Raw genomic sequence first — 53057 nt, forward strand, 5'->3', positions numbered from 1 at the left:
ATCTATCTGGCCTGCGGCGGCGACTTCCTCGTCGGCGAGATCGACTCCCGGGTGATGGCCATGGGCGGGCTGAAACCCGTCGACACGTACACGGCCGAGATCTGCCGGCTGCGTGTCCATCCCGATGTCCAGCGGCGTGGCTTCGGTGAGGCCATGCTCGTCACCCTGCAGCAGCGAGCCGTGGAGCTCGGCTTCGAGCGCGTCCGAGGCGACACCACGCTCAACCAGGAGGCCGCTCTGGCGCTCTACGCGCGCCAGGGGTGGCGCGAGCTCTCCCGGCACCAGGTGGGCGCGCTCGTCGTGGTCAACGTCGAGAAACTGCTCACCACGGGCGTGCCCCTCGACCGCTAGCACCCCCGCTCGTCCGGCGGCCCCACCCATCCCCCTCCGGGGCCGTACCCCTCCTTGGGTGACCTTCCCCGCACTTCCGGCGCTTCCGGTGTGTCTTTTCCGCCGGCTCACCTCGTCACGCAGAGTGACGTACGGCAGTCTCGTGAAGCGGACGATTTGCGGATGATCAGACCGACGATTCTGTCGGCGACGACCGGCTCCCGCTGTCGCGGATAAGGAAGTACGAACCCGCGGGTGAGGCTCTTAACACCGAGTTGTAGAGGACCCTCACCGGCTGCTGACTGTACACCTGCGGCTGCGAATAGTAGTGAGATGCTTTTGGGCATGGCAGTCTTGCCCGCTCCCCGCCCCCTCCTGGGAGCTGTGCTTCTGTTGTTCGTCAGCGCCGCCTGGGGGTCGGCCTTCCCGCTGATGAAGGATCTCATCGGCCGTATACCGGTCGAGGATCTGCTCGCTGAGCGTTACGTCCTCGCGGCGCTGACGCTGCTCGCCATCAGGCCCGGCTGCCTCGGGGGCCTTCCACGGGTGACGTGGGTCTACGGAATCATCCTCGGGGTCATGTTCGGGGTCGGGCAGGTCGGGCAGGCGGTCGCCCTGCACGGGCTGCCGTCGGCGGTGTCCGGGTTCGCCGTGGGCTGCAGCGTGGTGATCACGCCGATCCTGGCGCTCATCCTGCACAAGACGAGGGTGCCGCGGCGCATCTGGGCCGGGGTCGTGCTCGCGCTGGCCGGCATGACGGTGTTCACGCTGCTGCAGGAGATGGAGGAGCACGAGGTCTCGGTGCTCGCGCTCGGCGTCACGCTGGCCGCCGCCGCCCTCTACTCCGGCCACACGCTCCTGCTCGCGCAGCTGTCCAACCGCGGGGTGGGTTTCCACGCGTACGCGCTGACCGTGATCCAGTTGCTCACCATCGGGCTGCTCACGGGCGGATACGCCGTGCGCGACGGGATCGTGCTGCCCGCCGGCCCGCACGACTGGTCGGTCCTGGCGCATCTGTCGGTGGTCTCGTGCGCGCTGGGCTTCCTGGCCCGCTCGTACGGCCAGGCGCACGTGCCCGCCGTGCCCAGCGCGATCCTCATGTCGTCGCAACCCGTCTGGGTGGCCGCGATCGCCGTGATCTGGTTCGACGAGGCGATGGGCCTGAGCATGGTCGTCGGGGGCGCGTTGATGGCCGGGGCGATGTTGCTCGCGCTGCCGGGCAGGTCCGCCGCCCTGCGTCGCGGGCGTGGCCATCGCGATCTCCTCGCGGACGCGACCAGAGTCGCCGCCAGAAGGCTCGCCGACCTGAGGATCAAACGGGCCGATCCACTGCGGCTGGACGGCGCCCCGTCGCCGATCATCGCCAAGACCGCCTGTGAGGACGTCGCGTCGTGTCCCTGGCACACCCGCTCGCTCAAGGGCGGGGGCGAACCGAGCCTGGAGCGGCTGATCGAGCGGGCCACCCTCATCGTCAGGGCGCGCAACCTGCCCAGGCCCGGCTGCTGCCAGTCGGTCACGCTGCTCGGCAAGTGCCTGTGCGACTTGATGGAGCAGTCGGAACGGACGCGTGCCACAGGATTGCACCGCTGGTTTCGCTCCCAATAGGTTACACATACCAATCAAAAGGCAAGTGCTTTTTATCCGTTAATCCACCACTTATTCTGCCTGAACCTTGATATTCGGTGGGGTGCCCTAATAATGGGGGATTATCCCCGAGTGGAGAGGTGCATCATGAAGCGCATCATCGTCCGCAAGTCTGGCACCGTGAGACTCGCGGGGACCTCCAGCGTCATTCACAAGGGGTGACCGGGGCGAGGTCCCACCACAAGGTTCCGGGCGAACCATATGTCCGGGCAGGGCTCGCGCGACTGCTGATGCCGATGATCGACGGGCACCGGCGGCCGCGTGGCCCGTACACCGTCGCCGCCGCGCTGTTGCGGCACCTGGTGCCGTCCGCTCTGGAACGCTCCAGCGACCTCGTGGCGGCGTACGACATCGAGATCAGGGCGGCCGCGCCCGAGCTGGCCGGGATCGTGCCGGCCGTGCGAGTGACGATCGACGCGGAGCTGTCCGAGGAGGAACGTATCCTCGTGCCCGCGCCCCGGCGCACGCTGCGGCTGGCCAACGGGCTCACGGAGTTCTTCCGCGCCGCCGTGCCTCCCGGGCGGGCGCTCGTGGTGAGCAACGCCGCCGAGGCCGATGCCACGGACGTCGAGCTGCTCGAGGTCATGATGCGGCGGATCTCGCCCGCCCTGCTGGAGATCACGGTGTTCTCCGGCGGGCCGCCGCAGCCGCCCGACGACCGCGACGCCGACGAGCTGCGGGACGTCGTGGACCGGTGCGTGCGGGAGGGTTTCCTGCACGCCGTCACCGAGCTGGGCGAGCTCGGCATGTCCCGCACCGAGCCGGGCAGCGCGCTCTGGTGGCACTTCGCCCAGCGTACGGCGACCGCGCTGGCCGGGCTCGACCGCGCCGCCGACGCCCTCGCGGTGTGGGAGCGGGTGCGCGAGGTCAGCCAGGATCCGGCGATGCACGCCGCCGGCGCCTACGGCACCGCCATGCTCGACGCCCGCCACCGCGACCCCGCCCGCCGCGACCTGGTCAGGGCCAGGAAGTGGGTCAACGAGGCGATCGCCATCTCCACGCTTCTGCCCGACCCCCTGGAGCGGGCGTTCAAGCTCGGCTTCGACCGCAACGGCCTGGCACTGATCGAGCTGCGGCACGGCCGGCTCCACACCGCGCTGTCGCTGGTCGAGTCGGCCATCGAGCTGGCGGGCGAGCTGAGGGAGCGGCACCCGCTGCACCGGATGGTGCTCCTGGCCAACCGGGCCCAGCTGCTGGCCTCGCTCGGGCGTACCAAGGAGGCGCTGGAGGACTACGCCGCCGCGATCGCGGTGGACCCGGCCTTCCCCGACCACTACCTGGAGCGGGGGAACCTGCTGTTCGGGCTCGGCCGGCACGAGGAGGCGCTGGCCGACTTCGAGCAGGCCATGCGGGCCGGCCCGCCGCTGCCCGAGGCGCACTACAACCGGGCCGAGCTGCGTACCGTGCGGGGCGACGTCGAGGGGGCGCTGGCCGACCTGGGCCGGGTGATCGAGCTCGACCCCGCGTACGTGGACGCCTACATCAACAGGGCCGGGCTGCTGGCCGCCTCCGGCCGCGACGACGAGGCCAGGGGAGACGTCGAGGCCGGGCTCGCGCTGGCGCCGGGCAACCCGCACCTGCTCACGGTGCTGGGCCAGCTGGAAACGGCGGCAGGGCGGCTCGCCGAGGCCAGGGTGGTGCTGGACCTGGCCGTCGAGCGGGCTCCCCGGCTGGCGGCCGCCTGGGGCAACCGGGGGGTGCTGCGCTTCACCGCCGGAGACGTGGAGGGCGCGGCCGAGGACCTGTCGCGGGCCATCGAGCTCCAGCCGCAACCCGACCTGTACGCCAACCGGGCCGTCGCCCTGCGGGCTCTGGGGCGCGACACCGAAGCGGAGGCGGACGAGCGCCGGGCCGTCCTGCCGTCCTGATGGGACGATGGGCTCATGACGGGGCGTGTGGGCCGGGCTGCCGCGGTGTGCGCCGCGCTCGGGGTGTTGTGGTGGGCCACCGTGCGCCTGGCGTGGGCGGGTGTGGGCTGCGACGACTGGGGATGCCTGGCGCCGGCCATCGGGGTCGTCGTCCTGATCTCGCTGGGCCTGCTCGCCTGGTCGGCCCGCGCGCTGGAGCGGGTCGGCGTGCGGCCCGGGCGTCGGGTGGCGCTGGCGGCGGCCGGGGTGCTGGTGGCCTTCCGGCTGGCCGGAGAGTCACTGCCGTCGTGGACGTCGTCGTTCGCGCACGTCCTGGCGGCCGCGCTGGCCTTCGGCGGGGCGGGGGCCGTGGGGGCCTTCGTGACGGAGAGGGGGGTGGCGCGGCGGTGGCGGGTGGCCGCCGTGCTGGCGGTGGTCGCGCTCGTTCCCGTCGCGCTGGCCGTGGCGGTGGTGCGGTCCGGCGCCTGACCCGTCGCGCGGCCGCGTGGCGGTCAGATGCGGAGCAGGGTCTTGCCGGTTACTCCGCGCGCCTCGATGGCGGCGTGCGCCGCGGCGGCCGACTCCAGGGGGAACGTCGCACCGATGATGGGCCGCAGGCGCCCGGCGGCGGCCAGCGTGAGCGCCTGCCGGGCCAGCTCGCGCATGTCCGTCGCGGGCCAGGCGACCGCCGTCACGCGGGGGTCGGGCTTCGTCATCGGGCCGCCCGCCATGCCGTACACGCTGATCCTGCCCCCGTCCTTGAGCAGTTCCTGCGCGGCCGCGCCGGTCTCGCCGCCGACGCCGTCGAAGACCACGTCCAGCCCGCCGGTGGCCGCGCGGACCAGCTCCGTCCAGCCTGGGTCGGTGTAGTCGACGGTCAGCTCGGCCCCCAGGCCGGCCGCGAGGTCGCGCTTGGCGGCGCTGCTCGCGGCGCCGACGACGCGGGCTCCGGCGTCGCGGGCGAGCTGCACGAGCAGGCTCCCCACGCCACCGCCCGCGGCCTCCACCAGCACCCACTCGCCGGGCCGGGGCGCCGCGGCGCGCGCCAGGCCCACCGCGGTGCGCCCGTCGGCGAGCAGCGCCACCGCCGCCTCGGGCGACAGGCTCTCCGGGATGGGGATGAGGTCGCCGGCTCCGGCCACCGCCAGCTCCGCGTAACCTCCGTAACCGCCGAGCGTGCTCACCACCCGCGTGCCGGCCAGCGCGGGGTCGACGCCCTCGCCGGTTGCCTGCACGGTGCCCGCCACGCCGTTGCCCAGGATCGCGGGCAGCTCGGCCGGCCGCGGCCCGCGTCCGCCCCGCACCTGCGTCTCCACGAACGTGATGCCCGCCACCATGACTTTGATCAGCACCTGCCCGGGCCCGGCGACCGGATCGGGCATCTCCTCCAGGACCAGTGCCTCCGGCCCTCCGCACTGCCGCACCACCACTGCGCGCATGCCACAACCTCCCTTAATCGGAGCGATTCGCTCCGACTAGTGTACCGGAGTAGGTCGCTCCGGAATATTCTGGACGCCATGAGCAGACGCGGCCGGCAGGCCGAGGCGGCGCGCAACGATCTGCGCCTGTTGCGGGCGGCGCACGAGGTGTTCACGACGCAGGGGTTCGACGCACCGGTGTCGGCCATCGCCAAGCAGGCGGGCTTGGGGATGGGCAGCCTCTACCGCCGCTACCGCACCAAGGAGGAGTTGCTCCAGCGCCTGTGCCTGATCGCCATGGAGCGGGCCGTGGCGGCCGCGCAGGACGGGCTGGCCGAGACCGACCCGTGGGACGGCCTGGTCCTGTACGTACGCACGTGCGTGGAGTTCCGTTCCGGCGCGCTGGCCCCGATCGCGGGCACCATCGAGGTGACCGCCGAGATGTGGCGGGTGGCCAGGCTGGCGGAGGAGACCGCCGGCCGGCTCGTCGCCAGGGCGCACGAGGCGGGCGTGCTCAGGAGCGACGTGACGGCGCTGGACATATCGCTGCTCATGGAGCAGTTCAGCCGCCCGGCTCCAGACCCGCCCGACGACGGGCATCGCAAGGTCAGGGACCGCCTGCTGGCCATCGCGCTCGACGGCCTGCGCGCGCCCGGCGCCACCGAGCTGCCAGGAGACCCGCCGAGCGTCGAGTGGTACGAAGGTCGATGGGGGAGCGCGCCGTAGGTCTACGGTGGGGTGCGTGTCGTTCAACGAGTTGCTCCGTGACCTCGATGTCAGCGCCAGTGTCCAGGCCGCGGGCATCAGACGCGGCTACGGCGGGCCGCCCGCCCGCCAGGTGAACATCCGGTCGGGCATGGCGCGCCTGCGCTGCGCCTCCCTGCTCAAGCCCCTGTACGCGTGGGTGAGCGCGGGCCGCGTCACCGACGCCGAGCGGTGGCGCCGCCACGCCGAGCCCGCCGTGGTCATCTCGTCCAACACCGACACGCTCAACCTGTGGCTGGCCGTCGGTCCCGGCGTCATCCTCGACGACATCCGCCGGCGCACGGGTGTGGCCTGGTCGCCGCCGAACGGGGACCCGTCCAGGTTCGGCTCGGTCGAGGTCGCCGCCGACGAGGTCGCGACCGCGTACGCGGTCCTCGCCCAGGCCGGGGCGGCCGGCGATCCGGCCGCCGCGACCGTCATGGAGTGGATGCGGCAGGTGGAGGGGGCGCAGACGTTCGGAGCACGCGAGGCGACGCGCTCGCCGGAGGCCGCGGTCAAGTGCGGCTGGTACGGCGCCCCCGACGAGACCTGCCTGCGCACGCACGCCGTGACCGTCCTGCCCAGGGGCGGCACGCGCACCACCGTGGCCGTGGCACTGACCGCGCTGCCCTACACCGATCCGCGCGAACGCGCGGTCTACCAGGAGCAGGTCAACCAGGGCCTGTCCGTGGAAGCCGAGCACGAGAAGGTGGCCGGCGCGCAGCTGCGCGGGTTGCTGGCGGCGACGCTGGCGGAGCTGGGCCACTCGCCGGGTGGCGACGCGTGAGGTTCACGGTTCTCGGCGGATGCGGCGCCTGGCCGGCGGCGGGTCAGGCGTGCAGCGGGTACGTCGTCGAGGAGGAGGGCTTTCTGATCTACGTCGACCCCGGCTACGCCACGCTGCCCAGGCTGCTGGAGCGCCGGCAGGCCGGCGAGGTCGACGCGGTGCTGATCACGCACGGCCACCCCGACCACTGCGCCGACCTCAACCCGCTGCTGCGCGCCCGCGCGCTCGCCGGGCGGCCCGTTCCCCCGCTGCCCGTCCACGCTCCGCCGGGCGCGCTCGACGCCGTTCTGGCGCTGGACGGCCGGCGCATGCTGGCCGGCAGTTTCGTGGTGCACGAGCTGGCGCCCGGCCTTCCGCAGGAGCTCGGGCCGTTCCGTCTCGACCCCTTCGACCTGCCGCACCACGTGCCCAACGCGGGGCTGCGACTGAGCGGCGGCGGCCGGGTGATCGCTTACACGGGTGACACGGGACCGTCCGGCTCCCTGGTGGCGTTGGCGAAGGACGCGGACCTGCTCGTGGCAGAGGCGACATATCCGGAACGGGTGCCGGATGAGGATGCGCCTTACCTGTCCAGCGCCCTCGACGCGGGCCGCACCGCGGCGTCGGCCGGCGCGGCCCGGCTGCTGCTCACCCACCTGTGGCCGGACACCCCGCCCGAGCCCGCACTGGAGGCGGCCGCCACGTCGTACGACGGCCCGCTCGAGGTCGCGTCCGCGGGCGTCACCGTGGATCTGCCGTGAGCGCCGCCACGACCTCGGCCAGCAGGGGAGGCTCGATCTCCTCGGGCAACTCCTCGGCCCAGGCGTAGCCGCGGAAGACGTGGCGCTCCTCCTCCGTCAGCCCCTTGGGGGCCACCTCGGGACGGGCCTCGTCGAACACCGCCAGGAAGAACGGCTCCGTCTTCACGTACCGGACTCCGAGCCACGAGAAGTCGCGCCCGACCTCGACGCATCTGCCGGACACGGCCGAGCCCGGCAGCCCGGTCTCCTCGGTCAGCTCGCGCCTGGCCGCCTCCAGCGCCGTCTCACCGGGGTCGATGCCGCCGCCCGGCGGCTCCCAGACGTCCACCCGGCCGACCGGGTCGTACCAGTGCATGAGCAGCACCCGGCCGTCACGGTCGAGACAGACGACGCGCGCCGCCGGGCGGTCACTCACGCTCTCCTGCGGGGTGCTCATCCGGCAAGAGACTACCCAGGGCGTCCCGCAGGCCGTCGGGGTAGGGCGCGAAATACGTCTGGTCGCGCACATAACCGGTGGCCCGCCGGTGCAGCAGCGTCGCGGGGTGGCTCAACGGCGCCCGGCCCGCCTGGTAGGCGTCGATGGCGGCCAGCGCCTCGTCCCGCCTGGCCGGGTCGAGGCCGAGCATGCCGAGGCAGTGCTGCAGCACGTTGACGTTCTTGCCGACCGTGGCGGGGGTGGTGAGTGCCCGCCGGAACACTTCGGCGTACTCGCCGGCCACCTCGCCGAGCGGGCGGGCGCCTGCCCCGGCCACCACGCGCCCGGCCTGGCGGTATCGCGCGGGGTCGTGGGCGAGCACCTGCATCTTGTGCCGGGTGTGGAACTCGATCAGGTCGCGCGGCCCCCAGTCGCCACCCAGCAGCGTACGCAGCCTGGCGTGCGCGAAGATCCGCTCCGCGAAGCCCGCCAGCGCCCGCGCGTCGTCGCCGGCCACGAGCAGCGGCAGCGCCTCGCCGCCGCCCGAGCCGCCGCCCGAGCCGCCGCCCGAGCCGCCGCCCGAGCCGCCGCCCGAGCCGCCGCCCGAGCCGCCACTGTCGGCAACGCGGCCGTCCACGCCGATCTCCCCGGCCGTCCGGCTGGGCACCCACTCGACGTACGGTCCGAGCACGCCGGCGAGGGGGAGGTCGTCCGCCGGAAGACGGTCGACCGCCACGCGAGGCCGTACGGTGGGCATGTTCACAGTGGAGCCCGGCGGCGCCGGGCCGGGCAACCAACCACGGGAAGATCAATGCCGGTCTTCGCCAAGGGCGGCGCTTCAGCGCTTCATCGCGCCGTCGGCGATCGCGTCGGCGGCGTCGCCGATGGACACGCCCACGATCTCCAGGCGGCGCACCAGCTCGCGCTGCTTCATCGCGTCCGCGGTGAGCTCCCCCGAGAAGATCCGCGAGATCTCGTACTGGTACATCCGGCGGATGGCCCCGCCCGCCTTCTTCGCCTCCAGCGCGTCCTGCACCACCGCGGAGGGCCGGGAGGCGAGGTCGCGGACGGCGTTCTCCAGGGCGTCGATGCCGACGATGACCTGGTCGAGCAGGGGGGTGAAGCGGATCTGGTCGGGCACCCGGTAGAGATGGGACTCGCGCACGAAGTCCCGCAGCGAGTCGAGCACGTCGTCGATCGAGCGCGACAGCCTGAACAGGTCCTCGCGGTCGATGGGCGTGACCAGGGCCGTCTTGAGCTCGTCGACGAGCCGGGCCCGTTCCTCGTCTCCGAGGTGCTCGATCGCGCGCATCTGCTCATGCGCGCCCGTCCTGCCCACCTCACCGCCGATCATGGCCATGGCCAGCCAAGCGCCCTCCTTGGTGGCTTCCAGCTGCCCGAGCAGCGCCTCCGTGAGCGCGCTGTCCATACGGCCGGTCATGAGGTCGCGGATCCGCCGCAGCCGCTTCACGACCCGGCCGCCTTCGATGCGCAACGGCGCTCCACCGCTCGTCCTCCCCTTCATGACAGTTCCACGCTCGCGATCCCCTTCACCATCGACGCCAGTGCCCAGCCGAGCAGCCCGCTCGCCGGCAGGGTCAGCAGCCAGGCCACAACGATCTTGACGGCGGCGTACCAGCGGACCCGGCCGCCGCCCTGCGCGACGCCCGCGCCGATGAGCCCGCCGGCGATGGACTGGGTCATGCTCACCGGCATGCCGACGCCCGCGGAGGCGATCACCGCCGTGCCGGCGGCCAGCTCGGCCACGACTCCGTGCGGGGGCCGGGAGGCGATGATCTCGCGGCCGAGCGTGCGGCCCGCCTTGGGCAGGCCGTACAGGGTGCCGAGGCCGAACAGGACGGCCACCAGCGACGTGTACGCCGGCGGCGCGTCCGAGAAGCCCAGCGCGATCATGAACACGGCCAGCATCTTCTGGCCGTCGTTGGCCGCGTACGCGAGGGTCTGGAGCAGGAAGCCCGCCCAGTGCCAGCGCGGCAGCGCGCGCGCCGTGGTCACCGAGACCAGGACCCGGATGAGCACCCAGGCCAGCAGGCCTCCCACGAAGGGAGCCGCCAGCCCGAACGCCAGCACCAGGCCCACCGACCCGGCCGAGACCGGCAGCCCCCAGCCCAGCCCCGCGCCGGTGAGACCGCCCACGACGGCGAGCGTGAGGCTGGTCGGCCGGCCTTTCGCGCTGAGCACGGTCACCACGATGAGCGCCGAGACCACCGCGGACGTCATCGCGAGCCGCCCGCCCGGCTCGTCGAAGGTGGCCAGCCTGGTCACGAACGTGAGCGCGACCTGGTGCGTGACCAGCGGAACCAGCGCCACCATCAGCACCAGCACGAGAACACCGGTCGCGGGGCGCACCGTGGGCAGTTTGAGGCCCGTCGCGAGGACGGCGCCGCCGTCGTTGACCCCGGAAACGAGGGCGAACAGACCGGCGACCACGATCAGCACGACGGCGTCCAACGGCAAGCGCTCCATCCCGGCCCGCCCTGCCCGGGCGGGGCCACCTCGATCCACTCACGGCACTCATGGCGGAAAGACGACTGCCCTGTGACCCCCGGATACAGTCTTTCCTTGATGACCACGAACTACCCGCGTTCGTGTGGAAGATGGATGAAGATCCAGTTGTCAGGGTGTTCGCCCGGCTGAAGGTTATGGGGTCAACCCCTGCTCAACCGCCTGTGGCCGGACACTTCGCCGCCCCCGACCGCACATTGGTGGCAGGTACTCTCGGACGTGGCCACCACGGTTGTACGCTGCCTGCACCGACCGCAAGGCGCCCGCCGACCCCACGCCCGCGAGAGTGAAGCATGACCGATCCCGCCGAATACATCCTGACGTTGTCGTGTCCCGACCGGCCCGGTGTCGTGGCCGCCGTCTCCGGGCTGCTGGCCGGGCGCGGCTGCACCATCATCGAGAGCCAGCAGTTCGGAGACAGGGCCGCCCAGCGGTTCTTCATGCGCGTGCAGTTCGCGGGCCTGCTGGGGGAGGACGAGATCACCAGCGCCTTCGCCGCGCTCGCGCCCGACTTCGGCATGGAGTTCAGGCTGCGCGACGTGGCGAGAAGGCCTCGGGTGCTGATCATGGTCAGCAAGTTCGACCACTGCCTGAACGACCTGCTCTACCGGGTGCGGGCCAAGTCGCTCGACATCGAGATCGTCGCGGTGGCCTCCAACCATCCCGACCTGCGCCCGCTCACCCAGGCGCACGGCATCGACTATCACCACCTGCCGATCACACCCGAGACCAAGGCCAGGCAGGAGGCCGAGGTGCTGGCGCTGGTCGAGCACTATCAGGTCGATTTGGTGGTGCTGGCCCGCTATATGCAGGTGTTGTCGGAGGAGCTCTGCGAGAAGCTCGCGGGCCGGGCCATCAACATCCACCACTCGTTCCTGCCGTCGTTCAAGGGTGCCAGGCCCTATCGCCAGGCGCACGACCGCGGGGTCAAGCTGATCGGCGCGACCGCCCACTACGTGACCTCCGACCTCGACGAGGGGCCGATCATCGAGCAGGAGGTGGCCAGGGTCAACCACAGCCACTCGCCCGAGGACCTCGCGGCCATCGGGCGTGACGTGGAGTGCGTGGCGCTGGCCAGGGCCGTCACGTGGCACGCCGAGCAGCGCGTGCTGCTCGACGGGCACAAGACGGTCGTCTTCCCCCGCTGAGCTCTCCTAGCGCTCGCCGATGGCGCCGACGAGCAGCGGGCCCGACAACAGGCCGGCGGTGAACTCCACCCCGGTGATCCGGGCCGCCAGCAGGAACGCCCGGGCCAGGCCGTTGGCCGACATGTCCTCCCACCGCGCCTCCCACCCGTCGTCGTCATCCTCCTCGGGGGTCAGCCCCACCTCGCGCATCAGCTCGTTGAGCCGGTCCTTGTCATCACCGTGCCGTTCGCTGGGCATGATGGGCCGGAAGGTGGTGAGGACGGCGCCGTCGATCGCGTAGCTGAAGTCGTCCTCCGCGTAGTCGTGCCTGCTGATGGTCACCACCTCACAACCCTGCGAGAGCGGCACGATGACCTCCGGCAACGTCGCCGTCCAGCCCGACGGCTCGATCGCGACGCACCATTCGCCGAGCGGGACCACGCCGACGTGACCGCCGCCGTCACCCCCGGCGGTCTCGTCGACGAACGCGTGCACCTGCTCGTCCAGCTCGTCGAAGCTCATCTCCCTGCCCGGCGGCCCGGCCGGGCCGAAGCGGCGCAGCACCTCGGCGGGACCCAGCCCGCGGAAGAAGGACACGCAGAAGATGTCGCCCAGGGGGTTGCCCGGGTCGCCGTCGGCGGCCTGGAGCCAGCGGTAGGGGGCGAGCGGATCGTTGGTCATGCCCCCGGATCGTGGCAGGTGCCACCGACAGAAACCCGTCAGGGCCGGTACGTCCCGAACTACCAGGCGTTGCCCTCCGGGTCCGCGCAGCCGTACTCGCGTGACCCGTACGGCTGGTCCAGGAGATCCATGGTGATGCGCGGTCCCCGCGGACCTCGCGCTTGAGGAACACCTCCGCACCCTCCGCCGGCCCCATCGTGCGCGTGACGGTGAAGCGGTCACCGGCTCGGCGTATCGCTCGCTGTAGGCGCACAGGCGCAACACGTAGGGGCGCAGGAGCGCACCGGGGCGGCCTCGACCATGGCCGGCCCCAACGCGCTGATGCTGCCGTGGCTACAAGCCGGTGTGCCGTGCCAGGAAGGTGAGCGTGTCGGCCGACAGGTCGACCGTCCTGCTCACCGAGCGGGCGCCGTGGCCCACCTCCGTCTCGTTGCGCAGCAGCACGGGACGCTCGCCCGTCGTGGCGTGCTGGAGCGCCGCGCACATCTTCCACGCGTGCATCGGGTGCACGCGCGTGTCGGACTGGAAGACGGTGAAGAGCGTCGCGGGATAGGCGACCCCCTGGTTCACGTGGTGGTAGGGCGAGTAGGCCCGCAACCAGGCGAACTGCTCGGGGTCGTCGGCGGAGCCGTATTCGACGTTCCAGGTGGCGCCGAGCCCGAACTTCTCGTACCTGATCATGTCGAGCAGCGGCGCGGAGCAGACGACGGCGGAGTAGAGGTCGGGGCGCTGCGTCAGCGCGGCGCCCACGAGCAGGCCGCCGTTGGAGCCGCCGGAGATGCCGAGCTGCTCCTTCGTGGTGACGCCGGTGGCGATGAGGTGCTCGGCGGCCGCGTGGAAGTCGTCGAACACGTTCTGCTTGTTGGCCAGCATGCCCGCGCGGTGCCACTCTTCGCCCTCCTCACCGCCGCCGCGCAGGTTGGCGATGGCGTAGACGCCGCCCGCCTCCACCCAGGCCAGGATCGAGGCGGAGTAGCCGGGCGTCATGGACAGGCCGAAACCGCCGTAGCCGTAGAGGACCGTGGGGCGAGGGCCGGAGGCCTCGCCGGCCGGAGAGATGATCAGCATGCGGACGTCGGTGCCGTCGTGAGACTGGTAGACGACCTGCGAGGTGCGCACCTCCGGCACCTCCACCGCGCCGGGGGAGGCCGCCCAGAGGGTGGTCTCGCCGGTGCGGGCGTCGTAGCGCTGGATGGTGGGCGGCGTGGTGTTGTCGGTGTAGCCGAACCACGCCTCGTGGCCGCCCTCGGGACGCTCGGCGATGCCGCCGATGGAGCCGAGGCCGGGCGCAGGCACCTCGCCCACGCGCTCGCCGGTCTCGAGGTCGTGCACGGTGATCTCGCTGATGGCGTGGCGGGTCCAGCCCACCAGCATGACCGGGCGCTCCAGGTCGTCGAGGATGGCGAAGTCGCTCAGCACCGCCTCGGGATCCTCGGGGACGAGGTCGCGCCAGGTCTCGAACCCCGGCGCGGCCGGGTCGGCGAGGCACACCCTGCCCCGCGGCGCGTCGCGGTCGGTGTGGACGTAGAGGCGGCCGTCGCGGCCGAACACCAGCGCCGACTGGGCGTCCACGCCCTCCTGCACCACCCGCAGCGCGGGCCGGTCGGCGGGGGACTCCGTCAGGTCGGCCACCCAGATGTCGTTGCGCGGCGCGGTGCCCTCGTGCGCCGAGACCTGCAGCCAGCGCCCGTCACGCGAGACGGAGACGCCGTAGTAGTTGGTCAGCTTCAGGCCCTGTCCGAAGATCATCACGTCGTCCTCGGTGGAGGTGCCGACGCGGTGGAGGTAGACGCGGCGGTGGAACTGCGTCTCGTTCTCCGGCACCTCGGTGCTCGGCAGCCGGCGCACGTAGTAGAACGCCTCCCCGCCGGGCAGCCAGGCGACGGGGGAGTAGCGGCAGCGGTCGATGGGCCCCTCGACGCGCGCTCCCGTCGCGACGTCCATGATGTAGAGGACCGACTCCTCGTTGCCCCCCACCGAGATCTGGTAGGCGAGCAGGCGGCCCTCCTTGTCGGGCTGGACCGCGTCGAGCGTGGTCAGACCGGAGGGGTCGATGTCGATGGGGTCGATCAGCGCCCGCTCGGTGCCGTCGGGCTCGACGACGTAGTAGACGGCGTGCTCCTGGTCGGGGGTGCGGCGCGAGAAGAAGTGGCGCCCGCCGCGCCAGGTCGGCACGCCCACCGAGCCCGACCTGAGCAACTCGGCGATGCGGCTCTTGAAACGTTGCGGACCGCGCTCCCGGCCGAACAGCTCGGCCTGCGCGAGCAGCCATCCCTTGGTCTCGGGACCGTCGGGGTCCTCGAGCCACCGATAGGGGTCGGGCACGGGTGTTCCGTGCAGGATGTCACTGGTTTCTTCGCGTCGTGCGGTCGGGTACGGCTCTCGCGTCATGCCAGGAACCCTATGCCAACGGGGATGCGTAAAGCGCTGGTCGAGCGGGCATAAAACGTACCGTGCGTCCCTTTAGTCAGTCCGCTGGATGCTTTTGGGGTGGCGGGGACCACGGTACAAACGCCAGACTTGGTGACAGGACGGTGCCGTGGTGACCATCCGCTGGGCCGTCCGGCGGAGGTCCACGTGACGGAAGCACGAGTGCCCCAGGAGGGCCCGACAGGCGGGACATGCCGCGGCATGTCCCCTTTGATACGCGCGCAGCAGGGAGAGGCCCGATGATGCGCCAAGTCCTGCTGCTCAACGCCACCTACGAGCCGCTGACCACCCTCTCGCTGCACCGGGCCATCGTGCTCGTGCTGCGGGAGAAGGCCGACGTCGTGCACCGCGACGGCCGGGGCGCGGTGCTGCGTTCCGCGAGCCGTACGCTCGACGTTCCTTCGGTGATCAGGCTCCGCAGATATGTCCGCATTCCCTACCGGTCGCGCATCCCTCTGACCAGGGCCGCCCTCATGCGACGCGACGACTACCGCTGCGCCTACTGCGGGCAGCGGGCCGAGACCATCGACCACGTCATCCCGCGGTCCAGGGGAGGCACGCACACCTGGGAGAACTGCGTCGCCTCCTGCACGACCTGCAACCACAGGAAGGCCGACAAGTACCTGGAGGAGCTGGGGTGGACGCTCCGCGTCAGCCCGGCGGTGCCACGGGGCGCCCACTGGAGGCTCATCGGCGCCTCGCTCGTCGGAGACCCGCAGTGGGCGCCCTACCTCGAGGCCGCGGCCTGAAAGGTTTTGATGCGGGGGTTCACCTCCTGACACCATGAGCAGGCATGTGGACCTTCACCTCAGAGGTTGAGGAATACGCCGCGGTCGCCGAGCCCTTCCTGCTCGGCGACCCGGTGCGCAACACCGTCCCGCTGACCGTCCTCGCCAACCTGCGCGCGGGCATGCCCGCCAAGGACCCGCTCTTCGGCTGGTGGACGGTGGACGGCGAGGTTCGCGGCGCGGTCTTCCGCACTCCGCCGCATCCCATCGGTCTCTTCTCGATGCCCGTCGAGGCTGTCGCACCCCTGGTCGAGGCGCTCGACCGCGAGCTGCCCGCGCTCGTGGGCCCCATCGAGGTGATCTCCGAGGCCGTCCGGCTGCTCGGGAAGCCCAGCAGGGCGGCGTCGGAGCGGCTCTACCGCCTCGGCGCGCTCACCGTGCCCGAGGTGCCGGGCCGGGGCAGGGTCGCCGTCCCGGGCGACTTCCCGCTGCTGGCGAGCTGGTATCACGCGTTCCACGACGAGGTGGAGATGCCCGCGGCCGACCTGGCCGAGCGGGCGGCGCAGCGGCTGGCGCGCCGCGAGTTGCTCGTGTGGGAGGTGGACGAGGCGCCGGTCTCGCTCGCCGGGCTGTCACCGGCGGCCGGCGGCGTCTGCCGCATCGGGCCCGTCTACACGCCGCCTTCGTGCCGCAGGCGCGGCTACGGCGCCGCCGTCACGGCGTTCGCCAGCCAGACGGGCCTGGCCGAGCGGTGTGACCATGTCGTGCTCTTCACCGACCTCGACAACCCGACGAGCAACGCCATCTACCAGGCCATCGGCTACGAGCCGGTGTCCGACTACGCGCGTCTCACCTACTGACGGCCCGGCGCGGCGGCCCTTGGCGGCCGCACGGCCGCCGGAGGTAAACTCGGCGCATGCCGCGATACGACTTCCGCTGCCGCGCTTGCGGCTCCACGTTCGAGGTCTCCCGCTCCATGTCGGCCTCCAACGACCCGGCCACCTGCCCCGAGGGCCACGACGACACGGTGAAGCTGCTGTCCACGGTGTCCATGACGGGCGGCGCGGCCGCACCCCAGGGCGGCGGCGGTTGTTGCGGCGGAGGCTGCTGCTCCTCCTGAGCGCCACATCCCGCGACGACCTGGCGGGTGCGCACGGCGGATGGCCCGTACTCCCGTGGCCGGCCGGACAGCGAGATCCTCCGGTGCCTGCCGCCCCGGCCCGGCTGCCGGGGCGGCAGGTCGAACAGGTGGTGAGGCTCTTACGCGGCCCTGGCGCGCTTGCGGCGCTGGAACGGCAGGAACCGGTCGGCGAGATGCGGTCGGGACGGCGTGAGCGTGGGTTCGACCGCGATGATCCGGTCGAACCTGAACGCCCTGATGGCCCGGCGCATCCTGCACACGCCGACCAGATACCAGTATTCGCGGTGGACCAGGCAGGTCACCGGCTCGACGTCGCGCGCGGTGACGGTGCCGTAGGCGTCGCGGTAGTGGAGGCGGATCATGAGGCGGCTGGTGATGGCGTCGGCCATGAGCCTGGCCCGGGAGGCGACGTCGACGGGCAGCGGCTCGGTGAGGGTCGCGAGGGTGGTGGAGATGACGTCGTCGTCGAGCTCCAGGTGCTCGAGTGCGTGCTGCAGGCCACGCCTGGCGGTGACGGCCTGCGGACCCGCTCCGAGGTGGGCGAGGGAGAGGGCGAGGGCGGCGATCTCGGCGGTCGTCAGCGGGCGAGTATCGTGCTTCACGACTGTCGTCATACCCCAAGAATACGGACGGCCACCGACAATTTTCGAAAATCTGTGCGGCGAGAGAAGAGCCTGTACGGCAGGCGAGAACCCGGTCGCCTGCCGTACAGGGGCAGCGCTTATCGCGACAGCTGCGACAGGTCGCGCGAGGCGCCCGTGGACGCGGACGTCGTCATCGCCGCGTAGGCCTGCAGCGCCACGGTGACCGGCCGGTCGCGGTCGCGCGGGCGGAAGCGGCCCAGCTCGGCCAGCAGCCGCTCGCGCCGGGCCGCCAGCTCGGCCTCGGCCACCCGCAGCTCCATCGACCGATTGGGGATGTCGATGTCGATGATGTCGCCGTCTTCGACCAGCGCGATCGTGCCGCCCTCGGCCGCCTCGGGCGAGGCGTGGCCGATCGACAACCCCGAGGTGCCGCCGGAGAAGCGCCCGTCGGTGACGAGGGCGCAGGCTTTGCCCAGGCCCCTGCCCTTGAGGAAGGAGGTCGGGTAGAGCATCTCCTGCATGCCGGGCCCGCCCTTGGGGCCTTCGTAGCGGATGACCACCACGTCGCCCTCCTTGACGCGCCCGCCCAGGATGCCCTCGACAGCCTGCTCCTGCGACTCGAACACCACCGCGGGCCCGCTGAACTTCCAGATCGACTCGTCGACCCCCGCGGTCTTCACGACCGCGCCGTCACGCGAGATGTTGCCGTAGAGGACGGCCAGCCCGCCGTCGGCGGTGTAGGAGTGCTCCATGTCGCGGATGCACCCCTCGGCCCGGTCGAGGTCGAGGGAGTCCCAGCGGTTGTCCTGCGAGTAGGCCTTGACCGTGCGCACGTTGCCGGGCGCCGCGTGCCACAACTCCACGGCCTCCGGCAGGACCGACGGCGAGCGCACGTCCCAGCGGGCCAGCACGTCGGCGAGCGTGCCGCCGCTGACCGTGGACACGTCGCGGTGCAGCAGGCCGGCCCGGTCGAGCTCGCCCAGGATGGCCGGGATGCCGCCGGCGCGGTGCACGTCCTCGACGTGGAACTTGCTGGTGGCAGGGGCGACCTTGCACAGGCACGGCACCCGCAGCGACAGCTCGTTGATCTCCTTGAGGCCGAAGTCGACCTCGGCCTCGCGGGCCGCGGCCAGGATGTGCAGGATCGTGTTGGTCGAGCCGCCCATCGCCACGTCGAGCGTCATCGCGTTCTCGAACGCCTCGCGGGTCGCGATCGAGCGCGGCAACACCGACTCGTCGTCTTCCTCGTAGTAGCGGCGGCTGATCTCCACCAGCTGCCGGCCGGCGTCCTCGAACAGTTTCTTGCGGGCCTTGTGCGTGGCCAGGATCGTGCCGTTACCGGGCAGCGCGAGGCCGATCGCCTCGGCCAGGCAGTTCATCGAGTTGGCGGTGAACATGCCCGAGCAGGAGCCGCACGTCGGGCAGGCGGCCTCCTCCATCTCCAGCAGGTCGGCGTCGGAGACGGACTCGTCGGCGGCGGCGATCATCGGGTCGATCAGGTCGAGCTTCCTGCCCGGCGTCTTGCCGGCCTCCATGGGCCCGCCGGAGACGAAGATCGTCGGGATGTTCAGCCGGAACGCCGCCAGCAGCATGCCCGGCGTGATCTTGTCGCAGTTGGACACGCAGATCAGCGCGTCGGCGCAGTGGGCGTTGACCATGTATTCGACGGCGTCGGCGATCAGCTCGCGCGAGGGCAGGGAGTAGAGCATGCCGCCGTGGCCCATCGCGATGCCGTCGTCGACCGCGATCGTGTTGAACTCGCGGGGGATGCCGCCGGCCTCCCTGACGGCCGACGCCACGACGTCGCCGACCTCGCGCAGATGCACGTGGCCGGGAACGAACTGCGTGAAGCTGTTGGCCACCGCGATGATGGGCTTGCCGAAATCGCCCCCGGCTACGCCGGTCGCCCGGAGCAGGGCCCGGGCACCGACCATGTTCCTGCCGTGGGTGACTGTACGTGACCTGAGGGCCGGCATTGCGCTTCTCCCATCGCTAGCAAGTCTTCACATGTTACGGCCACTTGCCCGGCAACTGAGACGTCTGTCCATGCATCGGACTGCCGCCGGCCGCCCGCATCACGACGGGGGACGGGCGGGGCGCACGAGAAGGCCGCTCCGAAGGGCGTTCAGCCTGCGGCGATGGGAGAGGAGCCGCCGGTCGAACGCATAGCCACCGGGTGGCTCAGTCTTCGCCGTAGCGGGCCGGGAGCACCTGGGCGGCGATGTCGTAGATCCGGTCGATCTCGCCCTCGGTCAGCGCCCGTTCCCGCTTGGTGATCCACTTGCGGGCGCGGTCGCCCTGGTAGACGTCCACGCCGCGGATCGTCATGATCTTCCACGGCACCTGCGGCCCGTAGATGGCAAGGGAGGGCACGACCGAGACCTCGCGGCCGAACGACTTGCTGATGAGCTCGCTCGCCCGCGACGCCTCCCACTTGGCCTCGGTGATGCGGGGCTTCATGTCGAACGGCCCGTGGAAGAGCTTCTTGCCCATCTGCACGCGCACGGGCAGCCGCTTGTCCCACTTCTCGGAGTCGACCGCGTAGACGCCCGTCGGGCCCACCACGAGGTGGTCGATCTGGGCTTCGCTGTCCGGGATCGCCCTGGCGTGCAGCGTGCGGTAGCCGTTGCGCTCGAGCTTGCGCAGTTGCGCCTCGGTGCGGCGCTCGGCCACGGACGTGCGCCGCCACGCGGGCACGGAGGAGTGGGATCGCGCCCGATAGATCGCCTCCGCGATGGCCGCGAGCACGCCCGCGGTCACACCCGCCCGCCAGTCGCCCACGAGGAAGCCCACGACGAGGCCGACGAGCACCGCCAGGATCGCGCGGTTGCGCAGGCGGCGGACCCGCGGCTGTTGCAGCAGGCTGCGCACGGACACGCGCTTGACCGGCGCGTATGTGGAGGTGGGCGCCGAAGGCTTCGCGGCGGCGGTCTGCTCGCTTTCTGGCTTGTCGCTCACCCAGATGGGTGACGCGTTGTGACCGTCTTCTCGCTGGATGTCGGAGTCCACGTAACTCACCGTAGCCCGGGGGTTCGATCGATTCCTAGTGTTGCCGTGTCCATAGTTTTATGGCCCAGCTCATCGTGTTCCACGCGTGTTTTCCGGGTATGTCTTACGTTCTTCTCTAGAGATGCCCAGGGGCCCGTGAAAGATCCTAACGTGGCGTGGGGCCTGCTGATCATGTGTTGTGTGCCGGACACCCCGTGACGGGTCTGGCCGGACCCGCCGCGGCGGTTTACGGTCAGGGTGTGAACAGCGCGGCGGAGATTCTGCTCTTGCTCATCGGGGTGTCCATGGGGCTGTTCGTGCTGATCAGCCTGCTGGTCATGGTGCCGGGCCGGGCGCCACGGCGCCGGGAGGGATCGTGGCCGGTGTGGATCGGCGGGCCGTCAAGGAGCGAGCGCGGCGTGAGCACGTCCGCGCTGGTGCTGGCCGACCGCGTGGCGCACTGGACGGACGTTCCCGAGCACGACTGGGTGGCCGCCGCCGAGACGGCCGAGCCCGGCAGGCGCGTCGGCGGCGCGTCCGCGGGGTGGTGAGGTGACGATGCGCGGACTGACCGCCCCACAGGCCGACGACATCAGGAAGGCCGTGCAGGCCGCCGAGCAACGAAGCGGCCTGCGGTTCGGGTTGTTCATCGGCCGGCCGGAGGGCTCCAGGCGGCACTTCGCCGAGAGCCTGCACGCCGCCCTGGGCGACGAGGCCGCCGGCGCCGTGGTGATCTTCGTGGATCCCGTGGGGCGGGCGCTGGAGATCGTCACCGGCGAAACCGCCCGGCTCCGGCTGCCCGACAGCGCCTGCCGGCTGACGGCGATGTCGATGGCCACCTCGTTCAGCGTGGGCGACCTGGTGGGCGGCCTGCTGTACGGCATAGCCGCCCTCGCGGAGCAGGCCGCGGCCCGCCGCTGACCCGGCCGGGGCGTCAGTCGCGTTCGAGGAGGCTGACGATGTGCCGGCTGACCCCGTCGAGCAGGGTCGCCGGCTCGATCGGGGCGTCGGCGACGGCCGAGAACAGCGCGGGCAGCCCCGGCAGCGGGAACCCGTCGTCCTTCAGCGCCGCCGCCCCGACGGCGTTCTTGTCGAGCCCGGCCCGGCTGCGCTCCCACGCGTCGAGCACCTCCTCCGGCGACGGCACCCCGAATCCGTGCCCCACCGGCGCCGCGTGGCGCAGCCGGACGAGCGGGGTCTCGGCGAAGGCCAGGGCCGTGCGGGCACGCAGCTGGAGGTCGGCCCGCGGCTCCGGCTCGATCCAGTCCATGGCCGTGCACGGGTTGCGGCAGGTGGCGACGCACACGGCGAGCGCGCCGGCGACCTGGCTGTGCTGGCGGTCGAAGTAGGCTCGCCAGCCCTCGCCCGGCTCGGCCGACACCCGTAGCGTCCGGTTGGTGGCCGACTGCTCGGACTTCGTGTGGTCGCACTCCCGGTCGCCGATCACGCCGAACCTGCTGCCCGCCGCGCTCAGGGCCTCGGGCCAGCGCGCGGGGTCGCCCGCGTGGCCGAGCTGCGGCTCGAAGGCCAGCAGCGGCAGGTATTCGGCGGCGATGTGCACCGCGGCGATCATCGGGCTCAGCTCGCGCCGGTGCCACCGTACGGAGATCACTTCGAGCAGCAGCTCGTACGCGGGCCGCAGGGACTCCAGCGCCCCGCGCGGCTGCTCGCGCGGTGTCTGCGGCATGTGACAGGCTCGCGCGCGCCGCCGCAGGTCGGCGGGCACCACCCGGGCCTCGGCCGCGAAGTCCTCGGCGTCGAGCGAGAGCAGTCGTTGACCGAACTCGCACACCTCGGCGATGTCGGCGGCGGGGGCCAGCGCACCGAGGTCGGCGAAGGCATAACGGCGGGCAAGGGCGACGAAAAGGTCACGAGTCGAGTCCACGCGAAGACTTTCTCACGTTCGGCGAGCCGCTAAGGACGCCGGCGCCACAGGCAGGTCACGGGCACGGAGCCCGGACGCACTGGATCTCGCCCGGAGGCGGCGGCCGGGAGATCGTGGGCTCGGACGTCGGCTCCTCGGGGACGTCGGTCGTGGGCTCCTCGGTCGGCTCGGGCTGGGGAGTGGTCGGCGAGACGGTCGGGGTCTCGGTCTCGGTGGCGGTGACCGTCGGGGTGGGCGTCGGCAACGTCGTGGTGGAGCGGGAGGGTTTGGGGCCGGAGGTGCGCTTGGCCGGCGGCACCGGCTGCTTCGTGGTGGCCGAAGGCGACGGCGAGGTCGCCATGGCCGTGGCGGTGACGGTCGGCGGCTCCATCCGGCTCACCGTCGCGGGCGTCACCGGACGCAGCCAGATGAATCCCGCCACCGCGACGGACACCGCCACCGCGGCCGTGATGGCGAGCACCGCCCGCACCGAGCGGCGGCGTGGCACGGGCAGCGTGGTGGGAGAGGTCAGCGCCTTGCGCGCGGCCTCGGCCATCAGCGCCGCCGACGGCCAGCGCGCCTCGGGCGTCTTCTCCAGCGCCCGCTCCACCACCTGCCGCGGCCCGGCCGGCACGTCGGCGGGCAGGCGCGGGACGGGGGAGTTGAGGTGCTTGAAGATGATCTGTACGGGTGTGTCGCCCTGGAACGGCAACTGCCCGGTCAGGCACTCGTACGCCACCACGCCGAGGGCATAAACGTCGACCGCGGGGGTCACGTCGCTGCTGGTGGCCATCTCGGGGGCGCAGTAGCCGGCCGAGCAGAGCATCGTGCCCGTGGCCGTCAGATGCCCCGCGGAGACGGAGTGGGCGATGCCGAAGTCGGTGAGCGCCACGCTGCCGTCGGGCCTGATCATGAGGTTGGCCGGCTTGACGTCGCGGTGGACGATGCCCTGCGCGTGGGCGGCGGCCAGCGCGTCGCCCACCTCGGCGACCAGTCGCATGGTGGACTCCGGGCCGAGCGCGCCGCGCCGCAGCACGTGGTCGAGCGACTCGCCCTCCACGTATTCCATGACCAGGAAGCTCACCTGGCGGCCGTCGACCTCGCTGACGCCGTAGTCGTAGACGTCGACCACGCCGGGATGCCGGAGCGTGGCCATGGCCCTGGCCTCGTTCTGGAACCGCTGGGTGAAGGAGGGGTTTTCGGTGAGCGCGGGCATGAGCACCTTGACCGCCACCGCGCGCCCGAGAACCGTGTCGTCGGCACGCCACACCTCGCCCATGCCGCCGCCGCCGAGACGGCCGGTCAGCACGTAGCGATCATTGAGCGTGGTCCCGGCGCCTAGCACGTACTTGAGGCTAACATCGCCGCTGCGTCGCCATGGCCAAGTCGGCGCAGCTCGCAGGCCCCCGCCGGGACGGCGGGGGCCAGCGGCGGGCGCGTCAGGCGGCGGCGTCCGTCTCCCGGTTGCGCAGGGCCCTGCTCACGCCGTCGGCGCCCTCGAGGATCAGCCGGCGCAACGCCTGCGGCGGCTCCTCGTCGGCGAGGTAGCGCTCCGCGGCCTCGACGGTCGCCGGCTCGATGAGCAGCGCGGGGAAGCACCCCACGGCGAACGTGGACGCCTGGTCGAACGTCCACTCCTTGTAGATGCGCCCCACCTCGGCGAAGTACTTCTCGCGGTAGGAGGCCAGCAGCTCGGGGTGGCGCGGGTCCTGGAAGCCGCCGATGGTCGTACGGGCGATGTGGTTGGCCAGCTCGCCGCCCACGATCCGGTCCCACGCGGCGGCCTTGGCCTCGGCGGTCGGGATCGCGGCCCGGCAGTGCGCGGCCGAGCGCTCACCGGTCGCCGTAGGGTCGAGCTCCAGCTCGGCGTCGACGTCCGACTCGGTCAGGCGGCCGCAGGAGACGAGCGCGTGCACCAGCGACCAGCGCAGGTCGGCGTCGACGGTCAGGCCCTCGGGCACGGTCGAGCCGTCGAGGATGCTCTGCAGCAGGTCGAGGTCCTCGTCGGAGCCGGCCACGGGTGCGAACGCCTGGAGGAAGGCGAGCTGGTGGTCGGAGCCCGGCTCGGCGGAGGCGAGCAGCGCGCGCAGCCTGCCGGCCAGCAGCTCAAGGCCCTCCTGCCGCCACGCCGGGTCGGCGTACTGCTGCACGGCCATGCGCGCCTGCCGCAGCACCGCCTGGAGGACGGTGATGTCGGAGACCGTTTCCACGCCCGACACGACCAGCCTGACGTAGTCGCGCGTGGACATCTCGCCGTCGCGGGTCATGTCCCAGGCCGCGGACCAGCACAGGGCCCGCGGCAGCGACTCGGTGAACGCGGCGATGCCGCCGTCGACCAGCGTCTTCAAGGAGCGCTCGTCGAGGCGGATCTTGGCGTAGGTCAGGTCGTCGTCGTTGATCAGCACGAGGTCGGGCTGCTCCTCGCCGACGAGCTGGGCCACGTTCGTACGGGCGCCCACCACGTCGAGCTCCACCCGCTTCGTACGGGTCAGCTCGCCGCCGGCCAGGGAGTACAGGCCGATGGCGACCCGGTGGGAGCGCAGCGTCGGGTAGTCGGCCGGCGCCTCCTGCAGCACCTCGAATCGGGTGAACCGGTCTCCCGACACCTCGAACGAGGGCCGCAGCGTGTTGACCCACGAGGTCTCCAGCCACTCCTTCGACCAGGACGACAGGTCACGGCCCGACGTGCGCTCCAGCGCGGTGAGCAGGTCTTTCAGCTCGGTGTTGCCCCAGGCGTGCTCGGCGAAGTAGTCGCGTACGCCGGCCAGGAAGTTGTCCAGGCCCACGTAGGCGACGAGCTGCTTGAGCACCGAGGCGCCCTTGGCGTAGGTGATGCCGTCGAAGTTGACCTCGACCGCCTGCATGTCGGGGATGTCGGCGGCGATCGGGTGGGTGGAGGGGAGCTGGTCCTGGCGGTAGGCCCAGGCCTTCTCCACGTTGGCGAAGGTCGTCCACGCGCCCTTGCCCCACCGCGTGGCCTCGGCCTGGGCGAGTACGGACATGTAGGTGGCGAACGACTCGTTCAGCCACAGGTCGTCCCACCAGCGCATGGTGACGAGGTCGCCGAACCACATGTGCGCCATCTCGTGCAGGATCGTCTCGGCACGCCGCTCGACGACCGCGTCGGTGACGCGGGAGCGGAAGACGTAGTCCTCCAGGAGCGTAACGCAGGCGGCGTTCTCCATGGCGCCGGCGTTGAACTCGGGCACGAAGAGCTGGTCGTACTTCCCGAACGGGTAGCGCACCCCGAACACCCGGTGGAAGAAGTCGAAGCCCTGCTTGGTGACCTCGAAGATGTTGTCCGCGTCGAGGTGGCCGGCCAGCGAGGCCCGGCAGTAGACGCCCAGCGGGATGCCGTCGTGCTCGGTGGTCACCTTGTGGTACGGGCCGGCCACCAGCGCGGTGATGTAGGTGGAGATGACCGGTGTGGGCGCGAACTGCCAGCGCCGGGCGGCGGGCACCGCTCCGTGCTTGCCCGCCTGCTCGGGCAGCTCCTCCACGCCGGTGGCGCCGGCGTTGGAGATGACCTCCCAGCCGGCCGGGGCCAGCACGGTGAGCTGGAAGGTGGCCTTGAGGTCGGGCTGGTCGAAGCAGGCGTACATGCGGTGCGCGTCGGCCGTCTCGAACTGGCTGTGCAGGTAGACGTTCTTGTCGACCGGGTCGACGAAGCGGTGGAGCCCCTCGCCGGTGCGCATGTAGGAGCAGTCGGCGTCCACGCGCAGCTCGTTGGCCTTGGCGAGCGAGGGCAGCGGGAAGCGCCCGGCGGCGGCGTCGTAGCTCGCCACGTCGAGCTCCTCGCCGTTGAGCACGACCTTGCGCACGCGGGCGCCATGCAGGTCGATGAAGGTGGACGCGCCCGGGCTGGTGCTGGCGAAGCGGACCGTCGTGACGCTCTCGAAGCGCTCGTCCCCCTCCGTCAGGTCGAGTGCGACCTCGTAAGACTCGACCTTCAGCAGCCGGGCGCGCTCACGGGCCTCGTCTCGGGTCAGGTTGCCTGCCAAGTTGCGCTCCTTTTCACCGCTTCGTAGAAGTTTGTCGGTATCCTGCCACGGCGGGAATAGGACCCGAACCACCTCAGGTTATGGCCCCACGTGACTGAAAAGATTCCCGTGGACCTGTGGTTCGACCCATCCTGCCCCTTCGCGTGGGTGACGTCACGATGGCTGATCGAGGTGGCGAAGGTTCGCCCCATCGAGCCGCGCTGGCGCATGATGTCGCTCCACATCCTCAACGAGGACAAAGACGTCTCCGACGACTACCGCGAGCGCGCCGCCCGGGCCATGGGATCGGTCAGGGTGGTGGCGGCCGCCGCCGCCAAGCACGGCGAGCCGGCCATCGGCGAGCTCTACACCGCTCTCGGCACCCTGCTGCACAACGAGGGCAGGAGCGAGGAGCCCGAGCGGCTGCGCGAGACCGTCGAGACCGCACTCGAGCGGGCCGGCCTCGACAAGAGCCTCGTCGAGGCCATGCACTCCGAAGAGTGGGACTCCACCATCCGCGCCTCTCACGACGAGGGCATCACGCTCGTCGGCCAGGAGGTCGGCACGCCCATCATCCGCCTCGGCGCCAACGCCTTCTTCGGGCCCGTGATCACCCGCATCCTCCGAGGTGAGGACGCGGGCAAGCTCTGGGACGGCGTGCTGGCGGTCACCGCGTACGAGGACTTCTTCGAGCTGAAGCGCACTCGCACCAAACGACCGCAATTCGACTGACGTTTCCGTCTATGCCCATTGCGTCGTCTTACGCCGGCGGTGGAATAAGGCCGGCGGTGGTGGAGAAGGCTCATCCCGACCAGGGATGAGCCCTTTCAATGCCACGTCAAGCGCTGTCAGGATGGTGCTATGCGCCAGCTCTATATCGGCGGCTCCTGGACCGCGTCGACGTCGGACGAGTCCATCGAGGTCGCGAACCCGGCCACGGAAGAGATCATCGACCGCGTCCCCGCGGGCACGCCCGGCGACGTTGAGGCGGCCGTGCGGGCGGCCAGAAAAGCCTTCCCCCGATGGGCGGAGACCGCCGCCGCCGAGCGCGGGAAGCTGCTCGGCGACGCCGCCGACCTGCTGAGACAGCGAGCTGACGAGATCGCCAAGACGATCGCCACCGACATGGGCGCGCCGCTCGGCTTCGCGCTCAAGGTGCAGACGCTCATGCCCGCGACCGTGCTGTCCTCCTACGCGCGCCTGGCGGAAAGCCATCCGCGCGAGTCGCGGGCCGGCAACTCGCTGGTGCTCAAGGAGCCGGTCGGGGTGGTGGCGGCGATCACGCCGTGGAACTACCCGCTGCACCAGATCATCTGCAAGGTGGGTCCCGCGCTGGCCGCCGGGTGCACCGTGGTGCTGAAGCCGAGCGAGGTGGCGCCGCTCGCGGCGTACGCGCTGGCGGAGATCTTCGACGAGGTCGGCCTGCCCGCGGGCGTGTTCAACCTGGTGAGCGGGCGTGGACCGGTGATCGGGGAGGCCATGGCCGCCCACCCCGACGTCGACATGGTGTCGTTCACCGGCTCGACCGGCGCGGGCCGGCGGGTGGCCTCGCTCGCGGCCGAGTCGGTCAAGCGGGTTGCGCTCGAGCTGGGCGGCAAGTCGGCAAACATCATCCTTCCCGATGCCGACCTGCCCCTGGCGGTCAAGGTGGGCGTGGCCAACTGCTTCGTCAACGCCGGCCAGACCTGCTCGGCGTTGACCCGCATGATCGTCCACCGCGACCAGTACGACGAGGCCGTGCGGCTGGCCGTCGAGACGGCGCGCGGCTACACCGTCGGCGACCCCTTCGACGAGTCGACCAGAATCGGCCCGCTGGTGTCGGCGGCCCAGCGCGAGCGCGTCGTCCGCTACATCAACAGGGGCCAGGAGGAAGGCGCCAGACTGGTCACCGGCGGCACCGAGCGGCCTCACGAACGGGGCTACTACGTCGAGCCGACCGTGTTCGCGGGTGTGGAGCCGGGCATGACGATCGAGCAGGAGGAGATCTTCGGCCCCGTGTTGTCGCTGATCCCGTACACGACCGAGGACATGGCCGTCGAGATCGCCAACGGCACGAAATACGGCCTGGCCGGAGCCGTCTGGTCGGGCACCGAGGAACACGCCGTGTCGGTCGCCCGCAGGCTCCGCACGGGCCAGGTGGCCGTCAACGGCGGCCGGTTCAACCCGATGGCCCCGTTCGGCGGCTACAAGCAGTCGGGCGTGGGCCGGGAACTCGGCGAGTACGGGCTCGAGGAGTTCCTGGAGATCAAGGCGCTGCAGCTGTAACCGCCGGAGGCGACGCGCCGGCGGGTCAGACGAGCAGCCCGCCGGTCGCGTGCAGGTTGTGGCCGGTGACCCAGCGCCCGTCCGGGCCCGCCAGGAAGGCGACCACGGCGGCGAGGTCGTCGGGCCTGCCGAGACGCCGCAGCGCGGTCAACGCCTCCGTCTGCTCCAGCGCCTCCGGCGGGTTGGCGCCGTGCAGCATGTCGGTGTCGGTCGCGCCGGACGAGACGACGTTCACGGTGATGCCCCGTCCGCCCAGCTCGCGCGACGCCACTTTGGCGAACTGCTCGACCGCCCCCTTGCTGCCGCAATAGAGCATCAGACCGGGCGCGGGCACCTGGGTGTTGAGCGTCGAGATCGTGATGATCCGCCCGCCGTCCCGCATGACGCGGCCCGCCCACTGCGTGGCCAGGAACACCGCCCGGGTGTTCACCGCGAAGACCCGCTCGTAGTCGTCGCCGGTGATGTCGGCCAGCGGCTTGCTCAGGCTCAGCGCGGCGTTGTTGACGAGGATGTCCAGCCCGGGCAGCCGCGCCTCCGCCTCGGCGAACAACCGCTCGAGGTCATCCTCGTCGCCCAGATCGGCGCGTACGGCGTGCGCCCCCGTCTCCTCGGCCACCTGCAGGGCCGCCTCTTCGGAGCGCTCGTAGCAGAACACGACCTGCGCCCCGTCGCCCGTCAACCGCTCCACGACGGCCCGGCCGATGCCTCTGGAGCCTCCGGTGACCAGTGCGCCCTTTCCTGAAAGTACGCTCATGCGGCCAACCTACGCTCTGAGCATGATTTCGCGGGCTTCGTTTCTGGGGAGGCGGTCGACGTACAGCTTGCCGTCCAGATGCTCGGTCTCGTGCTGGAAGCAGCGCGCCAGCGATCCGCGCGCCTTGACGCGCACGGGCCGCTGCAGCCGGTCGACGCCCTCGACGGTGACGCCCGCGGCCCGCGCGACAGGGGCGTAGATCGGCCGGCCCGTCCGGCGGTCGGGCACCGACAGGCAGCCCTCCTCGTCGAGCACCTCCTCCGGGTCGTCGACGGTCAACCGCGGATTGATCACGTGCCCCTTGCGTCCGCTGATGTCATAGACGAACAACCTTCGTGACACGCCGATCTGGGGGCCCGCCAGGCCGACGCCGTTGACCGCGTACATCGCCTGGAACATCTCGTCGATCAGCCGGCGCAGGTCGCGGTCGAAGTCGGTGACGGGATCGGCGGTCGTGCGCAGCACCGGATCGCCGATGATGCGGATCTCGCGCATACGATTTCTGCTTTCGTAAGGACTGGACTGCGGAACAGGTCCTTACTCTACAAGAGGGCCTGATCGGCGAGGGCTGTGGAAGACTGGTCATGTGCGTGTCTACATCGGTGCCGACCATGCCGGCTATGAGCTGAAGAACCACCTCGTGTCCTGGCTCAAGGACCACGGTCACGACGTGATCGACTGCGGTCCCTTCGTCTACGACGCGGAGGACGACTATCCCGCGTTCGTCCTGCGCGCGGCCGAAGGCGTCGCGGGCGACCCCGGCAGCCTGGGGGTGGTCATCGGAGGCTCGGGCAACGGCGAGCAGATCGCCGCCAACAAGGTGCGCGGCATCCGCGCGGCACTGGCCTGGAGCGAGGAGACGGCCGCCCTGGCGCGCGAGCACAACAACGCCAACGTCGTCAGCGTTGGCGCGCGCATGCACGCCCTCGACGAGGCGACCAGGTTCGTGGAGGTGTTCCTGACCACGTCGTTCTCCGGCAGCGAGCGCCACAGCAGGCGGATCGCGCAGCTCGACACCTACGAGACGATCGGCCAGCTGCCCTCCCTGCCCTAGCCCTTGCGCTTGGGCTCGCGCCTGGGCATCTCGTCGCGCAGAGGCCGCCGGTCGGCGGCCTCCTGCTGCTCTTTCGACGGTCTCGACACGTCGCGGGCACGCATGGCGACGGTCGCGGTGATCTGCAGGCTTTGCAGGGCCATGTCCCCGACCCTACGTCAGAACGTCAGCCCCGCCCATGGCTTCGGGTGCCACGACATGGCGGTGGCCAGCGAACGCAGCGCGCCGGGGGAGTGCTCCCGCACGAGCCCCGCCGCAAGCTGCTGCATGAGCAGGCCGTCGCCGAGGAACGCCGAGCCGAGCGAGGCCACCGGCAGCGTCACGTCAGGCTGGTCCTCGACGGGCGTGCACTCCGCGCCCGCGGGGCCGGCGGCGAGCCGCCAGCGCCGGGCGTTCCACGGGCACACGTCGTCCTCGACCTCGATCACCACGTCCACGGGCGCGGAGTAGGACCGGCAGACGAGAGCTCCGTCCACCTCGACCACGCGCACCCACAGCTCGTCGTTCCAGCTCGCGCGCACCTGCCGCGGGTCGGCCAGCAGCGTGAGCAGGGGGTCGTCCACCGGCCTGGGGCGGGCGTCGACCCGGGAGACCAGATCGCGGTCGAGCACGCTGCGCCACAGCAGCGCGTACGCCGCCGGGTCGGCCGCCTCCAGCTCCTGCAGCTTCAGCTCCCCGTCGGGGAGGCCGTTGGCGTCCCACGACGACTTGATCCGGAACAGGGCGTAACCGCGCACGCCGCCGTCGTCCTCGGCCAGCACCGAGCGCAACGGGCCGGCCCCGCCCTGGTCGGCCTCCTCGTCGGCCAGCACGTTGTCCCAGAACCGCGCGTTGCGCTCGTAGCGGCCGGGACGCCGGGCCACGACGGAGGCGAACACCTTCTCCAGGTCGGCGCGTACGTCGGCGGGCCTGGCGACCCTGAGCCTGAGCGACGGGTCCGACGGAGCGTTGCCGACGAACGCCGAACCCTGCTTCCTGAGGTGGAACGACAGCTCGCTCGACGCCCTGCCGTAGCCGTACCTGCCGTAGATGGAGGCTTCGGAGGCGTAGAGAGCGGCGACGCTCTCCCCACGCTCCCGGATGTCGGAGAGCTGCCTGCGCATCAGCGACGACAGAACGCCGCGGCGGCGATGGGAGGGCAGCACGCTGACGGCCGTCACGCCCGCGACGGGGAGTTGCCTGCCGGGGACCGTCATGGTGAGGCTGTAGATGGACGTGACGCCCGCGATGAGGTCACCGTCGAAGGCCGCGAGCGTGCGGTCGAACTCCGTCTCGGCCTTGTAGCGCTCGTTCTGCGCGGGGTTCGGCCGCCAGCCGAATGCCTCTTCGAGCACCAGCGCGAACGCCGGCCACTCGGACTCGTCAATCGGGCGGATCGGATACGTCATCTGTCCACGGTAGGAGCGGGCAAAGCGGGAGGGCCACCGAATATCCGTGCTTAATGATCAAGGCCTTGGTCAAGTGGGCTGCCCAAACACCGGTCAGACCGATACAGTCAGGCCCATCATGAGTTCCCGACCGGCGCCGCTGATCCCGCCACGGGTCCGTGCCGTCCTGGTGCGGGTGCCGGGGCTGGTGGCTGCCGTCCGGTTCATCCGGCGAGGGCCGCTGGCCCGCGACCGCAACCTGCTCCTCACGCTGACCGTTCTCGCGCTCGTCATCGGGTTCCTCGCGGTCGAGGCCTCGACCGAGTGGTTCTCACCCTCCCTGCTCATCCTCGTCACCCTGATCGGCGGGCTCCAGCTTCGGCTGCGCAGCCTGGTCAAGCTGCTCGTGGGCGTCGGCGTCGCGCTCGGCTACATCGCGATCGCGCTGGGCCCCGGACGGATCGGCGTCGGGCTGACCGTGACGATCGTGTTCACCACGGTGCTCGCCGTGCTCATGGCCCGCACCAGGGGGAAACTCGGCGTGCAGGGGCTGCGCGGCGACGCCATGCTGCTGGAGTTGCGCGACCGCCTCAAGAGCCAGGGCGAGCTGCCGCCGCTGCCCAAGGACTGGGGCGGCAAGGTGGTGCTCAAGCAGGCCGGCGGGTCGTCGTTCGGCGGCGACTTCCTGGTCTCCATGCGCGACGGCAACTCCGTCGAGATCGCCCTGGTCGACGTGTCCGGCAAGGGCGTCGACGCGGGCACCCGGGCGCTGCTGCTGTCCGGCACGTTCGGCGGGCTGCTCGGATCGGTCGACGACTTCCTGCCCGCCTGCAACACCTACCTGCACCGCCAGCGGGGCGACGAGGGCTTCGTGACCGCGGTGCACGTGCGGCTCGACCTCGACACGGGCGACTACACGATCACTTCGGCCGGGCATCCGCCGGTGGTGAAGTTCGACGCGGGCACCGGCAACTGGCAGGTGGCCTCGGCCAAGGGCGTGGTGCTCGGCGTGGTGCCCGACCTGCACTGCGAGCCCGACAGCGGCACCTTGCGCAAGGGCGATGCGCTGTTGCTCTTCACCGACGGCCTCATCGAGCAGCCGGGGCGCGACATCGACGCCGGGCTCGACCGGCTGCTCGGCGAGGCGGAGCGGCTGCTGCCGTCCGGTTTCCGCGACGGCGCGCGTCCGCTGGTCAACGCCATGGCCTCCGGCCACAACGACGACTGCGCATTGGTGCTGATCTGGCGCCCCTGATGACGAACCACATGGTTCAGGTCGTGTTGGCAGTCACTGGCAGCGGGCTCGACGCTGCTGAGATCCTCTAGAGGTTCGGGCCCCGGCGGAGCGGCGCGGCTCCACCGGGTCCCGTCACAGCCAGCCCTGGTCGCTGGCGATGCGCACGGCGTCGAGCCGGTTGCGGGCCCCGGTCTTGCACATGATGCGGGACAGATGGTTGCGCACGGTGCCCACCGACAGGAAGAGCTGGTCGGCGATCTCGGTCGAGCGGGCCCCGCCCGCCGCGACGCGCAGCACGTCGAGCTCCCTCCTGGTGAGCGGATTCGTCTCACACTGGAGCGCGGCCGCGGCCAGCTCGGATTCGATGGCCCGGCGGCCCGCCGCCACCAGGCGCACCCCCTCGGCCAGCCGCTCCGGCGGCACGCACAGGCTCATGAACCCCAGCGCCCGCTCGGCCAGCGCCCTGCGCACCTGCCCTGGATGGGGATCGGCCGACAACATCAGCACCTTGCATCCCGGCGCCTGCGCGGAGAGCCCGGCCAGAACGGAACTCCCCGGCAGCCCGGCGTCGACGACGGCCACGTCGGGGCAGCTCTCGATGGCCGCCCGCACCGCGTCGTCCGCGCATCCCGCCTGCGCCACGACCCGCAGATCGGGCTCGGCTCCAAGGATGGCCAGCAGGCCACGACGCACCAAAGGCAGGTGCTCTGCGATCAGTATGCGGATCAAGGACTCCCCCTCCATCGTCTCTTAGGGTGATCGTTTGATCGCGTACTGTCAATGCGTTCCAAAAAGCGGGCAAGCCGTACCGCGCGGCAGATTCGACTACCCTTGGGTTGGCGGTTTTTTCGCCGGTCCTGCCGTCTGCCGTGGAGCGCGACTCGATGAACTGGCTCTATCTCGTGGGGATCATCCTTTTCCTCCTCGGGCTGATGTTCTCCATCGCGCTGCATGAGCTCGGTCACCTGGTGCCCGCCAAGATCTTCGGCGTGCGGGTGACCCAGTACATGGTGGGCTTCGGCTCGACGGCCTGGTCGCGGCGGAAGGGCGAGACCGAATACGGCATCAAGTGGATCCCGCTCGGCGGCTACATCCGCATGATCGGCATGCTGCCGCCGCGCCCGGGCGACGACCCCTCCAAGGCCAGGAGCACCGCGACGGGTCCGTTCCAGGGGCTCATCGAGTCCGCCCGCGACGCCGCCCTGGAAGAGGTGCGGCCGGGCGACGAAGACCGCGTCTTCTACCGCAAGAAGTGGTGGCAGAAGGTCATCATCATGTCCGGCGGCCCGGCGATGAACTTCGTGCTGGCCTTCGTCTTCTTCAGCATCCTGCTGGTCGGCATCGGCCTGCCGACGTGGGCCCCGATCGTCTCGCCCGAGACCAACACGTGCGTGATCCCCGTCACGGAGCAGCGCACCACGTGCAAGCCCACCGACAAGCCGACCCCCGCCGCCCAGGCGGGCCTGAAGGCCGGTGACCGCCTGGTCTCCCTCGACGGCAAGAAGATCGGCGACTGGGCCGCCGCCACCGACCTGATCCGCTCCCACGGGCCGGGAGCCGCGCAACTCGGCATCGTCCGCGACGGCAAGCCGATGACGCTCACCGTCACGCTCATCGCCCAGGACCGGCCCAACCTCGAAGACCCCGAGAAGATCGACAGAAACGTCGGCTTCCTCGGCGTGCTGCCCACCGAGGTCATGCAGCAGCAGAGCATGGGCCAGGTCATCGGCTACATGGGAGAGCTGACGGGCAGGGTCGCGAGCTCGCTGCTCAACCTGCCGGAGAAGATGGTCGGCGTCTGGCACGCCGCCTTCTCCGGCGAGGAGCGCGACCCCGAAGGCCCGGTCGGCGTCGTCGGCGCGGGCCGCATGGGCGGCGAGATCCTCGCCTCCGACCTGTCCAACGAGAAGAAGATCGCCATCTTCGTCAACCTGCTGGCCGGGTTCAACCTGGCGATCGGCATGTTCAACCTCATCCCGCTGCTGCCGCTCGACGGCGGGCACATCGCCGGTGGCCTGTGGGAGGGCATCAAGCGGGCCTACGCCAAGATCCTGCGCAGGCCCGATCCCGGCTACGTGGACATCGCGAAGGTACTGCCGCTGACCTACGCGATCGCCATCGTCATGATGATCATGGCGGGGCTGCTCATCTACGCCGACCTGGTCAACCCGCTGCGGCTGACGGGCTGACGACCGGGCTGTCTCAGCCCCGCGTGAACGGTGCCAAGGCAGGGCCGAAGGCCGCGCCCAAGGCGACAGCCCAGGAAGGCCGGCCCCGACAACGTCCTGAACGGATGCCAGCGCGTGTCCCGCCATGCCAGGTAGTAGTCGTCAGTACGGCTCCTGGCGAAACTCCACGCCCGCGACCGGGCCCAGCTCGTCATCGCCGCCTACGACGGCGGGCTCGTCAACCCGTCGCCGCGGTGATCGCCGGACCGACCTGCCCTCAGTTCATCGAGATGTGCACGTGGTCGTAGTGGTTCTCGGTGATGCTGCCCCGGTTGGACATCGTGCTCCAGCCCGAGCCGTGGTTGATGCGCTGCTTCCAGATGACGTACTTGACACCCAGCTTGCTCTTGTTCTTGATGGCCCACTCCGCGATGCGGTCGCCCAGGGCGGCGTTGGCGGCTGAGGGCATCGAGCCGCCCGTGCTCATCATGAAGTCACAGGCCCGGCCCAGGGGATGCTCGCCGCTGGAGCCCGAGCGGAAGCAGCCGACGGTGAAGGGCAGCGCGAAGTTCTTGGCGATCTGCTCCTTCATCAGCCGCGTGCGCGGGGTGATGTTGTCGGAGCCGGACGGCAGTTCGGGCGCCCAGCCGCCGTCGGACCTGCGGTTGGTGCCGAACGGCACCAGGTCCTGGAGTTTCTTCTCGATGTCGTCGATGACGTCCTCGGCCTCGTCGCGCTGGCCGGCGACCTCGGCCGCGTCCTTGCGGATCTTGTCGGCGAGTTCGACGGCCTCCACGGAGGCCTTCTTCTTCTCGTCGCGCGCCTTGATCACGCCCTGCACGAACGCCTGCTGCTCGGCGGTGACCTGATTGAGCACCGCGGCGCCGCCGCTGTTCTCCGGCAGCATGAACGCGGGCACCGCGGGGTTGCCGTTCTGGTAGCGCAGGCGGGCTATCTCGGCGACGCGTTTCTCGGCCGTCGTCAGCGCCTTTTCGGCGGTGGCCAGCCGGGCCTTGGCCGCCTCGGCGGCCTTCTGCGCCTTGGCCAGTTCTACGCGCTTGAGGTTGTAGGCCTCGATCAGCTTGTCGACCTTCTTGTTGAGCTGTTTGAGCTGCGCGCGCAGCTCCGACTCCTTGGGTTTGGGGGCCGCGGACGCCGCGGACGCCGGGGCCGCGGAAACGACGACGGCGGCGGCGGTGATGAGACCGATGGCAAGACTCGCGGGGGACGAAGCCGCCACGTAGGTGTTCCTCTCCCTCTGCCGGCCGGGTTAGCTGACGGGTTCGGGTATGGGAGCTGCGTATCCCTACCACTGATGTGGATTCACCCCAGGTGCGATGGGTCCCCGGCTCCCGGGCAACTCGCCCAGGATTAGGCGGTGCAACGGCTGTTACGGCCGATGCATAAGGGGATATTAGTGGTAGATCACGAGTCATGCGACCTTAAGTAGAAATCTATTCTTGATCTACTTGTGATCGGAGCATGCGCGCGGCCTCCTCCGGTAGCACGTCGTTGACGAACGCGCCCATCGCGGACTCCGAGCCCGCCAGATACTTGAGCTTGTTGGCCGCCCGCCGGATGCTGAAGAGCTCCAGATGCAGGTACGCGAGCTCGCGATGCCGCCGCACCGGGGCCTGGTGCCAGGCCGAGATGTACGGCATCACAACCCCGAACAGCCCGTCGAAGGCCCGCAGCACCGAGGTGTAGAGCGGGGCGAACGCCGCACGCTCCTCCTCCGTGAGCGCCGCCAGGTCCGGCACCTGCCGGTGCGGGTACACGTGCACCTCGTACGGCCAGCGCGCGGCCGCGGGCACGAACGCCGTCCACAGCTCGTTGCCGGCCACCACCCGTGTGCCAGCGGCACGTTCGGCGGCCAGCACGTCGGCGAACAGGTTGCCCGCGCCCTGGTAGCGGGCCGCGGCGCCGAGCTGGAGTTTCGTCCTGGGCGTGACGTACGGGTAGGCGTAGATCTGGCCATGCGGATGCGCCAGCGTGATGCCGATCTCCTCGCCCCGGTTCTCGAAGCAGAACACCTGCTCCACGCCCTCGATCCCGGACAACTCGGCCGTACGGTCGGCCCACGCCTCCATGACCAGCCGCACCTGGGCGTCGGAGAGCTTGGAGAAGGATGAGGAGTGGTCCGAGGTGAAGCACACCACCTCGCACCGCCCCACTCCCGGACGAACCTCACTCAGCCCGCCCACATCGTGATAAGTCCCAAAATTTGTGGAGAAGGAGGGAAAGCGGTTTTCGAACACCGCCACGTCGTAGTCGTACGCCGGGACCTCCGTCGCCCGTGTGTCCGACGACGGGCACAACGGGCACTCGGCGGACGTGCCCGTCGGCAGGAACGTCCGCGTCTGCCGGTGCCCGGCCATCGCGATCCACTCCTCGGTCAGCGGATCGTAGCGCAGCTCGGACGCCACCGGCCGAGGCTCGAGCGGGCGCCGGTCGATCGCGCTCCGGTCGGCGTCGTCGCGCCGGTCGAAGTAGATCAGCTCTCGGCCGTCGGCCAGTTGGGTGACGGTGCGCTTCAATGCGTGTCCTCCGCGATGATCAGTTCTCCGGCCCGCTCGGCCAGTTCGATACGTGCGTCCTCGGGCAGCCCCGCGTCGCTGATGACCACGTCGGCCTCGCTCAGCTCGGCGATGGTGCTGATGCCCACCGTGTTCCACTTCGTGTGGTCGGCGGGCACGACCAGCCGGTGCGCGGCCGTCACAAGCTCCCTGTCGGTCTCCGACTCCAGCAGGTTGGGCGTGGTGAACCCGGCCCGCACGCTCATCCCGTGCACGCCGAGGAAGAGCGTGTCCACGTGCAGGCGGCGGATCGCGGCCACGGCCACCGGGCCGACCAGCGCGTCGGACGGCGTGCGCACGCCGCCGGTCAGCACGACGGTGCGGTCGGCGCGCGGGTTGCGGTGGAAGACCTCGGCGACGGGGATCGAATTGGTGATCACGGTCAGCTCGGGGACGCCGATGAGGTGGTGGGCCAGCGCCCACGTGGTGGTGCCCGCCGACAGCGCCACGGCGGTGCCGGGGCGTACCAGCCTGGCCGCGTGCCGCGCGATGGCCTCCTTCTCCTGCTGCTGGCGGGCGGACTTCGCGGTGAAGCCCGGCTCCTCGGTCGATCCGGGACCGAGCGCGGTCGCGCCGCCGTGCACCTTCTCCAGCAGACCGCGTTCGGCCAGCACCTCGAGGTCGCGGCGGATGGTCATGTCGGAGACGCCGAGCTCGCGTACGAGGTCGGCGACCCGGACGCCGCCGTTGCTGCGCACGCGTTCGAGGATCGTCTGCTGACGCTGCTGTGCGAGCACGCCCGCTCCTTCCAACAGATTCCACCAAATTATGACACGACGCTGTTGGGGAATGTTAGTTCGGTGCGGATCGCTTGCGCTGGTCAGCATGGGAGAGAGACGTTGGGAGGACACCGACTCCGGAGGCGAGCTTATGGCCAGGCGAGCACGCAAGGGCAAGGCACGCAAGAAGAAGAAGGCGAACCACGGCAAGCGCCCGACAGCACGCTGACTGGTGGCCGCCCGCCGGCGGCCACCATCGTCCCGGCAGCTCGGCGCGCGAGCGGGCAGCCCGTCTCCCGCGGTGCCCTCCTCCTGCGCCAGGTCACAGAAGGAGCGCGGGCCGGTCGGGGTGATCGGCCCTGATCACGACGTCGGCCGCCTCCTGGGGCCGCACCTCGCGCTCGTACCGCTCATAGGCGGGCAGCCGCCACCGCTCCTCCTCGGGCGTGCGGCGCCCCAGCGCCGCCGCGGACAACCACACATGCACGCTCAGCTCGAACGCCAGCCCCCGCCCCAGCAGCAGCGTCCCGTCCACGACCACCACCCCGCCCGGCGGCAGCTCCTCATAGGGCAGCCGGTACGCCCGGTCGATCCGGCTGTCCCACAGAGCAGGCAGCACCCGTCCAGAGCCGTCCTCGTCCAGGGGATCCAGCACCTCCCTGCGCAGCGCTTTGACGTCGAGCCAGTCCTCGTAGAAGGCGTCAGGATCGGCCCTGCCGTGCTCCAGCCGCAGCGACGAAGGCCGAAGGAAGTCACCCGCAGAAACCCGCAGCACAGGCCGGCCGCGCAGCCGGAGCGGCGCGACGAGGTCGTCGGCCAGCGCTTCCGGCCGTCCGGCAGGCGCCCCGTCGACGGCCACCCGAATTCGACGCTCGCGTGGCCACTGGGAGACCCGCTCGACCAGCTCGTCGACGAGAACGTCACGGGAGATCGGTCGCGCACGCATCGGCACCAGCTTACGAGCGCCCTCCGCCCGGCGTACCCGCCGCACGCGCGGTCGCGGAAGGGCGTTCGATCATAAGATCCGCGCATGGACTGGCAGACGTGGCACGACGAGTACGACGACCCCGGTTCGCTCCTGGCGCAACGACTACGGGTCGTGCAGCAGCGGATCCGGCTGGCGCTGGACGCCTGCTCGCCAGGTCCGCTGAGGCTCGTGAGCCTCTGCGCCGGCCAGGGCCGTGACCTGCTGGAGGTGCTCGACGGCCATCCCCGCCGCGACGACGTGCTGGCCCGTCTCGTGGAGCTCGACCCGGGCAACACCGCGAAGGCCGAGGAGACGGCCGGCGCGGCAGGGCTGGGCCAGGTCGAGGTGATCACCGCCGACGCCGCGCTCACCGACCACTACCATGGCATGGTCCCCGCCGACATCGTGCTCGCCTGCGGCGTGTTCGGCAACATCGCGGACGAGGACGTCCAGCGTACGGTCGCCACGTTCGCCCAGTTGTGCCGGGCGGGCGGCACGGTCATCTGGACGCGCCACCGCAGGCCCCCCGACCTGGTGCCGCAGATCTGCCGGTGGTTCGAGCAGCGCGGCTTCCACCTCGAATGGCTGTCGGAACGGGACGCCGGCTACGGCGTCGGCGCACACCGCTTCACCGGCACCCCGCAGCCCCTGATCGTGGGAAAGCGCATGTTCACGTTCGTCGGCCACGACCTGCTCGGCAACGGTTGAGCACCGGTGCGCGAACGACGAAGGCCAGGCCCCGAGACGGGATGACCTGGCCTTCTCCTCGCGCGAGCGGACGACGGGAATCGAACCCGCGTAGCTAGTTTGGAAGACTAGGGCTCTACCATTGAGCTACGTCCGCGCGAACCGGTCGAAGTCTGGTCTAGACTTCATCCGGTCGTCAGGGCGTAAGCGTACCGGAGTCGCGGACCGCATGCGCACTCGGCGAGACGGGGCGTGGCGCAGCTTGGCAGCGCGCTTGCTTTGGGAGCAAGAAGTCGCAGGTTCAAATCCTGTCGCCCCGACCATGTCGCGAAGGCCGCTCACCGAATCGGTGGGCGGCCTTCGTACGTACCGGCTCCCGGCAGGGGTGCATCTATGTGCACCCCTGCCGGGTAGCCAGGCCGATTCTCCCTGGCCGCGTCCGGCCCTAGCGTCGAAGCAGGCAGCCGATCGACGGGGGAGAACGCCGTGACCACCACAGAGAACAAGACCGATCGTACGGCGGCCGGCGGGCGCGCCCTTTCCGCCGTCCTCTGGATCCTCCAGGTCGTCGTGGCCGGTGTCTTCCTCATGTCGGCCATGGGCAAGTTCTCGAACGTCGAGCCGGCGAAGTCCACGTTCGAAGCCGTCGGGTTCGGGGACTGGTTCCGCGTCCTGGTGGGCGTGCTGGAGGTGGCGGGGGCCGTGGCGCTGTTCGTGCCGCGGCTGGCCGGCCTGGCAGGTCTGGCGTTCGTCGGGCTGATGGCGGGCGCGACGCTGACCGAGCTGTTCGTGTCGGGTGGCGGCGTGGTGATGCCGCTGACGACGCTCGTGCTCTGCGCCGTGATCGCCTGGGGGCGCAGGCGGAGTACGGCCTGGCTGTGGGCGGTCCTCACCCGGCGGTAAATAAACTGTGAAGCCCCGCCCCCATCACGGCCAAGGACATGTTGACGCTGTTCGACGACGACCCGATCTCCCGCCCCCTCACCTATCCAGGCCGGATCCCGGAGACCTCCGGGGTCCTGGTCGACGACGCGTACGTGCCGCTCAAGCCGGCGGGCAGCAGCCCGGGGGAGTGGCGGGCGGCCGGCGAGCCGCTCAGCGCACTGCTGGCACGCCGGGGCTGCCGGCCGCTGTCGGCTCGCCACCGCGTCGTCGCCGTCGGATCCAACGCCGCGCCGAGCCAGGTGCGCAGGAAGTTCCTCGACCACGGGGTGTGCGGCGTCGTTCCCATGATGCTCGCCGACGTGCCGGGCGTCGCCCCCGGCGTCTCCGCCCATGTGAGCAGGGCGGGCTACGTGCCCGCCGCGCCGATCGAGACGCCCGGCGAGACGTCCAGGCTGTTCGTGCTCTGGCTGGACGAGCGGCAGCTGGCCGCCCTCGACCTCACCGAGCCCACCTACACGAGGACCACGCTCGCGCACCCGCTCACGCTGGCGCCGGGTCTGCGTTTCCCGCCCGCCTTCGTCTACGAGGGAAAGCACGGGTGCCTCATGGACGCCGGTCGCCCCCGCCGCCTGACGTCCCAGCGAGCGCTCATCCGGTCCCTCCTGAAGGAGACCCCAGGGCTGAGCCACCTGTGCGGCGACACGCCGGACGACTTCGTCGCGACCGTCAGGGACGAGACCGTGCGCGCGGCGGCGTCCCGCCTCCTCCAGGCACGGCTGGGCCGCCAGCGGGCCGCCGGGTAGAGTCTGGCCGCGTGACCGACACCAATGCCGACACCCGCGTTCCTCCGCCCCTGACCGGCGACGAGCGAAGCATCCTCGACAACTGGCTCGAGTGGCATCGCGGCACGCTCGCCGTCAAGTGCGCCGGCCTGACGGACGAGCAGCTGCGCCTGCGTTCCGCGCCACCCTCCACCCTTTCCCTGCTGGGCCTGGTCAGGCACATGGCGCATGTCGAGCGTTCCTGGTTCCGTCGTGTGCTGAACGGCGAGGACATCCCCAAGCTGTGGGACAAAGACCGCGACAACGACGCCGACTTCAACGAGGTGGACACCGCCTCCGTCGAGGAGGCGTTCGCCACGTGGCGGGAGGAGATCGAGCTGGCCCGCTCCATCTCGGCCGCCGCGCCGCTGGACGCCGTCGGCGAACGCAGGGGCGCCGACTGCTCCCACCGCTGGATCCTCGTCCACATGATCGAGGAGTACGCCCGCCACAACGGCCACGCCGACCTGCTGCGCGAGCGCATCGACGGCGCGAAGGGCGACTAGGGACGGCCGGTCTCGCGGAAGATGATCGCGGCGCCGAACGCCGCGCGGGCGGGCACGACGAGCTCCCCCGCGGAGGTCCTGCCCAGCGGGATGCCGCCGGCGCGCAGGAGGCGTTCGGTTGCCGCGGCGTCGTCCACGCCGACCGCGTAGGCCACGAAGCCGGGCAGGGCCGCCGCGCTCTCGCCGGGCAGCAGCTCGTCCAGTCTCGACGCGGCGGCCAGCGTGACCCTGGCCTCTCCGCCGAGCTCGAACCCCCGCACGGGCCCGTCCCGCCGTGCCGTACGCCCCAGGTAACGCTCGTAACGCCGCTCGGCCTCGTCAAGCGCGTCGTCTGCCACGCACAACACGCACTCGACCAGGCCGTGCGCGCCGTTGGGATGGCTGGTGCCGGCCGAGGCGCGGTCGTTGGCGGCCAGCCCGACCCGCCCTTCGGGCACGCGGCCGGGCCCGATGCCGTCGATCTCCAGATAGCGGACGGGCTCCATCCGGGTCCCGTCCGCCGTCTCGACCGGGCGCTGCGCGGCATGGACGCCGCCGTGCCCCACGCGGGCCGCCGCCAGCCGCGCGGCGGCCCCGTCGATGTCCTGCGCGTCGAACATCAGGATGTGCACGCCCTCGAAACGTCGCAGGCAGGCCTCCAGGTTGGCCGCGGTGCCGCGGACGGCCTCCTTGAGCGCGGCCAGCCGCTCCTCGGGAGCTTGCAGGGGGATCAGCCTCGCGTCGCCCGGCACCCGCCCGGATCCCGCGACCGTGACCAGCTCGACGAAATTGCCGGGGAAGTACGCGTGCGTGTTGCCCACGCCGAACGGCTCGGGAGGCTCGCCGAGCACCGGATATGCCGGGCCCGGCAGGCTGAACCCGAGCCGCCGGTAGCGGTCCAGCGCCTGGTCCATGTCGCGGACGAGGTGGCCGACGTGGTGCAGCCCGCCGATGTCATGTTCCATGTTTGCCTCCGTAAGCGGCGTCTCTGAAGTCACGGGAGAGCCGTTCGAAGATCTCGACAACCTCTCCGGCGGCGGGCTCGCGTGCGGACGGCCGCTCGGGCTCGAACGTCCTGCGCAGGGTGTCGGCCAGATGCCCGGCCTTCTCCTCCGGCCCGAGCGTCACGTCGGCGGGCAGCAGCGGTTCGATCGCGAAGAACCCGAACACGATGGTCGGCAGCGAGTAGTCCAGATCCTCAGGACGCAGCCCGGCGCGGAGCAGCCCGTGCCCGGCCAGCACCCGCAGATAGTCGCGCGAGGCGATCAGCTTGGCGCCCTCCAGCGGTTTCCTCGCCGGGCTGGAGAGGAACTTGTCGAGCGTCTCCGCGTCCCTGGTGAAGAGGGCCCGCAGCACCGGCCGGTCCATCGCCTCCAGGAAGAACCTGCGCATGTAGCGGTGCAGCATGATCTCGTCGGGGTCGGCCCGCATGGCCGCGGTCACCGCTTCCAGCATCGCGACCGCCTCGCGGGCCGCCACGGCGAAGAACAGCTGCTCGCGCGTGCGCCAGTGCAGGTAGATGGTGCCCTTGCCGACTCCGGCCAGCTTCGCGATCTCGTCGATCGTCACCCGCCGGTATCCCCAGCGCAGCAGCAGTTCCTTGGCCGCGTCGAGGATCCGGTCGGCCCGCCCGTCGTGCTCGCCCCGCATACCCGCTCCGATGACTGGTGACTCATGACCAATATAGTGTTCTGGTCACGCCGATGCGCATGCGGGGGCGCGCGACCGCGCATGGAAGCAGGTCAAGAGGGTCGTACGGAAATTAAGGGGTCTCTAAGGGGCGTCGGCGCGGAAGAGCGCCCAGACGGCCTTGCCGCCGCTCGCCAGCGGGTCCCAGCCCCAGCACTGGCTGTACGTCTCGACGATGTAGAGGCCGCGCCCGTTCTCGGAGATGAAGTCGGGCTCCTTGGGCCGCGGCACCTCGTCGCTCGGGTCGGCCACCGCCAGCAACACGTGCGGTGCGACCCGCATGAGCAGCAGCTCGATGCCCCGCCCCCCGCGTGCGTACATCGCGTACCGGATGGCGTTGGTCACCAGTTCCGACACCACCAGCGCGGCGTCGTCGCTCAAGTCGTGCAGGCCCCAGCCGCGCAGCGTCGAGCGGGTCACGTCCCTGGCGGTCTTGACCGAGTCGGCCTGGAAGGGCAGCGGGCACGAGGCCGTGTACGGCTTCCCGCCCATGAGAAGGTGCTCGAAACCGACTTCGCGGGTGATCTGCAGGCAATCGGCAGTGGCCAGCGGATCCTCCACCATGCTGCCGATACCTCCCCGTTGAACCTTCGTTAGTGCATGTTTGGCCCAATATGCACTAACCCATGATGGGTCACGCGGCCGGGTCGCTGCAAGACCCAAATGCACGTGCAGTTGCATTGTGCAGGAGCAAGCGGCGTCAGGCAGACGGCCGCCGAATCGGACACGAGGTTGAGACCTTGTCATACGTGGCGATGTGGTGTCACTGTGTGTGCGGACCTTGATAGGAGGAAGCAAGTGACGCAGAACCAGCCGGGTTCCGGACCGACGGCGCTGCGCATCCTCCTGGGCTCCCAGCTGCGCAAGCTCAGGGAAGCGAAGAACGTCACCCGCGAGGAGGCGGGCCACCTCATCCGGGGCTCCGAATCCAAGATCAGCCGCATGGAGCTCGGCCGGGTGGGGTTCAAGGAACGCGACGTGGCGGACCTGCTCACGTTGTACGGGGTCGTGGACACGCAGGCCCGTGCCGCCGTGCTCGACCTGGTCGCCACCGCCAACGAGCCGGGCTGGTGGCATCGGTTCAACGACGTCCTGCCCACGTGGTTCCAGGCGTACGTCGGCCTCGAGGAGGCCGCCGCCAGGATCAGGACCTACGAGGTCCAGTTCGTGCCGGGATTGTTGCAGACCAAGGAGTACACCCGGGCCGTGGTGACCGCCGGGGCGGCGGGCATCGGAGCCGAGGAGATCGCCAGGCGGGTGGACCTCCGGCTGGAACGCCAGCGGATCCTGGACAAACCCGACGGGCCCATCTTCTGGGCGGTGATCGACGAGGCCGCGTTACGCAGGCCCATCGGCGGCGCCGAGGTGATGAGAGCCCAGATCGAGCACCTGATCGAGCTGATGCGCCAGCAGAGCATCACGATCCAGATCATGCCGTTCAGCTTCGGGGGGCACAGCGCGGAGGGCGGAGCGTTCAGCATCCTGCGCTTCCCCGACAACGACCTGCCGGACGTCGTGTACGTCGAGCAACTCGCCAGCGCGCTCTACCTCGACAAGCGCGAGGACGTCGACCGATACACCGAGGTGATGGAGCGGTTGTGCGCCGTGAGCACCACCCCGGACGAGACGATCGAGCTGTTGCGGACGATCGCGGACGAGTTCTGAGAGTCGTGACGTCGTTGTCGGGTGTGCATCTGCCCTAGACTGGCAGTCGGCGTTGGATCCCGCCGTGGCGGAGCATGCCCGACACCGCTCATGTGGGCGCGGCGCGTGAGCCGAAACCGATGAGACGCGCCCGCGATCACTCGTAGCTTGATCAAGGAGACCATTCCGTGAAGACCGCTGTCGAGGAGCTCAGCCCGACCAGGGTCAAGCTCACCGTCGAGGTGCCGTTCGACGAGCTGCGCCCCAGCATGGATGCGGCATACAAGAAGGTCGCGCAGCAGGTGCGCGTCCCCGGGTTCCGGCCTGGCAAGGTTCCGGCCCGCATCATCGAGCAGCGCTTCGGCCGGGCGGTAGTGCTGGAGGAGACCCTCAACGACGCGGTGCCCAAGCTCTACGGCCAGGCCGTCGACGAGGTCGACGTGTTCCCGGTCAGCCAGCCGGACATCGAGGTCACGAAGATCGACGACGGTGAGCAGATCGAGTTCACCGCCGAGGTCGACATCCGGCCCAACTTCGAGGTCCCCGAATACCAGGGCGTCGAGGTCACGGTCGACTCCGCCGAGGTCTCCGACGACGACGTCAACGCCCAGCTCGACGCGCTGCGCCAGCGTTTCGCCACGCTCACCGGCGTCGAGCGGCCCGCCGCCAACGGCGACTTCGTCGTCATGGACCTGCGCGCCGAGATCGACGGCAAGAACATCGAGGAGCAGCAGGCCAGCGAGGTGTCCTACGAGGTGGGCGCCGGCTCCGTGCTGCAGGGCCTCGACGCCGCGCTCGAAGGCATGTCCGCGGGTGAGGAGAAGAGCTTCAAGACCGAGCTGGTCGGCGGTGACAACGCCGGCGAGGAAGCCGACGTGATCATCAACGTCAAGTCGGTCAAGGAGAAGGTCCTGCCCGAGCTCGACGACGAGTTCGCCCAGCTCGCCAGCGAGTTCGACACGCTGGAGGAGCTCCAGGCCAGCATCCGCGAGCAGGCTCGCCGCAACAAGCTGATCGACCAGGTCGTGCAGGCCCGCGACAAGGCGCTCGACGCCGTGCTCGACAAGATCGACATCCCGCTCCCCGACAGCGCGCTCAAGGCCGAGGTCGACGCCCGCAAGCACAACCTCGACCACCAGGTGGCCGAGAGCGGCCTGAGCCGTGACGCCTTCTTCCGCCTCTACCAGACGACGGAGGAGGAGCGCTTCGCCGAGTTCGAGTCCAGCGCCGCCAAGGCGATCAAGGTCGGCTTCGTGCTCGACAAGATCGTCAAGGCCGAGGAGCTGGGCGTCTCCGAGCAGGAGCTGACCAACTTCGTGGTCCGCCGGGCCATGGAGATGGGCGTGCAGCCCAACGAGCTGGCCAAGCACCTCGCCGACAACGACCAGCTCACGCTGGCCATGGTCGAGATCGTCCGTGACAAGGCCAAGTCCGTGCTCGGCGACGCTGCCAAGGTGGTCGACACCGAGGGCAACGAGGTCGACCTCAAGGGCATCTACAGCGAGATCAACGGTGGCGAGGTCGTCGAGGAAGAGGACGCCGAGGGCGAGAAGGCCGACGGCGAGAAGGCCGACGCCTGACGCTCCGAGCCAACCGGAGCCCCTGGACCCGCCGGTCCGGGGGCTCCGTCATGGGCGGACGCCCTTGACCCGGGGCGGAGCGCTCAGGCGGCTTGTGAGGCGCCAGGATGGCCCAAGGATCCTGCGGATGGCGGGCCGGCGCTCATCGCGCGGCGCTCGCCCCCTCAGGCGTCTGAGAGAGGTCGCCGTACGCGTGCCACGTCGCCAGGGGACGAAGACCGCACAAGCCGAAGAAGCGTAACAGGCAACCATTCGCTCGAACCTGCGCCGTCAGCGAACAGTACGGGGGACCGGGCATGACCTGTGGGCCGGGCGCGTTAGGGTCACAAGCAAAGCCCATCGATTACGACGCATCGGAAGGTGACGCTGTGACCAGCCCGCCGACCTTCTATCAGCCTGAGTCTCGAGGCCGTGAGAACGGCTCCGCCTTCCGGCTTGAGGACCAGCTTTACCAGCGCCTGCTTCGCGAGCGCATCATCGTTCTCGGGCAGGAGGTCAACGACGAGATCGCCAACCGCATCTGCGCAGAGCTGCTGCTGCTCGCGGCCGACGATCCCGACCGCGACATCACGCTCTACATCAACTCGCCGGGTGGCTCGGTAAGTGCGGGCATGGCGATCTACGACATGATGGAATACGTGCCCAACGACGTATCCACGGTCGTTATGGGTATGGCCGCCTCGATGGGGCAGTTCCTGCTGTCCGCCGGCGCCCGGGGCAAGCGTTACGGCCTGCCGCACGCCCGTGTCATGATGCACCAGCCGTCCGGCGGCATCGGCGGCACCGCCGCAGACATCGCCATCCAGGCCGAGCAGATGCTCTACGTGAAGAAGACGCTGGCCGAGCGGATCGCCCACCACACCGGGCAGCCCCTCGAGCAGATCGAGGCCGATTCCGACCGCGACCGCTGGTTCACGGCCGAAGAGGCCAAGGACTACGGCTTCATCGACCACGTGGTGCGCAGCGCACGGCAGGTGCCCACGCAGGGCCCGGTCTCCTAGGGGAGCTGACATGAACATCGAAAGCCGTTACGTTCTCCCCTCCTTCGTCGAGCGTACGTCCTACGGCGTGAAGGAGATGAACCCGTACAACAAGCTCTTCGAGGACCGCATCATCTTCCTCGGAGTGCAGATCGACGACGCGTCGGCCAACGACGTGATGGCCCAGCTGCTGACGCTGGAGTCACTCGACCCCGACCGTGACATCAGCATCTACATCAACTCGCCCGGCGGCTCGTTCACGGCCATGACGGCGATCTACGACACGATGCAGTTCGTCCGGCCGGAGATCCAGACCGTCTGCCTCGGCCAGGCCGCGTCCGCCGCGGCCGTGCTGCTGGCCGGCGGCACCCCTGGCAAGCGGTTCGCGCTGCCCAACGCCAGGGTGCTGATCCACCAGCCGTCCACCGAGGGCGGCGGCCAGGGCAGCGACATCGAGATCCAGGCCCGCGAGATCCTTCGCATGCGCTCCCTCCTCGAGGACATCGTGGCGAGGCACTCGGGCAAGTCCTCCGCTGAAATCCGCAAGGACATCGAACGCGACAAAATTCTCAACGCGGACGAGGCGAAGGCGTATGGTCTGATCGACGACATCATCCCGTCCAGGAAGAAGCGAGCTCAGGCCGTGGCTTCCTAGACGAGACGTGACGCGCCGGAGCGCTGCCCAATAGGGCACGTTCCGGTGCGACTCGCCGCTAGGGGGCTCACTGAGGGCCCAGAAGACGGTAACGTCGAAACCTGAGCGGTTCGGCCTAGTCCGGAGGATGTCCGGAGACACTGCTCACGTGAGCAGGGCGGTCCCACGCAAAGGAGTATCTGGGGTGGCACGCATCGGCGACGGGGGAGACCTGCTGAAGTGCTCGTTCTGTGGAAAGAGCCAGAAGCAAGTCAAGAAGCTCATTGCCGGTCCAGGCGTCTACATCTGCGATGAGTGCATCGATCTCTGCAACGAGATCATCGAGGAGGAGCTCTCCGAGTCCTCCGAGCTCAAGTGGGACAACCTGCCCAAGCCGAGGGAGATCTACGAGTTCCTCGACGCCTACGTCATCGGTCAGGACAAGGCGAAGAAGGCTCTTTCGGTGGCGGTCTACAACCACTACAAGCGGGTGCAGTCCGGCGACCGGGGCAGAGACGACGGCCTCGAGCTCGCCAAGAGCAACATCCTGTTGCTCGGGCCGACAGGTTCAGGCAAGACGCTGCTGGCGCAGACCCTGGCGAAGATGCTCAACGTGCCCTTCGCCATCGCCGACGCCACCGCGCTGACCGAGGCCGGCTACGTCGGCGAGGACGTCGAGAACATCCTTCTCAAGCTGATCCAGGCCGCCGACTACGACGTGAAGAAGGCCGAGACCGGCATCATCTACATCGACGAGGTCGACAAGATCGCCCGCAAGAGCGAAAACCCGTCGATCACGCGCGACGTCTCGGGCGAGGGTGTGCAGCAGGCGCTGCTGAAGATCCTGGAGGGCACCACGGCCTCGGTGCCTCCGCAGGGCGGCCGCAAGCACCCCCACCAGGAGTTCATCCAGATCGACACGACCAACGTGCTGTTCATCTGCGGCGGTGCCTTCGCGGGCCTGGAAAAGATCATCGAGTCGCGCATCGGCAAGAAGGGCATCGGCTTCAACGCCATCATCCGGTCGAAGGAAGAGGTCGACACCGCCGACGTCTTCGGCGACGTGATGCCGGAAGACCTGCTCAAGTTCGGCATGATCCCCGAGTTCGTCGGCCGCCTGCCCGTCATCACCTCGGTGCACAACCTCGACCGCGAGGCGCTCATCCAGATCCTCACCGAGCCCCGCAACGCGCTGGTCAAGCAATACCGCAAGCTGCTCGAGCTCGACGGCGTCGAGCTGGAGTTCACCGACGGCGCCCTCGAGGCCATCGCAGACCAGGCCATCCTGCGCGGCACCGGCGCCCGTGGGCTGCGCGCCATCCTGGAGGAGGTGCTCCAGTCCGTCATGTACGAAGTGCCCTCCAGGCAGGACGTCGCCCGCGTGGTCATCACCCGGGAGTCGGTGCTGGAACACGCGATCCCGACGCTCGTCCCGCGCGACCAGCTCGCCGCCAAGCAGCAGCGCACCCCGCGCGAAAAGTCGGCCTGAGCCGCAGTCGTTCACACCGGACGCCCCGTGGTCGCGAACCATGGGGCGTTCCGCTTTCCCGCCTCCCTAGAATTGGTCACTGTGACAACGCCAGAGCTGCCTACCCAGTACACACCGGCCGACGTCGAGACCCGGAGCTATGAGCGCTGGGTGTCCGAAGGCTACTTCCGCGCCGACCCTGGCAGCACACGCGAGCCGTACAGCATCGTCCTTCCGCCGCCCAACGTGACGGGCGTCCTGCACATCGGGCACGCGCTCGACCACTCCATCCAGGACGCGCTGACGCGCCACGCGCGGATGAAAGGCCACGAGACCCTGTGGCTGCCGGGCATGGACCACGCCGGCATCGCCACCCAGAACGTCGTGGAGCGCGAGCTGGCCAAGCAGGGCTTGTCACGCCACGACCTGGGCCGCGAGGCGTTCATCGAGCGGGTCTGGGAGTGGAAGGAGGAATCCGGTGGCCGGATCCTCAGCCAGATGCGCAAACTCGGCGACGGCGTCGACTGGTCACGCGAGCGGTTCACGATGGATCCCGGCCTCTCCCGGGCCGTGCAGACGATCTTCAAGAAGCTGTTCGACGACGGGCTGATCTACCGCGCCGAGCGCATCATCAACTGGTGCCCGCGCTGCCTGACCGCGCTGTCCGACATCGAGGTGGAGCACAGCGAGGACGAAGGCGAGCTCATCTCGATCCGCTACTCCGACGAGATCGTGGTCGCCACCACGCGCGCCGAGACCATGCTCGGTGACACGGCGGTGGCCGTGCACCCCTCCGACGAGCGTTACGCGCACCTGATCGGCACGCTCGTGGAGGTGCCGCTCACCGGCCGCATGATCCCTGTGGTCGCCGATGAGCACGTCGACCCCGAGTTCGGCACCGGCGCGGTCAAGGTGACCCCCGCCCACGACCCCAATGACTTCGAGATCGGGCGGCGCCATTCGCTGCCGTCGCTGACCGTCATGGACGAGCGCGGGGTGATCACCGCGCACGGGCCCTTCCAAGGGCTCGATCGCTTCGAGGCCCGGCCCGCCGTGGTCGCCGCCCTGCGGGCCGAAGGCCGCATCGTCGCGGAGAAGCGGCCCTACCTGCACTCGGTCGGTCACTGCTCGCGCTGCAAGACCGTGGTCGAACCCCGGCTGTCGCTGCAGTGGTTCGTCAACGTCTCGCCGCTGGCCAAGGCCGCCGGCGACGCCGTTCGCGACGGCCGCACCCGCATCCACCCGCCCGAGCTGGCCAAGCGCTACTTCGACTGGGTCGACGACATGCACGACTGGTGCATCTCTCGCCAGCTCTGGTGGGGCCACCGCATCCCGGTCTGGTACGGCCCTGGCGGCGAGGTCGTGTGCGTGGGCCCCGACGAGGAGCCGCCCGCCGGCTACACCCAGGACTCCGACGTCCTCGACACCTGGTTCTCCTCGGGGTTGTGGCCGTTCTCGACCCTCGGCTGGCCCGACTCGACATCCGAGCTCCAGCGCTTCTACCCGACCTCCGTTCTGGTCACGGGTTACGACATCCTGTTCTTCTGGGTCGCGCGGATGATGATGTTCGGCCTGTACGCCATGGACGGCGAGCCACCGTTCCGTGTCGTCGCGCTGCACGGCATGGTCCGCGACCAGTACGGCAAGAAGATGTCCAAGTCGTTCGGCAACGTGGTCGACCCGCTCGACTGGATCGAGCGCTTCGGCGCCGACGCCACCCGGTTCACCCTGCTGCGCGGCGCCAACCCCGGCGCCGATGTCGCGGTGAGCGAGGAATGGGCGGCGGGCTCCCGCAACTTCTGCAACAAGATCTGGAACGCCACCCGGTTCGCCCTGATGAACGGCGCCACCGTGGGCACCCTCGACGACGCTGAGCTGACTCCGGCGGACCGGTGGATTCTCTCGCGCCTGCAGTCGGTCATCACGGCCGTTGATGCCGCGTTCGAGGAGTTCGAGTTCGCCAAGGCTTCCGACCTGCTCTACCACTTCGCCTGGGACGAAGTCTGCGACTGGTACCTCGAGCTGGCCAAGATCCAGCTCGGTGAGGGCCGGGAGCACACCCGGCTCGTGCTCGGCCACGTGCTCGACGCACTGTTGCGGTTGCTGCACCCGCTGGTTCCGTTCGTGACGGAGGAGTTGTGGCGGGCCGTGACCGGCGGCGAGTCGGTCGTCGTGGCGTCGTGGCCGAAGGCCGACGGCCGCTACACCGACGCCGCGGCCGAGGCCGAGATCGGCGCGCTGCAGGAGCTGGTGACGGAGGTGCGCAGGTTCCGCTCGGACCAGGGGCTCAAGCCCGGCCAGAAGGTGGCCGCCCGCCTCGGGCTGGCCGGCACACCGCTGGCCGGCCAGGAGACGGCGATCCGCGCGCTGCTGCGTCTCACGGCGCCGCCGGAGTCGTTCAATGCCACGGCGCGGTTCACGGTCGGAGAGGTGTCCGTGGAGATCGACACCGCGGGAGCCATCGACGTCGTGGCGGAGCGTAAGCGGTTGGAGAAAGACCTCGCGGCCGCCCGCAAGGAGGCTGCGCAGGTGGCGGCGAAGCTGGGCAACGAGCAGTTCATGGCCAAGGCACCGGACGACGTGGTGGCCAAGGTGCGGGGCCGTGCCGAGCAGGCGTCGGCCGACATCGCACGGCTCGAGGCACAGCTCGCCCGGCTCGGGGTTTGAACCGCAGCCCCGAAGGGAAGATTCATTCGTTACCTGAGAACGGACCTTCGACCCCGTCGGGGCTGCTACAGTTTTCGAGCCGGGGCAGTCAACCCCGACACCTCCTGTGACAAACCCCGACCTCGGGCCGGTCCCGCCTGGTGATTGGACAACGGCCGGATGTTGGAGTAAGTTAGCAGGGTTGCCTCCAAGCGGGGCACGTCTGGAAGATCCCGGATCGGGCGGTTTGACAAGAATCGTCCGGATAGGGTAATCTGAAGGAAACGAAGTGTGAGCCTCCGCGTCAGGGTCGGTCAAAGATTCTGGCGGGGATGTACGCGTGCGTTTCTTGAGAACTCAACAGTGTGTTAAAAGCCAGTGCATGATGCACAACCCCGTCGATCGACGTTAGTCGGTTTTTGACGGATTCCTTTTGTTAGTTGGGTTCAGACCTTTT

The 53057-nt window shown here is 70.2% G+C and carries 54 protein-coding genes, 2 tRNA genes and 1 riboswitch (1 of these 57 only partly in view); of the genes, 30 read left to right on the forward strand and 26 right to left on the reverse strand.

Annotation, left to right across the window (positions count from 1 at the left end):
• From ABGA98_RS41170 to ABGA98_RS41185, 4 genes are all read left to right on the forward strand, one after another.
• A protein-coding gene (locus ABGA98_RS41170; protein WP_347623912.1) for a GNAT family N-acetyltransferase crosses the window boundary here: on the forward strand, window positions 1-351 show its 3' portion. It extends 138 nt beyond the left edge of the window; the window shows 351 of its 489 coding nt (coding positions 139-489); its start codon lies off the left edge, out of view; it ends in the stop codon at window positions 349-351.
• 363 nt (window positions 352-714) lie between these two features.
• On the forward strand, window positions 715-1935 hold the full coding sequence (locus tag ABGA98_RS41175) for a DMT family transporter (RefSeq protein WP_347623913.1): 1221 nt from the start codon (window positions 715-717) through the stop codon (window positions 1933-1935).
• Window positions 1936-2210: 275 nt separating this feature from the next.
• Entirely contained in the window at window positions 2211-3842 is a 1632-nt protein-coding gene (locus ABGA98_RS41180) for a tetratricopeptide repeat protein (RefSeq protein ID WP_347623914.1), read from the forward strand.
• Window positions 3843-3857: 15 nt separating this feature from the next.
• Complete coding sequence (locus ABGA98_RS41185) at window positions 3858-4310, forward strand: hypothetical protein (RefSeq protein WP_347623915.1); 453 nt, start codon at window positions 3858-3860, stop codon at window positions 4308-4310.
• 23 nt (window positions 4311-4333) lie between these two features.
• Here ABGA98_RS41185 and ABGA98_RS41190 read toward each other — a convergent pair whose 3' ends face one another.
• The gene (locus ABGA98_RS41190) at window positions 4334-5260 is read right to left on the reverse strand and encodes a zinc-binding dehydrogenase (protein WP_347623916.1); all 927 of its coding nucleotides are present in this window, start codon (window positions 5258-5260) and stop codon (window positions 4334-4336) included.
• Window positions 5261-5338: 78 nt separating this feature from the next.
• On the opposite strand from ABGA98_RS41190, the gene ABGA98_RS41195 reads away from it, so the two are divergent.
• From ABGA98_RS41195 to ABGA98_RS41205, 3 genes are read left to right on the forward strand one after another with little or no spacing between them, the layout of a single operon-like run.
• Window positions 5339-5965, forward strand: coding sequence for a helix-turn-helix domain-containing protein (locus ABGA98_RS41195; protein WP_347623917.1), 627 nt, complete (start codon window positions 5339-5341; stop codon window positions 5963-5965).
• A gap of 16 nt (window positions 5966-5981) precedes the next feature.
• Entirely contained in the window at window positions 5982-6770 is a 789-nt protein-coding gene (locus ABGA98_RS41200) for a hypothetical protein (protein ID WP_347623918.1), read from the forward strand.
• Complete coding sequence (locus ABGA98_RS41205) at window positions 6767-7510, forward strand: MBL fold metallo-hydrolase (RefSeq protein ID WP_347623919.1); 744 nt, start codon at window positions 6767-6769, stop codon at window positions 7508-7510. The genes ABGA98_RS41200 and ABGA98_RS41205 overlap by 4 nt, the downstream gene beginning before the upstream one ends.
• On the opposite strand, the gene ABGA98_RS41210 is transcribed toward ABGA98_RS41205, so the two are convergent.
• The 4 genes from ABGA98_RS41210 to ABGA98_RS41225 form a co-directional block, all read right to left on the reverse strand.
• Entirely contained in the window at window positions 7491-7946 is a 456-nt protein-coding gene (locus tag ABGA98_RS41210; protein ID WP_347623920.1) for an NUDIX domain-containing protein, read from the reverse strand. The genes ABGA98_RS41205 and ABGA98_RS41210 overlap by 20 nt on opposite strands.
• Complete coding sequence (locus ABGA98_RS41215; protein ID WP_347623921.1) at window positions 7918-8682, reverse strand: YbgA family protein; 765 nt, start codon at window positions 8680-8682, stop codon at window positions 7918-7920. Before ABGA98_RS41215 ends, ABGA98_RS41210 begins: the two co-directional genes overlap by 29 nt.
• A gap of 81 nt (window positions 8683-8763) precedes the next feature.
• Window positions 8764-9420 (reverse strand): DUF47 family protein, encoded by a 657-nt coding sequence (locus ABGA98_RS41220; RefSeq protein ID WP_347623922.1) that lies wholly within the window; start codon window positions 9418-9420, stop codon window positions 8764-8766.
• A 26-nt stretch (window positions 9421-9446) separates the two neighbouring features.
• The gene (locus ABGA98_RS41225) at window positions 9447-10397 is read right to left on the reverse strand and encodes an inorganic phosphate transporter (RefSeq protein ID WP_347623923.1); all 951 of its coding nucleotides are present in this window, start codon (window positions 10395-10397) and stop codon (window positions 9447-9449) included.
• A 347-nt stretch (window positions 10398-10744) separates the two neighbouring features.
• Between ABGA98_RS41225 and purU the strand changes: the two genes are divergently transcribed.
• Complete coding sequence (purU, locus tag ABGA98_RS41230; RefSeq protein WP_347623924.1) at window positions 10745-11599, forward strand: formyltetrahydrofolate deformylase; 855 nt, start codon at window positions 10745-10747, stop codon at window positions 11597-11599.
• Between the two features lie 6 nt (window positions 11600-11605).
• Here the strand turns inward: purU and ABGA98_RS41235 are convergent, their stop codons facing one another.
• Both ABGA98_RS41235 and ABGA98_RS41240 read right to left on the reverse strand, forming a co-directional pair.
• Entirely contained in the window at window positions 11606-12259 is a 654-nt protein-coding gene (locus tag ABGA98_RS41235) for a DUF6461 domain-containing protein (RefSeq protein WP_347623925.1), read from the reverse strand.
• Between the two features lie 333 nt (window positions 12260-12592).
• The gene (locus tag ABGA98_RS41240) at window positions 12593-14650 is read right to left on the reverse strand and encodes a prolyl oligopeptidase family serine peptidase (RefSeq protein WP_347623926.1); all 2058 of its coding nucleotides are present in this window, start codon (window positions 14648-14650) and stop codon (window positions 12593-12595) included.
• 281 nt (window positions 14651-14931) lie between these two features.
• Here ABGA98_RS41240 and ABGA98_RS41245 point away from each other — a divergent pair, with 281 nt between their 5' ends.
• The 3 genes from ABGA98_RS41245 to ABGA98_RS41255 are packed head-to-tail and all read left to right on the forward strand — an operon-like array spanning window position 14932 to window position 16537.
• Window positions 14932-15438, forward strand: coding sequence for an HNH endonuclease (locus ABGA98_RS41245; RefSeq protein ID WP_347623960.1), 507 nt, complete (start codon window positions 14932-14934; stop codon window positions 15436-15438).
• Between the two features lie 44 nt (window positions 15439-15482).
• Window positions 15483-16277 (forward strand): GNAT family N-acetyltransferase, encoded by a 795-nt coding sequence (locus tag ABGA98_RS41250; protein ID WP_347623927.1) that lies wholly within the window; start codon window positions 15483-15485, stop codon window positions 16275-16277.
• Window positions 16278-16333: 56 nt separating this feature from the next.
• The gene (locus tag ABGA98_RS41255; protein WP_347623928.1) at window positions 16334-16537 is read left to right on the forward strand and encodes a zinc ribbon domain-containing protein; all 204 of its coding nucleotides are present in this window, start codon (window positions 16334-16336) and stop codon (window positions 16535-16537) included.
• A 140-nt stretch (window positions 16538-16677) separates the two neighbouring features.
• Here the strand turns inward: ABGA98_RS41255 and ABGA98_RS41260 are convergent, their stop codons facing one another.
• From ABGA98_RS41260 to ABGA98_RS41270, 3 genes are all read right to left on the reverse strand, one after another.
• Entirely contained in the window at window positions 16678-17172 is a 495-nt protein-coding gene (locus ABGA98_RS41260) for a WYL domain-containing protein (protein WP_165974528.1), read from the reverse strand.
• Window positions 17173-17279: 107 nt separating this feature from the next.
• Entirely contained in the window at window positions 17280-19118 is a 1839-nt protein-coding gene (gene ilvD, locus ABGA98_RS41265) for a dihydroxy-acid dehydratase (RefSeq protein ID WP_347623929.1), read from the reverse strand.
• 205 nt (window positions 19119-19323) lie between these two features.
• Window positions 19324-20151, reverse strand: a complete 828-nt coding sequence (locus tag ABGA98_RS41270) for a nuclease-related domain-containing protein (protein WP_347623930.1) — start codon at window positions 20149-20151, stop codon at window positions 19324-19326.
• Window positions 20152-20390: 239 nt separating this feature from the next.
• Here ABGA98_RS41270 and ABGA98_RS41275 point away from each other — a divergent pair, with 239 nt between their 5' ends.
• Window positions 20391-20681, forward strand: a complete 291-nt coding sequence (locus tag ABGA98_RS41275) for a hypothetical protein (RefSeq protein WP_347623931.1) — start codon at window positions 20391-20393, stop codon at window positions 20679-20681.
• 7 nt (window positions 20682-20688) lie between these two features.
• A complete protein-coding gene (locus tag ABGA98_RS41280; protein ID WP_347623961.1) occupies window positions 20689-21051 on the forward strand; it encodes a DUF5130 family protein in 363 nt (120 codons plus the stop codon).
• A gap of 13 nt (window positions 21052-21064) precedes the next feature.
• Here the strand turns inward: ABGA98_RS41280 and ABGA98_RS41285 are convergent, their stop codons facing one another.
• The 3 genes from ABGA98_RS41285 to pepN form a co-directional block, all read right to left on the reverse strand.
• Window positions 21065-22015: a hypothetical protein gene (locus ABGA98_RS41285; protein ID WP_347623932.1), complete on the reverse strand. Its 951-nt coding sequence runs from the start codon at window positions 22013-22015 to the stop codon at window positions 21065-21067.
• 55 nt (window positions 22016-22070) lie between these two features.
• Window positions 22071-23339 carry a protein kinase gene (locus tag ABGA98_RS41290; protein WP_347623933.1) on the reverse strand — a complete coding sequence of 423 codons (1269 nt, stop codon included), beginning with the start codon at window positions 23337-23339 and terminating at the stop codon, window positions 22071-22073.
• Between the two features lie 94 nt (window positions 23340-23433).
• Window positions 23434-25995: an aminopeptidase N gene (gene pepN / locus ABGA98_RS41295; RefSeq protein ID WP_347623934.1), complete on the reverse strand. Its 2562-nt coding sequence runs from the start codon at window positions 25993-25995 to the stop codon at window positions 23434-23436.
• A gap of 90 nt (window positions 25996-26085) precedes the next feature.
• On the opposite strand from pepN, the gene ABGA98_RS41300 reads away from it, so the two are divergent.
• Together ABGA98_RS41300 and ABGA98_RS41305 are read left to right on the forward strand one after the other, a co-directional pair.
• Complete coding sequence (locus ABGA98_RS41300) at window positions 26086-26706, forward strand: DsbA family protein (RefSeq protein WP_347623935.1); 621 nt, start codon at window positions 26086-26088, stop codon at window positions 26704-26706.
• 129 nt (window positions 26707-26835) lie between these two features.
• On the forward strand, window positions 26836-28239 hold the full coding sequence (locus tag ABGA98_RS41305; protein WP_347623936.1) for an aldehyde dehydrogenase family protein: 1404 nt from the start codon (window positions 26836-26838) through the stop codon (window positions 28237-28239).
• A gap of 25 nt (window positions 28240-28264) precedes the next feature.
• Here ABGA98_RS41305 and ABGA98_RS41310 read toward each other — a convergent pair whose 3' ends face one another.
• Both ABGA98_RS41310 and def read right to left on the reverse strand, forming a co-directional pair.
• On the reverse strand, window positions 28265-28993 hold the full coding sequence (locus ABGA98_RS41310; protein ID WP_347623937.1) for an SDR family oxidoreductase: 729 nt from the start codon (window positions 28991-28993) through the stop codon (window positions 28265-28267).
• Between the two features lie 9 nt (window positions 28994-29002).
• Window positions 29003-29488 carry a peptide deformylase gene (def, locus tag ABGA98_RS41315; RefSeq protein ID WP_347623938.1) on the reverse strand — a complete coding sequence of 162 codons (486 nt, stop codon included), beginning with the start codon at window positions 29486-29488 and terminating at the stop codon, window positions 29003-29005.
• A gap of 91 nt (window positions 29489-29579) precedes the next feature.
• Between def and ABGA98_RS41320 the strand changes: the two genes are divergently transcribed.
• Window positions 29580-30047 (forward strand): ribose-5-phosphate isomerase, encoded by a 468-nt coding sequence (locus tag ABGA98_RS41320; RefSeq protein WP_347623939.1) that lies wholly within the window; start codon window positions 29580-29582, stop codon window positions 30045-30047.
• On the opposite strand, the gene ABGA98_RS41325 is transcribed toward ABGA98_RS41320, so the two are convergent.
• Window positions 30044-30190: a hypothetical protein gene (locus tag ABGA98_RS41325; protein ID WP_347623940.1), complete on the reverse strand. Its 147-nt coding sequence runs from the start codon at window positions 30188-30190 to the stop codon at window positions 30044-30046. The two genes, ABGA98_RS41320 and ABGA98_RS41325, sit on opposite strands and share 4 nt — an antisense overlap.
• Window positions 30191-30205: 15 nt before the next feature.
• The gene (locus ABGA98_RS41330; RefSeq protein ID WP_347623941.1) at window positions 30206-31435 is read right to left on the reverse strand and encodes a GNAT family N-acetyltransferase; all 1230 of its coding nucleotides are present in this window, start codon (window positions 31433-31435) and stop codon (window positions 30206-30208) included.
• Between the two features lie 118 nt (window positions 31436-31553).
• On the opposite strand from ABGA98_RS41330, the gene ABGA98_RS41335 reads away from it, so the two are divergent.
• Window positions 31554-32669 carry a PP2C family protein-serine/threonine phosphatase gene (locus ABGA98_RS41335; RefSeq protein WP_347623942.1) on the forward strand — a complete coding sequence of 372 codons (1116 nt, stop codon included), beginning with the start codon at window positions 31554-31556 and terminating at the stop codon, window positions 32667-32669.
• A gap of 114 nt (window positions 32670-32783) precedes the next feature.
• Here ABGA98_RS41335 and ABGA98_RS41340 read toward each other — a convergent pair whose 3' ends face one another.
• The gene (locus ABGA98_RS41340; protein ID WP_347623943.1) at window positions 32784-33380 is read right to left on the reverse strand and encodes a response regulator transcription factor; all 597 of its coding nucleotides are present in this window, start codon (window positions 33378-33380) and stop codon (window positions 32784-32786) included.
• A 155-nt stretch (window positions 33381-33535) separates the two neighbouring features.
• Here ABGA98_RS41340 and ABGA98_RS41345 point away from each other — a divergent pair, with 155 nt between their 5' ends.
• Window positions 33536-34840 (forward strand): site-2 protease family protein, encoded by a 1305-nt coding sequence (locus ABGA98_RS41345; RefSeq protein ID WP_347623944.1) that lies wholly within the window; start codon window positions 33536-33538, stop codon window positions 34838-34840.
• 256 nt (window positions 34841-35096) lie between these two features.
• On the opposite strand, the gene ABGA98_RS41350 is transcribed toward ABGA98_RS41345, so the two are convergent.
• The 3 genes from ABGA98_RS41350 to ABGA98_RS41360 all read right to left on the reverse strand — a co-directional run bounded on the left by ABGA98_RS41350 (window position 35097) and on the right by ABGA98_RS41360 (window position 38132).
• Window positions 35097-36059 (reverse strand): hypothetical protein, encoded by a 963-nt coding sequence (locus ABGA98_RS41350; protein ID WP_347623945.1) that lies wholly within the window; start codon window positions 36057-36059, stop codon window positions 35097-35099.
• 5 nt (window positions 36060-36064) lie between these two features.
• Window positions 36065-36207, reverse strand: a riboswitch (cyclic di-AMP (ydaO/yuaA leader).
• A gap of 66 nt (window positions 36208-36273) precedes the next feature.
• Window positions 36274-37356 carry a galactose-1-phosphate uridylyltransferase gene (gene galT / locus ABGA98_RS41355; RefSeq protein ID WP_347623946.1) on the reverse strand — a complete coding sequence of 361 codons (1083 nt, stop codon included), beginning with the start codon at window positions 37354-37356 and terminating at the stop codon, window positions 36274-36276.
• On the reverse strand, window positions 37353-38132 hold the full coding sequence (locus ABGA98_RS41360) for a DeoR/GlpR family DNA-binding transcription regulator (protein ID WP_347623947.1): 780 nt from the start codon (window positions 38130-38132) through the stop codon (window positions 37353-37355). Before ABGA98_RS41360 ends, galT begins: the two co-directional genes overlap by 4 nt.
• A gap of 88 nt (window positions 38133-38220) precedes the next feature.
• Between ABGA98_RS41360 and ABGA98_RS41365 the strand changes: the two genes are divergently transcribed.
• A complete protein-coding gene (locus tag ABGA98_RS41365) occupies window positions 38221-38343 on the forward strand; it encodes a hypothetical protein (RefSeq protein WP_347623948.1) in 123 nt (40 codons plus the stop codon).
• 93 nt (window positions 38344-38436) lie between these two features.
• Here ABGA98_RS41365 and ABGA98_RS41370 read toward each other — a convergent pair whose 3' ends face one another.
• Window positions 38437-39060, reverse strand: coding sequence for a uridine kinase (locus ABGA98_RS41370; RefSeq protein WP_347623949.1), 624 nt, complete (start codon window positions 39058-39060; stop codon window positions 38437-38439).
• An 84-nt stretch (window positions 39061-39144) separates the two neighbouring features.
• Between ABGA98_RS41370 and ABGA98_RS41375 the strand changes: the two genes are divergently transcribed.
• Window positions 39145-39789 (forward strand): class I SAM-dependent methyltransferase, encoded by a 645-nt coding sequence (locus tag ABGA98_RS41375; RefSeq protein WP_347623950.1) that lies wholly within the window; start codon window positions 39145-39147, stop codon window positions 39787-39789.
• A 65-nt stretch (window positions 39790-39854) separates the two neighbouring features.
• On the opposite strand, the gene ABGA98_RS41380 is transcribed toward ABGA98_RS41375, so the two are convergent.
• Window positions 39855-39925 (reverse strand) — tRNA-Gly (locus ABGA98_RS41380).
• An 89-nt stretch (window positions 39926-40014) separates the two neighbouring features.
• Between ABGA98_RS41380 and ABGA98_RS41385 the strand changes: the two genes are divergently transcribed.
• The 4 genes from ABGA98_RS41385 to ABGA98_RS41400 all read left to right on the forward strand — a co-directional run bounded on the left by ABGA98_RS41385 (window position 40015) and on the right by ABGA98_RS41400 (window position 41980).
• Window positions 40015-40091: transfer RNA gene (locus ABGA98_RS41385), tRNA-Pro, on the forward strand.
• Between the two features lie 163 nt (window positions 40092-40254).
• Window positions 40255-40671, forward strand: coding sequence for a DoxX family protein (locus ABGA98_RS41390; protein WP_347623951.1), 417 nt, complete (start codon window positions 40255-40257; stop codon window positions 40669-40671).
• A gap of 38 nt (window positions 40672-40709) precedes the next feature.
• A complete protein-coding gene (locus tag ABGA98_RS41395) occupies window positions 40710-41456 on the forward strand; it encodes a hypothetical protein (protein ID WP_347623952.1) in 747 nt (248 codons plus the stop codon).
• 11 nt (window positions 41457-41467) lie between these two features.
• On the forward strand, window positions 41468-41980 hold the full coding sequence (locus ABGA98_RS41400) for a DinB family protein (protein ID WP_347623953.1): 513 nt from the start codon (window positions 41468-41470) through the stop codon (window positions 41978-41980).
• Here ABGA98_RS41400 and ABGA98_RS41405 read toward each other — a convergent pair.
• The 3 genes from ABGA98_RS41405 to ABGA98_RS41415 form a co-directional block, all read right to left on the reverse strand.
• Complete coding sequence (locus tag ABGA98_RS41405) at window positions 41977-42924, reverse strand: VOC family protein (RefSeq protein WP_347623954.1); 948 nt, start codon at window positions 42922-42924, stop codon at window positions 41977-41979. The genes ABGA98_RS41400 and ABGA98_RS41405 overlap by 4 nt on opposite strands.
• Window positions 42914-43609, reverse strand: coding sequence for a helix-turn-helix domain-containing protein (locus ABGA98_RS41410; RefSeq protein ID WP_347623955.1), 696 nt, complete (start codon window positions 43607-43609; stop codon window positions 42914-42916). The genes ABGA98_RS41405 and ABGA98_RS41410 overlap by 11 nt, the downstream gene beginning before the upstream one ends.
• A 123-nt stretch (window positions 43610-43732) precedes the next feature.
• The gene (locus tag ABGA98_RS41415) at window positions 43733-44212 is read right to left on the reverse strand and encodes an ATP-binding protein (protein WP_347623956.1); all 480 of its coding nucleotides are present in this window, start codon (window positions 44210-44212) and stop codon (window positions 43733-43735) included.
• A gap of 234 nt (window positions 44213-44446) precedes the next feature.
• On the opposite strand from ABGA98_RS41415, the gene ABGA98_RS41420 reads away from it, so the two are divergent.
• The 6 genes from ABGA98_RS41420 (at window position 44447) to ABGA98_RS41445 (ending at window position 52621) form a co-directional block, all read left to right on the forward strand.
• Complete coding sequence (locus ABGA98_RS41420) at window positions 44447-45313, forward strand: helix-turn-helix transcriptional regulator (RefSeq protein ID WP_347623957.1); 867 nt, start codon at window positions 44447-44449, stop codon at window positions 45311-45313.
• Window positions 45314-45480: 167 nt separating this feature from the next.
• Window positions 45481-46872, forward strand: coding sequence for a trigger factor (tig, locus tag ABGA98_RS41425; RefSeq protein WP_347623958.1), 1392 nt, complete (start codon window positions 45481-45483; stop codon window positions 46870-46872).
• Window positions 46873-47240: 368 nt separating this feature from the next.
• Window positions 47241-47873, forward strand: coding sequence for an ATP-dependent Clp protease proteolytic subunit (locus ABGA98_RS41430; RefSeq protein WP_132332989.1), 633 nt, complete (start codon window positions 47241-47243; stop codon window positions 47871-47873).
• Between the two features lie 10 nt (window positions 47874-47883).
• Window positions 47884-48507, forward strand: a complete 624-nt coding sequence (locus tag ABGA98_RS41435; protein ID WP_132516299.1) for an ATP-dependent Clp protease proteolytic subunit — start codon at window positions 47884-47886, stop codon at window positions 48505-48507.
• Window positions 48508-48691: 184 nt separating this feature from the next.
• Complete coding sequence (gene clpX, locus ABGA98_RS41440) at window positions 48692-49975, forward strand: ATP-dependent Clp protease ATP-binding subunit ClpX (RefSeq protein ID WP_132516300.1); 1284 nt, start codon at window positions 48692-48694, stop codon at window positions 49973-49975.
• 81 nt (window positions 49976-50056) lie between these two features.
• The gene (locus tag ABGA98_RS41445) at window positions 50057-52621 is read left to right on the forward strand and encodes a valine--tRNA ligase (protein WP_347623959.1); all 2565 of its coding nucleotides are present in this window, start codon (window positions 50057-50059) and stop codon (window positions 52619-52621) included.
• Window positions 52622-53057: the final 436 nt, after the last annotated feature.

The sequence above is a fragment of the Nonomuraea sp. B1E8 genome, assembly GCF_039871515.1.
Taxonomy (GTDB): domain Bacteria; phylum Actinomycetota; class Actinomycetes; order Streptosporangiales; family Streptosporangiaceae; genus Nonomuraea.

Bases quoted from the DNA above. Each gene is read 5' to 3' on its own strand.
- ABGA98_RS41180 (WP_347623914.1), top strand. From the start codon at position 2,211: ATGATCGACGGGCACCGGCGGCCGCGTGGCCCGTACACCGTCGCCGCC.
- ABGA98_RS41185 (WP_347623915.1), top strand. From the start codon at position 3,858: ATGACGGGGCGTGTGGGCCGGGCTGCCGCGGTGTGCGCCGCGCTCGGG.
- ABGA98_RS41190 (WP_347623916.1), bottom strand. From the start codon at position 5,260: ATGCGCGCAGTGGTGGTGCGGCAGTGCGGAGGGCCGGAGGCACTGGTC.
- ABGA98_RS41195 (WP_347623917.1), top strand. From the start codon at position 5,339: ATGAGCAGACGCGGCCGGCAGGCCGAGGCGGCGCGCAACGATCTGCGC.
- ABGA98_RS41210 (WP_347623920.1), bottom strand. From the start codon at position 7,946: ATGAGCACCCCGCAGGAGAGCGTGAGTGACCGCCCGGCGGCGCGCGTC.
- ABGA98_RS41215 (WP_347623921.1), bottom strand. From the start codon at position 8,682: ATGCCCACCGTACGGCCTCGCGTGGCGGTCGACCGTCTTCCGGCGGAC.
- purU (WP_347623924.1), top strand. From the start codon at position 10,745: ATGACCGATCCCGCCGAATACATCCTGACGTTGTCGTGTCCCGACCGG.
- ABGA98_RS41235 (WP_347623925.1), bottom strand. From the start codon at position 12,259: ATGACCAACGATCCGCTCGCCCCCTACCGCTGGCTCCAGGCCGCCGAC.
- ABGA98_RS41240 (WP_347623926.1), bottom strand. From the start codon at position 14,650: ATGACGCGAGAGCCGTACCCGACCGCACGACGCGAAGAAACCAGTGAC.
- ABGA98_RS41245 (WP_347623960.1), top strand. From the start codon at position 14,932: ATGCGCCAAGTCCTGCTGCTCAACGCCACCTACGAGCCGCTGACCACC.
- ABGA98_RS41250 (WP_347623927.1), top strand. From the start codon at position 15,483: ATGTGGACCTTCACCTCAGAGGTTGAGGAATACGCCGCGGTCGCCGAG.
- ABGA98_RS41255 (WP_347623928.1), top strand. From the start codon at position 16,334: ATGCCGCGATACGACTTCCGCTGCCGCGCTTGCGGCTCCACGTTCGAG.
- ABGA98_RS41260 (WP_165974528.1), bottom strand. From the start codon at position 17,172: ATGACGACAGTCGTGAAGCACGATACTCGCCCGCTGACGACCGCCGAG.
- ilvD (WP_347623929.1), bottom strand. From the start codon at position 19,118: ATGCCGGCCCTCAGGTCACGTACAGTCACCCACGGCAGGAACATGGTC.
- ABGA98_RS41280 (WP_347623961.1), top strand. From the start codon at position 20,689: ATGCGCGGACTGACCGCCCCACAGGCCGACGACATCAGGAAGGCCGTG.
- ABGA98_RS41305 (WP_347623936.1), top strand. From the start codon at position 26,836: ATGCGCCAGCTCTATATCGGCGGCTCCTGGACCGCGTCGACGTCGGAC.
- ABGA98_RS41310 (WP_347623937.1), bottom strand. From the start codon at position 28,993: ATGAGCGTACTTTCAGGAAAGGGCGCACTGGTCACCGGAGGCTCCAGA.
- def (WP_347623938.1), bottom strand. From the start codon at position 29,488: ATGCGCGAGATCCGCATCATCGGCGATCCGGTGCTGCGCACGACCGCC.
- ABGA98_RS41325 (WP_347623940.1), bottom strand. From the start codon at position 30,190: ATGGCCCTGCAAAGCCTGCAGATCACCGCGACCGTCGCCATGCGTGCC.
- ABGA98_RS41330 (WP_347623941.1), bottom strand. From the start codon at position 31,435: ATGACGTATCCGATCCGCCCGATTGACGAGTCCGAGTGGCCGGCGTTC.
- ABGA98_RS41335 (WP_347623942.1), top strand. From the start codon at position 31,554: ATGAGTTCCCGACCGGCGCCGCTGATCCCGCCACGGGTCCGTGCCGTC.
- ABGA98_RS41345 (WP_347623944.1), top strand. From the start codon at position 33,536: ATGAACTGGCTCTATCTCGTGGGGATCATCCTTTTCCTCCTCGGGCTG.
- ABGA98_RS41365 (WP_347623948.1), top strand. From the start codon at position 38,221: ATGGGAGAGAGACGTTGGGAGGACACCGACTCCGGAGGCGAGCTTATG.
- ABGA98_RS41370 (WP_347623949.1), bottom strand. From the start codon at position 39,060: ATGCGTGCGCGACCGATCTCCCGTGACGTTCTCGTCGACGAGCTGGTC.
- ABGA98_RS41375 (WP_347623950.1), top strand. From the start codon at position 39,145: ATGGACTGGCAGACGTGGCACGACGAGTACGACGACCCCGGTTCGCTC.
- ABGA98_RS41395 (WP_347623952.1), top strand. From the start codon at position 40,710: ATGTTGACGCTGTTCGACGACGACCCGATCTCCCGCCCCCTCACCTAT.
- ABGA98_RS41405 (WP_347623954.1), bottom strand. From the start codon at position 42,924: ATGGAACATGACATCGGCGGGCTGCACCACGTCGGCCACCTCGTCCGC.
- ABGA98_RS41410 (WP_347623955.1), bottom strand. From the start codon at position 43,609: ATGCGGGGCGAGCACGACGGGCGGGCCGACCGGATCCTCGACGCGGCC.
- ABGA98_RS41415 (WP_347623956.1), bottom strand. From the start codon at position 44,212: ATGGTGGAGGATCCGCTGGCCACTGCCGATTGCCTGCAGATCACCCGC.
- ABGA98_RS41435 (WP_132516299.1), top strand. From the start codon at position 47,884: ATGAACATCGAAAGCCGTTACGTTCTCCCCTCCTTCGTCGAGCGTACG.